Annotated in this window: 47 protein-coding genes, 1 other RNA gene, 2 pseudogenes and 1 other annotated feature; of the genes and pseudogenes, 28 read left to right on the top strand and 22 right to left on the bottom strand. The window is 51.2% G+C overall.

Annotated features, from left to right (window positions below; genetic code table 11):
• The coding region (locus EA14781_RS02025; protein ID WP_042335319.1) for a helix-hairpin-helix domain-containing protein at window positions 1-239 on the top strand (239 nt) is incomplete at its 5' end.
• Between the two features lie 105 nt (window positions 240-344).
• Entirely contained in the window at window positions 345-743 is a 399-nt protein-coding gene (gene fadM / locus EA14781_RS02020) for a long-chain acyl-CoA thioesterase FadM (RefSeq protein ID WP_001194530.1), read from the top strand.
• Between the two features lie 106 nt (window positions 744-849).
• On the opposite strand, the gene queC is transcribed toward fadM, so the two are convergent.
• Together queC and EA14781_RS02010 are read right to left on the bottom strand one after the other, a co-directional pair.
• Window positions 850-1,545 (bottom strand): 7-cyano-7-deazaguanine synthase QueC, encoded by a 696-nt coding sequence (gene queC, locus EA14781_RS02015; RefSeq protein WP_000817248.1) that lies wholly within the window; start codon window positions 1,543-1,545, stop codon window positions 850-852.
• A 64-nt stretch (window positions 1,546-1,609) separates the two neighbouring features.
• Entirely contained in the window at window positions 1,610-3,310 is a 1,701-nt protein-coding gene (locus EA14781_RS02010; protein ID WP_001238266.1) for an SgrR family transcriptional regulator, read from the bottom strand.
• Window positions 3,311-3,409: 99 nt separating this feature from the next.
• On the opposite strand from EA14781_RS02010, the gene cof reads away from it, so the two are divergent.
• The 6 genes and pseudogenes from cof (at window position 3,410) to amtB (ending at window position 10,238) form a co-directional block, all read left to right on the top strand.
• Window positions 3,410-4,228, top strand: coding sequence for an HMP-PP phosphatase (cof, locus tag EA14781_RS02005; RefSeq protein WP_000113022.1), 819 nt, complete (start codon window positions 3,410-3,412; stop codon window positions 4,226-4,228).
• 151 nt (window positions 4,229-4,379) lie between these two features.
• Window positions 4,380-4,825 (top strand): annotated as a pseudogene (gene decR, locus EA14781_RS02000) (DNA-binding transcriptional regulator DecR).
• Window positions 4,826-4,854: 29 nt separating this feature from the next.
• The gene (locus EA14781_RS01995; protein ID WP_001235550.1) at window positions 4,855-6,627 is read left to right on the top strand and encodes a SmdA family multidrug ABC transporter permease/ATP-binding protein; all 1,773 of its coding nucleotides are present in this window, start codon (window positions 4,855-4,857) and stop codon (window positions 6,625-6,627) included.
• Entirely contained in the window at window positions 6,620-8,401 is a 1,782-nt protein-coding gene (locus EA14781_RS01990; protein WP_001256229.1) for a SmdB family multidrug efflux ABC transporter permease/ATP-binding protein, read from the top strand. Before EA14781_RS01995 ends, EA14781_RS01990 begins: the two co-directional genes overlap by 8 nt.
• Before the next feature lie 180 nt (window positions 8,402-8,581).
• Complete coding sequence (gene glnK, locus EA14781_RS01985; RefSeq protein WP_000780338.1) at window positions 8,582-8,920, top strand: P-II family nitrogen regulator; 339 nt, start codon at window positions 8,582-8,584, stop codon at window positions 8,918-8,920.
• Window positions 8,921-8,951: 31 nt separating this feature from the next.
• Window positions 8,952-10,238, top strand: coding sequence for an ammonium transporter AmtB (amtB, locus tag EA14781_RS01980; RefSeq protein WP_000685014.1), 1,287 nt, complete (start codon window positions 8,952-8,954; stop codon window positions 10,236-10,238).
• 183 nt (window positions 10,239-10,421) lie between these two features.
• Here the strand turns inward: amtB and tesB are convergent, their stop codons facing one another.
• Window positions 10,422-11,282, bottom strand: coding sequence for an acyl-CoA thioesterase II (gene tesB / locus EA14781_RS01975; RefSeq protein WP_000075878.1), 861 nt, complete (start codon window positions 11,280-11,282; stop codon window positions 10,422-10,424).
• A 216-nt stretch (window positions 11,283-11,498) separates the two neighbouring features.
• On the opposite strand from tesB, the gene EA14781_RS01970 reads away from it, so the two are divergent.
• Window positions 11,499-12,071 carry a YbaY family lipoprotein gene (locus EA14781_RS01970; protein WP_000779848.1) on the top strand — a complete coding sequence of 191 codons (573 nt, stop codon included), beginning with the start codon at window positions 11,499-11,501 and terminating at the stop codon, window positions 12,069-12,071.
• Between the two features lie 29 nt (window positions 12,072-12,100).
• On the opposite strand, the gene EA14781_RS01965 is transcribed toward EA14781_RS01970, so the two are convergent.
• Complete coding sequence (locus EA14781_RS01965; protein ID WP_000409915.1) at window positions 12,101-12,412, bottom strand: MGMT family protein; 312 nt, start codon at window positions 12,410-12,412, stop codon at window positions 12,101-12,103.
• A 162-nt stretch (window positions 12,413-12,574) separates the two neighbouring features.
• Between EA14781_RS01965 and ffs the strand changes: the two genes are divergently transcribed.
• Both ffs and EA14781_RS01960 read left to right on the top strand, forming a co-directional pair.
• Window positions 12,575-12,671: signal recognition particle sRNA small type (gene ffs / locus EA14781_RS22525), an RNA gene on the top strand.
• A 121-nt stretch (window positions 12,672-12,792) separates the two neighbouring features.
• Window positions 12,793-13,146 carry a DUF1428 domain-containing protein gene (locus EA14781_RS01960; protein WP_000878150.1) on the top strand — a complete coding sequence of 118 codons (354 nt, stop codon included), beginning with the start codon at window positions 12,793-12,795 and terminating at the stop codon, window positions 13,144-13,146.
• Window positions 13,147-13,183: 37 nt separating this feature from the next.
• On the opposite strand, the gene pdeB is transcribed toward EA14781_RS01960, so the two are convergent.
• The 7 genes from pdeB to acrA all read right to left on the bottom strand — a co-directional run bounded on the left by pdeB (window position 13,184) and on the right by acrA (window position 21,747).
• Window positions 13,184-14,734: a cyclic di-3',5'-guanosine monophosphate phosphodiesterase PdeB gene (gene pdeB / locus EA14781_RS01955; protein WP_002430249.1), complete on the bottom strand. Its 1,551-nt coding sequence runs from the start codon at window positions 14,732-14,734 to the stop codon at window positions 13,184-13,186.
• 163 nt (window positions 14,735-14,897) lie between these two features.
• The gene (locus EA14781_RS01950; RefSeq protein ID WP_000136188.1) at window positions 14,898-15,368 is read right to left on the bottom strand and encodes a YlaC family protein; all 471 of its coding nucleotides are present in this window, start codon (window positions 15,366-15,368) and stop codon (window positions 14,898-14,900) included.
• 106 nt (window positions 15,369-15,474) lie between these two features.
• Window positions 15,475-16,032, bottom strand: a complete 558-nt coding sequence (gene maa, locus EA14781_RS01945; RefSeq protein WP_000093560.1) for a maltose O-acetyltransferase — start codon at window positions 16,030-16,032, stop codon at window positions 15,475-15,477.
• A 176-nt stretch (window positions 16,033-16,208) separates the two neighbouring features.
• Complete coding sequence (gene hha / locus EA14781_RS01940) at window positions 16,209-16,427, bottom strand: hemolysin expression-modulating protein Hha (protein WP_001280991.1); 219 nt, start codon at window positions 16,425-16,427, stop codon at window positions 16,209-16,211.
• A gap of 25 nt (window positions 16,428-16,452) precedes the next feature.
• A complete protein-coding gene (gene tomB / locus EA14781_RS01935; RefSeq protein WP_000344798.1) occupies window positions 16,453-16,827 on the bottom strand; it encodes an Hha toxicity modulator TomB in 375 nt (124 codons plus the stop codon).
• Window positions 16,828-17,381: 554 nt separating this feature from the next.
• Window positions 17,382-20,531 carry an efflux RND transporter permease AcrB gene (gene acrB / locus EA14781_RS01930; RefSeq protein ID WP_001132499.1) on the bottom strand — a complete coding sequence of 1,050 codons (3,150 nt, stop codon included), beginning with the start codon at window positions 20,529-20,531 and terminating at the stop codon, window positions 17,382-17,384.
• A gap of 22 nt (window positions 20,532-20,553) precedes the next feature.
• The gene (acrA, locus tag EA14781_RS01925; RefSeq protein WP_010334435.1) at window positions 20,554-21,747 is read right to left on the bottom strand and encodes a multidrug efflux RND transporter periplasmic adaptor subunit AcrA; all 1,194 of its coding nucleotides are present in this window, start codon (window positions 21,745-21,747) and stop codon (window positions 20,554-20,556) included.
• A 141-nt stretch (window positions 21,748-21,888) separates the two neighbouring features.
• Here acrA and acrR point away from each other — a divergent pair, with 141 nt between their 5' ends.
• Window positions 21,889-22,542, top strand: coding sequence for a multidrug efflux transporter transcriptional repressor AcrR (gene acrR / locus EA14781_RS01920; protein ID WP_000101747.1), 654 nt, complete (start codon window positions 21,889-21,891; stop codon window positions 22,540-22,542).
• Between the two features lie 121 nt (window positions 22,543-22,663).
• On the top strand, window positions 22,664-26,026 hold the full coding sequence (mscK, locus tag EA14781_RS01915; RefSeq protein WP_000177764.1) for a mechanosensitive channel MscK: 3,363 nt from the start codon (window positions 22,664-22,666) through the stop codon (window positions 26,024-26,026).
• Window positions 26,027-26,229: 203 nt separating this feature from the next.
• On the opposite strand, the gene rsmS is transcribed toward mscK, so the two are convergent.
• Both rsmS and priC read right to left on the bottom strand, forming a co-directional pair.
• A complete protein-coding gene (rsmS, locus tag EA14781_RS01905) occupies window positions 26,230-26,397 on the bottom strand; it encodes a pleiotropic regulatory protein RsmS (protein ID WP_000051147.1) in 168 nt (55 codons plus the stop codon).
• 13 nt (window positions 26,398-26,410) lie between these two features.
• Window positions 26,411-26,938, bottom strand: coding sequence for a primosomal replication protein N'' (priC, locus tag EA14781_RS01900; protein ID WP_000844842.1), 528 nt, complete (start codon window positions 26,936-26,938; stop codon window positions 26,411-26,413).
• Between the two features lie 69 nt (window positions 26,939-27,007).
• Here priC and EA14781_RS01895 point away from each other — a divergent pair, with 69 nt between their 5' ends.
• From EA14781_RS01895 to hemH, 8 genes are all read left to right on the top strand, one after another.
• Window positions 27,008-27,385 carry a DUF454 family protein gene (locus tag EA14781_RS01895; protein WP_001188895.1) on the top strand — a complete coding sequence of 126 codons (378 nt, stop codon included), beginning with the start codon at window positions 27,008-27,010 and terminating at the stop codon, window positions 27,383-27,385.
• Window positions 27,386-27,536: 151 nt separating this feature from the next.
• A complete protein-coding gene (gene apt / locus EA14781_RS01890; protein WP_000127357.1) occupies window positions 27,537-28,088 on the top strand; it encodes an adenine phosphoribosyltransferase in 552 nt (183 codons plus the stop codon).
• Between the two features lie 128 nt (window positions 28,089-28,216).
• Window positions 28,217-30,139 carry a DNA polymerase III subunit gamma/tau gene (gene dnaX / locus EA14781_RS01885; protein WP_000121989.1) on the top strand — a complete coding sequence of 641 codons (1,923 nt, stop codon included), beginning with the start codon at window positions 28,217-28,219 and terminating at the stop codon, window positions 30,137-30,139.
• Window positions 29,472-29,536: a sequence feature (DnaX frameshifting element), on the top strand. Its footprint overlaps the gene before it by 65 nt.
• 52 nt (window positions 30,140-30,191) lie before the next feature.
• On the top strand, window positions 30,192-30,521 hold the full coding sequence (locus tag EA14781_RS01880) for a YbaB/EbfC family nucleoid-associated protein (protein ID WP_001606241.1): 330 nt from the start codon (window positions 30,192-30,194) through the stop codon (window positions 30,519-30,521).
• Complete coding sequence (recR, locus tag EA14781_RS01875; RefSeq protein WP_001195026.1) at window positions 30,521-31,126, top strand: recombination mediator RecR; 606 nt, start codon at window positions 30,521-30,523, stop codon at window positions 31,124-31,126. Before EA14781_RS01880 ends, recR begins: the two co-directional genes overlap by 1 nt.
• 110 nt (window positions 31,127-31,236) lie before the next feature.
• On the top strand, window positions 31,237-33,111 hold the full coding sequence (gene htpG / locus EA14781_RS01870; protein WP_000678186.1) for a molecular chaperone HtpG: 1,875 nt from the start codon (window positions 31,237-31,239) through the stop codon (window positions 33,109-33,111).
• A gap of 219 nt (window positions 33,112-33,330) precedes the next feature.
• Window positions 33,331-33,975, top strand: a complete 645-nt coding sequence (adk, locus tag EA14781_RS01865; protein ID WP_002430246.1) for an adenylate kinase — start codon at window positions 33,331-33,333, stop codon at window positions 33,973-33,975.
• A 131-nt stretch (window positions 33,976-34,106) separates the two neighbouring features.
• Entirely contained in the window at window positions 34,107-35,069 is a 963-nt protein-coding gene (gene hemH, locus EA14781_RS01860) for a ferrochelatase (protein WP_001250133.1), read from the top strand.
• Here hemH and aes read toward each other — a convergent pair.
• Window positions 35,044-36,013 (bottom strand): annotated as a pseudogene (gene aes, locus EA14781_RS01855) (acetyl esterase). The gene hemH and the pseudogene aes overlap by 26 nt on opposite strands.
• Window positions 36,014-36,164: 151 nt before the next feature.
• Between aes and gsk the strand changes: the two are divergent.
• Complete coding sequence (gene gsk, locus EA14781_RS01850) at window positions 36,165-37,469, top strand: inosine/guanosine kinase (protein ID WP_000671569.1); 1,305 nt, start codon at window positions 36,165-36,167, stop codon at window positions 37,467-37,469.
• 78 nt (window positions 37,470-37,547) lie between these two features.
• Here the strand turns inward: gsk and ybaL are convergent, their stop codons facing one another.
• Window positions 37,548-39,224, bottom strand: coding sequence for a YbaL family putative K(+) efflux transporter (gene ybaL, locus EA14781_RS01845; protein WP_000546259.1), 1,677 nt, complete (start codon window positions 39,222-39,224; stop codon window positions 37,548-37,550).
• A gap of 238 nt (window positions 39,225-39,462) precedes the next feature.
• Entirely contained in the window at window positions 39,463-40,668 is a 1,206-nt protein-coding gene (gene fsr / locus EA14781_RS01840; protein WP_001251624.1) for a fosmidomycin MFS transporter, read from the bottom strand.
• Window positions 40,669-40,883: 215 nt separating this feature from the next.
• On the opposite strand from fsr, the gene ushA reads away from it, so the two are divergent.
• A complete protein-coding gene (gene ushA / locus EA14781_RS01835) occupies window positions 40,884-42,536 on the top strand; it encodes a bifunctional UDP-sugar hydrolase/5'-nucleotidase (protein ID WP_000771714.1) in 1,653 nt (550 codons plus the stop codon).
• A 36-nt stretch (window positions 42,537-42,572) separates the two neighbouring features.
• Here the strand turns inward: ushA and ybaK are convergent, their stop codons facing one another.
• The 3 genes from ybaK to copA all read right to left on the bottom strand — a co-directional run bounded on the left by ybaK (window position 42,573) and on the right by copA (window position 46,816).
• The gene (gene ybaK / locus EA14781_RS01830) at window positions 42,573-43,052 is read right to left on the bottom strand and encodes a Cys-tRNA(Pro)/Cys-tRNA(Cys) deacylase YbaK (protein ID WP_000186641.1); all 480 of its coding nucleotides are present in this window, start codon (window positions 43,050-43,052) and stop codon (window positions 42,573-42,575) included.
• A 202-nt stretch (window positions 43,053-43,254) separates the two neighbouring features.
• A complete protein-coding gene (locus EA14781_RS01825; protein WP_000365129.1) occupies window positions 43,255-44,049 on the bottom strand; it encodes a TraB/GumN family protein in 795 nt (264 codons plus the stop codon).
• Between the two features lie 265 nt (window positions 44,050-44,314).
• Complete coding sequence (gene copA, locus EA14781_RS01820) at window positions 44,315-46,816, bottom strand: copper-exporting P-type ATPase CopA (protein ID WP_000083926.1); 2,502 nt, start codon at window positions 46,814-46,816, stop codon at window positions 44,315-44,317.
• Between the two features lie 261 nt (window positions 46,817-47,077).
• Between copA and glsA the strand changes: the two genes are divergently transcribed.
• The 3 genes from glsA (at window position 47,078) to cueR (ending at window position 49,893) form a co-directional block, all read left to right on the top strand.
• Window positions 47,078-48,010 (top strand): glutaminase A, encoded by a 933-nt coding sequence (gene glsA / locus EA14781_RS01815; RefSeq protein WP_001278185.1) that lies wholly within the window; start codon window positions 47,078-47,080, stop codon window positions 48,008-48,010.
• A 2-nt stretch (window positions 48,011-48,012) separates the two neighbouring features.
• Window positions 48,013-49,305: an APC family permease gene (locus EA14781_RS01810; RefSeq protein ID WP_024164630.1), complete on the top strand. Its 1,293-nt coding sequence runs from the start codon at window positions 48,013-48,015 to the stop codon at window positions 49,303-49,305.
• Between the two features lie 180 nt (window positions 49,306-49,485).
• Window positions 49,486-49,893, top strand: coding sequence for a Cu(I)-responsive transcriptional regulator (gene cueR, locus EA14781_RS01805; RefSeq protein ID WP_001026756.1), 408 nt, complete (start codon window positions 49,486-49,488; stop codon window positions 49,891-49,893).
• Here the strand turns inward: cueR and EA14781_RS01800 are convergent, their stop codons facing one another.
• The 3 genes from EA14781_RS01800 to EA14781_RS01790 all read right to left on the bottom strand — a co-directional run bounded on the left by EA14781_RS01800 (window position 49,894) and on the right by EA14781_RS01790 (window position 52,592).
• Window positions 49,894-51,117, bottom strand: coding sequence for a hypothetical protein (locus tag EA14781_RS01800; RefSeq protein WP_000484199.1), 1,224 nt, complete (start codon window positions 51,115-51,117; stop codon window positions 49,894-49,896).
• 102 nt (window positions 51,118-51,219) lie between these two features.
• Window positions 51,220-51,678, bottom strand: coding sequence for an NfeD family protein (locus EA14781_RS01795; protein WP_000571577.1), 459 nt, complete (start codon window positions 51,676-51,678; stop codon window positions 51,220-51,222).
• The gene (locus EA14781_RS01790; RefSeq protein WP_000904486.1) at window positions 51,675-52,592 is read right to left on the bottom strand and encodes an SPFH domain-containing protein; all 918 of its coding nucleotides are present in this window, start codon (window positions 52,590-52,592) and stop codon (window positions 51,675-51,677) included. The genes EA14781_RS01795 and EA14781_RS01790 overlap by 4 nt, the downstream gene beginning before the upstream one ends.
• Window positions 52,593-52,737: 145 nt before the next feature.
• On the opposite strand from EA14781_RS01790, the gene fetA reads away from it, so the two are divergent.
• On the top strand, window positions 52,738-53,415 hold the full coding sequence (gene fetA, locus EA14781_RS01785; protein ID WP_001157568.1) for an iron efflux ABC transporter ATP-binding subunit FetA: 678 nt from the start codon (window positions 52,738-52,740) through the stop codon (window positions 53,413-53,415).
• The gene (fetB, locus tag EA14781_RS01780) at window positions 53,402-54,181 is read left to right on the top strand and encodes an iron efflux ABC transporter permease subunit FetB (protein WP_002430243.1); all 780 of its coding nucleotides are present in this window, start codon (window positions 53,402-53,404) and stop codon (window positions 54,179-54,181) included. Before fetA ends, fetB begins: the two co-directional genes overlap by 14 nt.
• Window positions 54,182-54,307 lie beyond the last annotated feature (126 nt).

Raw genomic sequence — 54,307 nt, 5'->3', positions numbered from 1 at the left:
ACAACAAAGCGCTGGCTCCTGCGAAAGCCAGCGATGAAGAAGGTACCAGGGTCAGTATTAACAACGCCACGGCAGAAGAGTTAGCCCGTGCTATGAATGGCGTTGGTCTGAAGAAGGCGCAGGCGATCGTCAGTTATCGGGAAGAGTACGGTCCGTTTAAAACGGTGGAGGATTTAAAACAGGTTCCGGGAATGGGCAATTCGCTGGTGGAACGTAACCTGGCAATATTAACCCTGTAATTAATTTGCATAGTGGCAATTTTTTGCCAGACTGAAGAGGTCATACCAGTTATGACCTCTGTACTTATCACAGTTCTTATAACAACAACGTAAGGCTATTGCGCTATGCAAACACAAATCAAAGTTCGTGGATATCATCTCGATGTCTATCAACACGTCAATAACGCTCGCTATCTGGAGTTTCTCGAAGAAGCCCGCTGGGATGGGTTGGAAAACAGCGACAGCTTTCAGTGGATGACTGCTCATAACATCGCTTTTGTGGTGGTCAATATCAATATTAACTATCGCCGCCCGGCGGTATTAAGCGACCTGTTAACTATCACCAGTCAGTTGCAGCAATTAAATGGTAAAAGCGGCATTTTAAATCAGGTCATTACCCTTGAACCGGAGGGGCAGGTGGTGGCAGACGCGCTTATCACCTTTGTCTGTATCGATCTCAAAACGCAGAAAGCTTTAGCTCTGGAAGGGGAATTGCGCGAAAAGCTGGAACAGATGGTGAACTAAAGGGGCTATGGCGCCGGATGCAGTGCTGTGGCGGCTTATCCGGCTTACAAGCAAAATCGTAGGCCGAATAAGGTATTCGCGCCGTATCCGGCGACACTCGAGGTAATTACTTCAATCCGGTCTTCTGTTTCATCGCCGCCATCACCGCCGGTTTATCGGCCAGATAATGATTCAACCCGTTGGCGCGTAAGTTACACGCTGCACAATGGCCGCAACCGTCGCCTTTTATGCCGTTGTAGCAGGTCAGGGTTTCGCTACGCACTAAATCCAGCTTGCCGTAATAATCCGCCAGCGCCCAGGTTTCTGCTTTATCAATCCACATCAGCGGCGTTTCAAAACGAATATCTTTCGCCATACCCAGACTGACGGCGTGGTTCAACGCTTTCACGAATTCATCGCGGCAATCCGGGTAGCCGGAGAAATCTGTTTCGCAGACACCGGTAATCACAGCTTCCGCCTTCACCTGATACGCATAAATTGCTGCCAGAGTCAGGAATAAAATATTGCGCCCCGGCACAAAGGTATTAGGAATGCCATCGGCGTCGGGTTCATAATCGGGCACCGGAATACTGTCACGCGTCAGGCTGCTGACAGCCAGTTGGTTAAGCAGCGTCACATCCAGCACTTTATGCGCGCGCGCGCCCAGTTTCAGCGCCAGCTCGCGAGCGACGTCTATCTCTGCGCGATGGCGCTGACCGTAATCAAACGTCACGCAATGGACTTCATCGTATTGCTGTAATGCCTGCACCAGACATGTGGTGGAATCCTGGCCTCCACTGAACACAACGACAGCACGTTTCATAAATCATCCTGCTAAATCAATAAAAGCGTTATGGTAACGCTTGCGGGTAACCCCGACCAGCGCTTCATTGCGACGGCGCGGGAAGCCAGGCTTCGGTAAATTCAAACCAGCCACGTGGTGTCAGACGGACACCGTTCACACCGGGCGGCGCGCTGATACGGTAATGATAGTTAAACAGCGGCGTCAGCGTGGCGTCGTCCATTAGCTGGTTAAACACCGTTTTCAGGGCGTTATGCCGGTTTTCCTCATCAGGCATAATTTGTACGGCATCCAGCGTCGATTGCAGATGCGTATATGCGCTGGCAGTGAAAACATGCGGCCACAGAGGATCACAACGCAGCCATTGTTCAAGGGTATATTCTGGTGCCTCGCCAATCAGCCTGTCGCCCATCATCAAATCTGCCTGTGTCAGTGAAGCGGCATCGTCCCAGCTTTTCGCGTTATGAAAAATGATTTTTAGTTCACAACCTTCTGCCGCCAGTGTTGCTCGTAACTGTTCCGCCATGGCATGAAGTTCCACTGGCAGGTGATAAACCAGTGTCAATGTTTCTGGGAGTTTGACTTCTACTGGCACTTCCCACTGTGGAATAGTCCAGCCTGGCAGCAATGCATGACTGGCGGTGATCAGATTTTCTCCGACTTCTAATGTTTGTAATAGACCGGATTGATGAATGATGGCGATCACTTTTCGCGCCTGCCAGAGAGTAAGTCTGGCGCTTTTACGTAATGTTAAATAGCAAAACCCCAAACTAATACCGCTACTGACCGGGCTGACCATCGGTAAATCTTCAGGTTTGCCGATGGTGATTTGTACCGGATGCCGACAACTGGTACCCAAATCTTTTTCAAAAAGCGGAGGGGTTATCCAGTACTCAACCGCTTTTAGCAGCGGATGACGTAAATGGTAATAATCATGGCTTTCCAGTCGCACCAGTTCTGGAGTGAATTGTGTTAAGCGGAAAGGACCGGTTCCGACTTGCGGGAATTGTGGATGCGCCAGATGGCTGCAATAGCTTGCCAGCCGGTGCGTCAGCCAGTAATCGGGACGATGTAAAAAGAAAGTCAGGCACTGTGGATGGGTAACTTCTATATGTCGCACACTGATAAATAATTTATCCAACGCAGGCTGTTGTAGCAGCATCGACAATCGCTGGTGCAGTTGCGAGGCTTTTACCGCATCGCCGTTATGCCAGTGTAGTGTTGAGCGAAGATAAAAATCCCAACGTAGTCCGTCAGCAGATGCTTCCCAGTGATGCGCTAAGTCGCCAACAGGGCGTTGCGTATTGTTATCGAAACGGGTCAGGCCGGAAAAAATTTGTCCAGCAAGATGTTGCTCGGCACGACCGGGTAAAAATCCCGGTTGCAATGGTTCGAGTGGGCGATAATAGGGAATACGCAGAGTTGGCGTATCGTTTTGCCATTGCCCGCCCATAAACGGTTGTAACAATGTGCGCAGTTCGCCAGGGGCCAGTTGTGCCAGCTCCAGCACATCTTGCTGTTTTCCGGTTTCCAGCGCCTGTTCTATCATCGTGTTGCGCAGGGATTCCGGTGTCACCAGAAAACGCAGTTGCCCGCGTTTTCCGCGTCCTGACTGTGCCCGCCATTCCAGCCATCCCGCGTCCTGCGCCTGGCGTAATAATGTACGCACATGACGTTCGCTGCAAAAACAGCGCTCAGCCAGTTCGCTGACTGTTACGGATTGCGGCCTTCCGGCAGAAGGTTGCCACAGACGCTGATACTGGTTAAGACGGTTAAGCAATCGCATATAAACCCGGAACAATATTATTTAACTATTCACTATTACTTCCGTATATATCAGGTGATACTCAATCACAATTAACCGTGTCACAGAGTGGAGAAAGAAATGGCTCGTCTGGCAGCATTTGATATGGACGGCACGTTATTGATGCCTGACCATCATTTAGGTGAGAAAACGCTTTCTACTCTGGCGCGTTTGCGTGACCGTGATATTACTCTCACGTTCGCAACAGGCCGTCATGCGTTGGAAATGCGCCATATTCTCGGTACCTTCGCGCTGGACGCCTATTTGATTACCGGCAATGGTACGCGTGTGCATTCGCAAGAAGGCGATCTTCTTTATCGCGATGATCTTCCCGCGGATGTAGCAGAGCGAGTGCTGCACCAGAAATGGGATACCCAGGCAAGTATGCATATTTTCAATGACGATGGCTGGTTTACCGGACAAGAGATGCCGTCATTGTTACAGGCTTTTGTGTATAGCGGTTTTCGTTACCAGATTATCGATGTTAAAAAAATGCCGCTTGATCGCGTCACCAAGATCTGTTTCTGCGGCGATCACGACGCTCTTACGCGCTTGCAGATCCAGCTACACGAAGCCTTAGGCGACCGCGCGCATTTATGTTTTTCCGCGATTAATTGTCTGGAAGTATTGCCAGTAGGGTGTAATAAAGGCGCTGCGCTGGCGGTGCTTGCTGACTATTTAGGATTTTCTCTGCGTGACTGCATGGCCTTTGGCGATGCAATGAACGATCGTGAAATGCTGGGCAGCGTTGGTAACGGCTTTATTATGGGTAATGCAATGCCACAGTTACTCGCGGAACTTCCTCATTTACCGGTGATTGGACACTGCCGAAATCAGGCTGTCTCTCACTATTTGACGCACTGGCTGGACAATCCACATCTACCTTATTCCCCCGAATAACGAGATCTCTTCCAGCACCGGGCAGTAGCCCGGTTTTTTTTCTTCTATTTTGTCATTTTGTGCAGTAACGGATAAAGCGCACGGAATAAATTGTCGCTATTTCGCCTTTAAAATAGAATAAAAAGAGAAAAAAATTCTCTGCGGGCCGAATATGTTAGATAAAATAGACCGTAAACTGCTGGCCCTGTTACAGCAGGATTGCACCCTCTCTTTGCAGGCGTTGGCAGAAGCCGTTAATCTGACAACGACCCCCTGCTGGAAGCGTCTGAAACGACTGGAAGATGATGGTATTCTTCTCGGTAAAGTCGCTTTGCTGGACCCGGAAAAAATTGGTCTGGGTCTGACGGCTTTTGTGCTGATTAAAACGCAGCATCACAGCAGCGAATGGTATTGCCGCTTCGTCACGGTTGTAACGGAAATGCCGGAAGTGCTTGGGTTTTGGCGCATGGCGGGCGAATACGATTATCTGATGCGCGTCCAGGTCGCGGACATGAAACGTTATGACGAGTTTTATAAGCGTCTGGTGAACTGTCGGATGTCACTTCCAGTTTCGCGATGGAACAGATTAAATACACCACCTCGTTACCCATCGAATAATTATCCAGAATCAGGTCAGGACAAAACGCGTGCGATTATTTGCTCAATTAAGCTGGTATTTCCGTCGGGAATGGCGTCGCTATCTCGGGGCTGTTGCCTTGCTTATCATTATCGCGATGCTGCAACTGATCCCGCCGAAAGTGGTCGGTATTGTTGTTGATGGCGTGACGGAACGGCACTTTACCACCGGGCAAATCCTGATGTGGATAGCTACCATGGTGTTGATTGCGGTTGTTGTTTATCTACTGCGCTATGTCTGGCGCGTACTGTTGTTCGGTGCTTCTTATCAACTGGCGGTGGAGCTGCGGGAAGATTACTACCGTCAGCTGAGCCGTCAACATCCAGAGTTTTACCTTCGTCACCGGACAGGCGACTTAATTGCACGTGCGACAAATGACGTCGATCGTGTGGTGTTCGCTGCCGGGGAAGGGGTATTAACGCTGGTTGATTCGCTGGTGATGGGCTGCGCGGTATTAATTATGATGTCGACGCAAATTAGCTGGCAGTTAACTTTAATCGCGCTGTTGCCGATGCCGGTGATGGCGATCATGATTAAACGTAACGGCGACGCTTTACATGAGCGCTTTAAGCTGGCGCAGGCGGCTTTTTCCAGCCTCAACGACCGCACCCAGGAGAGTCTTACCAGCATTCGCATGATCAAAGCCTTTGGTCTGGAGGATCGCCAGTCGGCGTTATTTGCCGCGGATGCCGAAGATACGGGTAAGAAAAACATGCGTGTGGCGCGGATCGACGCCCGATTCGATCCAACTATTTATATTTCCATCGGCATGGCGAATTTGTTGGCAATAGGTGGCGCTAGCTGGATGGTGGTGCAGGGTAGCTTAACGCTGGGCCAGCTTACCAGCTTTATGATGTATCTTGGCTTGATGATCTGGCCGATGCTGGCGCTGGCATGGATGTTTAACATTGTGGAACGCGGTAGCGCGGCATATAGCCGCATTCGCGCAATGCTGGCCGAAGCGCCGGTGGTTAACGACGGTAGCGAGAAAGTGCCGGAAGGGCGCGGAGAACTGGATGTCGCTATTCGTCAGTTTACTTATCCACAAACTCACCATCCTGTACTGGAGAATGTGAACTTTGCGCTGAAACCTGGTCAGATGTTGGGGATCTGTGGGCCAACGGGCTCTGGAAAAAGTACCGTTCTGTCATTAATTCAACGCCATTTCGACGTTACCGAGGGCGACATTCGTTTCCATAATATCCCCCTGACCCGGCTGCAACTCGATAGCTGGCGTGGGCGTCTGGCGGTGGTTAGCCAGACGCCGTTCCTCTTTTCCGACACCGTTGCCAATAACATCGCGCTAGGTTGCCCTAATGCAACGCAACAAGAAATTGAACATGTAGCGCGGTTAGCCAGCGTACATGACGATATTTTACGTCTGCCGCAGGGGTACGACACGGAAGTTGGCGAGCGCGGCGTGATGCTTTCCGGTGGGCAAAAACAGCGTATTTCCATTGCCCGGGCGTTGCTGGTGAATGCGGAAATCCTCATTCTGGATGATGCGCTTTCAGCAGTGGACGGACGTACGGAGCACCAGATCCTGCATAATCTGCGCCAGTGGGGGCAGGGACGAACGGTGATTATCAGCGCTCATCGTCTTTCCGCGTTGACGGAAGCGAGTGAAATTATTGTGATGCAGCATGGACATATCGCTCAGCGTGGAGATCACGATACGCTGGCACAGCAAAGCGGCTGGTATCGCGATATGTATCGTTATCAACAACTGGAAGCGGCGCTTGATGACGCTCCAGAAATTCATGAGGAGGCCGCTGATGCGTAGTTTTAGCCAACTCTGGCCGACTCTGAAACGCCTGCTGGCTTACGGTTCGCCGTGGCGCAAACCGCTGGGCGTCGCCGTGGTGATGATGTGGGCTGCGGCAGCGGCAGAAGTGAGTTGCCCGCTGCTTATTAGCTACTTTATCGACAATATGGTAGCGAAAAATAATCTGCCGCTGAAAGTGGTTGCCGGATTGGCGGCAGCGTATGTCGGGCTGCAACTGTTTGCTGCCGGACTGCACTACGCGCAGTCGCTGCTGTTTAACCGGGCGGCGGTTGGCGTGGTACAACAGTTGCGAACGGATGTGATGGATGCCGCCCTGCGCCAGCCGTTAAGTGAGTTTGATACCCAGCCGGTTGGACAGGTTATTTCTCGGGTGACTAATGACACCGAGGTGATCCGCGATCTTTACGTTACCGTGGTGGCTACCGTTTTGCGCAGCGCCGCGTTGGTGGGCGCCATGCTGGTGGCAATGTTCAGCCTCGACTGGCGCATGGCGCTGGTGGCGATTCTGATTTTTCCGGTGGTGTTGGTCGTGATGGTGATATACCAGCGTTACAGCACGCCTATTGTCCGCCGAGTACGCGCTTATCTGGCCGATATCAATGATGGATTTAACGAAGTTATCAACGGTATGAGCGTCATTCAGCAGTTTCGCCAGCAGGCGCGATTTGGCGAACGTATGGGCGAGGCAAGTCGTTCGCACTATATGGCGCGGATGCAGACTCTGCGACTGGACGGCTTTTTGTTACGACCATTGCTTAGTCTGTTTTCGTCGCTCATTCTTTGTGGCTTATTGATGCTGTTTGGCTTCTCCGCCAGCGGCACCATTGAGGTGGGCGTGTTGTATGCATTTATTAGTTATCTGGGGCGCTTAAACGAACCACTCATCGAACTAACCACTCAACAGGCGATGTTGCAACAGGCCGTGGTGGCAGGTGAACGCGTGTTCGAATTGATGGACGGTCCGCGCCAGCAATATGGTCATGATGATCGCCCGCTAAAGAGTGGCACGATAGGCGTTGATAACGTGTCGTTTGCTTACCGTGGCGACAATATGGTGTTGAAAAATATTCATCTCACTGTTTCTTCACGTAGTTTTGTTGCGCTGGTAGGGCATACCGGTAGCGGCAAAAGTACCCTCGCCAGTTTGTTAATGGGCTATTACCCACCGACTGAAGGTGAAATTTGTCTTGATGGACGCCCACTAAGTTCACTAAGTCATAACGCATTACGCCAGGGCGTGGCGATGGTGCAGCAAGATCCCGTTGTGCTGGCGGATACTTTCCTCGCTAACGTAACGCTGGGGCGCGACATTTCCGAAGAGCGTGTCTGGCAGGCGCTGGAAACCGTTCAACTGGCAGAGCTGGCGCGCAGCATGAGCGATGGTATTTATACACCGTTGGGTGAGCAGGGCAATAATCTCTCGGTCGGGCAAAAGCAGTTGCTGGCGCTGGCGCGTGTACTGGTTGAAACGCCGCAGGTGTTGATTCTGGATGAGGCGACCGCCAGCATTGACTCTGGCACTGAACAGGCGATCCAACATGCGCTGGCAGCGGTGCGTGAACACACGACGCTGGTTGTTATAGCCCACCGTTTATCGACTATTGTCGATGCCGATACCATTTTGGTGCTTCATCGTGGTCAGGTTGTAGAACAGGGGACTCACCAGCAACTGCTGGCGGCCCAGGGGCGCTACTGGCAGATGTATCAACTGCAACTTGCAGGAGAGGAATTGGCTGCCAGCGTACGCGAAGAGGAATCACTGAGCGCCTGATTCGCACGAAATTTCAGCGTTGGTGCAAAAATGTAACGCACTATGCACTGCCATAGTGCGTTTTTGTTTTCACTCTCTTGCCATTGCCGCTTTCTCTCTCGTTTTTTACTCCTGGCATACTGCTTGCAATACCTTCTTCGTGTCGCAGAACTATTAGCGAATTCTGAACGGAGGGGATCTATGAAGCTGGTGACCGTGATAATCAAACCATTCAAGCTGGAAGACGTTCGTGAGGCATTATCTTCCATTGGCATTCAGGGACTGACTGTCACCGAAGTGAAAGGTTTCGGACGTCAGAAAGGCCATGCCGAGCTGTACCGTGGCGCGGAATACAGCGTCAATTTCCTGCCTAAAGTAAAAATCGATGTGGCGATTGCCGATGATCAACTTGATGAGGTGATCGATATCGTCAGCAAGGCGGCTTACACCGGAAAGATTGGCGACGGCAAAATCTTTGTCGCTGAATTGCAACGCGTCATTCGTATTCGTACCGGCGAAGCCGACGAAGCGGCGCTGTAATCTCTGGCACATACAGCAACAGGAACGAAAAATGAAGATAGCGACGATAAAAACTGGGCTTGCTTCACTGGCGCTGATGCCGGGGCTGGTAATGGCGGCACCTGCGGTAGCCGATAAAGCCGACAATGCGTTTATGATGATTTGTACTGCGCTGGTGCTGTTTATGACCATTCCGGGGATTGCCCTGTTTTACGGTGGGTTGATTCGCGGCAAAAATGTGCTGTCGATGTTGACGCAAGTGACCGTGACGTTTGCGCTGGTTTGTATTTTGTGGGTGGTGTATGGCTACTCGCTGGCGTTTGGCGAGGGGAACAACTTTTTTGGCAACATTAACGGGTTGATGCTGAAAAACATCGAACTGACGGCGGTGATGGGCAGTATTTATCAGTACATCCACGTTGCGTTTCAGGGATCGTTTGCTTGTATTACTGTGGGCCTGATCGTTGGAGCGCTGGCAGAACGAATCCGTTTTTCAGCGGTACTGATCTTCGTCGTGGTGTGGCTGACGCTCTCTTACATTCCGATTGCACACATGGTCTGGGGCGGAGGTTTGCTGGCTTCTCACGGCGCTCTGGATTTTGCGGGCGGCACAGTAGTACACATTAACGCCGCAATCGCCGGTCTGGTGGGCGCGTATCTGATAGGCAAGCGCGTGGGCTTCGGCAAAGAGGCGTTTAAACCGCACAACCTGCCGATGGTCTTTACCGGTACTGCCATTCTCTATATCGGTTGGTTTGGCTTTAACGCCGGATCCGCGGGCACGGCGAATGAAATTGCGGCGCTGGCATTTGTGAATACGGTGGTAGCAACGGCGGCGGCAATTCTTGGCTGGATCTTCGGCGAATGGGCGCTGCGTGGTAAACCGTCGCTGCTGGGGGCGTGTTCTGGCGCGATTGCCGGTCTGGTCGGTGTGACGCCAGCCTGTGGCTATATTGGTGTTGGCGGCGCGTTGATTATCGGCGTGGTAGCTGGTCTGGCGGGCTTGTGGGGCGTTACTATGCTTAAACGCCTGTTGCGGGTCGATGATCCCTGTGATGTCTTCGGTGTGCACGGTGTTTGTGGCATTGTCGGCTGTATCATGACCGGGATTTTTGCCGCCAGCTCGCTGGGTGGTGTGGGCTTCGCCGAGGGGGTGACAATGGGGCATCAGTTGCTGGTTCAGCTGGAAAGCATCGCCATTACCATCGTCTGGTCTGGTGTGGTGGCGTTTATAGGCTACAAACTGGCGGATCTGACGGTTGGCCTACGCGTACCGGAAGAGCAGGAGCGCGAAGGACTGGACGTCAACAGTCACGGCGAAAATGCCTACAACGCGTAACCAGCAATCAAACGCCAGTTTGCCTGATGCGCTGCGTTTATCAGGCCTACAATAAAAATCACAATTTATTGAGTTTATAAGGATTGCCAGGCCGAATAAGGTATTTACGCCGCATCCGGCATCAACAAAGAGCACGTTACCAACTATCTGGCAGCCGGGTGGTTTTCACCTCCGGCTGCTTTTTTAATTGTGATTACGCATTACCCCTTCCTGAACGGTCGAGGCAACTAACACGCCATCCTGGGTGTAAAACTCTCCGCGTACAAATCCGCGGGCACTGGATGCTGATGTGCTCTCCACGTTATACAACAGCCACTCATTTAAATTAAATGGCCGATGGAACCACATCGAATGGTCGATGGTGGCAATCTGAATCCCCGGCTCGAGAAAACCGATGCCGTGCGGCTGTAGGGCGACGGGCAGGAAGTTCAGATCAGAAGCGTAACCGAGCAAATACTGATGAACGCGCAGATCATCCGGTACGTTGCCATTCGCGCGGATCCATACCTGACGATGCGGTTCTGCGACGTGACCTTTCAACGGGTTATGAAACTCTACAGGACGCACTTCCAGCGGACGATCGCAAATAAATTTATCTTTCAATACTGGCGGCAGAAGGTGCGCCAGCGACTGGGCGATTTGCGTTTCCGATGGCAGACCATCAGGTGAGGGAGCAGGTGGCATCGTTTTTTGATGTTCAAATCCGGCTTCCGGCGCCTGGAAAGAGGCGGTCATATAAAAGATGGGTTTACCATTTTGAATAGCCGCTACCCGACGGGCGCTAAAACTGTTGCCATCGCGCAGTGTTTCCACATCATAAATTATTGGGTTTTGACTATCGCCAGGGCGAAGAAAGTAGCTGTGGAATGAATGTACCAGACGCTCTTCGGGGACCGTCTCTTTTGCAGCATACAGTGCCTGACCCACGACCTGACCGCCAAAGACCTGACGTAAACCTAAATCTTCACTCTGGCCGCGAAAGAGTCCTTCCTCAATTTTTTCCAGATTTAACAATGTCAGCAAATTTTTTAAGGCCTGACTCATATTAACTCTCCAGTAACAAAGCTGCCGTAGTAAGCCAAAGTGAGTTGAGTATAACGCAATTTTGTCACTGGTCCGATGGGTGCAATAGTCTGAATTACTGACTAAATGCAGGCGTAAATACGTGATGTGTGCCACACTTATTGACGTTAATGTTTTGTTAATCAATCCCCGGTGAGGAAAGCAGCCTGCTGGCGCATTGATTATAAGGAGAAGTAAATGAAACTCGTGCACATGGTTAGTGGGTTAGCGGTTGCCATTGCGCTAGCGGCTTGCGCAGATAAAAACGCGGATATCCAGACGCCAGCGCCTGCTGTAAATACCTCTATTGCAGCGACACAGCAACCTGCTATTCAGCAACCGAATGTTTCTGGTACCGTTTGGATCCGTCAGAAAGTCGCATTGCCGCCCGACGCGGTGCTGACCGTGACACTTTCTGACGCATCGTTAGCGAATGCGCCGTCAGAAGTGCTGGCGCAGAAAGCGGTGCGAACCGAAGGTAAACAGTCACCGTTCAGTTTTGTTCTGCCGTTTAACCCGGCGGATGTGCAGCCGGAAGCACGTATTCTGCTGAGTGCGGCGATTACCGTGAATGATAAACTGATGTTTATTACCGATACCGTTCAGCCGGTGATCAATCAGGGCGGGACCCGGGCCGACCTGACATTGGTGCCGGTTCAGCAAACTGCTGTACCTGTTCAGGCTAGCGGTGGCGCAACGACTACCGTACCTTTGACTTCACCAACTCAGGTGAATCCATCTTCGGCAGTTCCGGCGCCAGCGCAATATTAAACGCAGTAACCCTCTCTACCCGGAGAGGGTTAATAGTTCCAGCGATAACGCTGTAAGTCGATTTGCCCGCTTCCTGATACCATCACACCTTCTGCCAGTAATGCCTGCCGTTGACGTTGTAAATCCGGTCCGGTTAGCGAAATTGTGCCATGGCGATTAACTACTCGATGCCAGGGTAAGGTGCTGCCTTCGGGGAGACGCTTTAACACACCACCCACCTGGCGCGCGGCGCGGGGAGAGCCTGCCAGTCTGGCGACATCGCCGTAGGTGGTTACATAGCCTTCTGGAATGGCGGCAACAATTTGCCAGACGCGCTGGGGAAATGAGTCTTCTTTTTCCATCTTTTCTTCCTGAGGTAATCTTCCAGCATAATCTGGAAAAACGCCCGAGTGAAGTCGCATTGCGCAAGAAACCAGCATCCGGTACGCAATGGGTTGCAATTAGCGGGGGCAGCAGTGATAATGTGCCTGCGCGTTGATTTTCAACGCTCTCAATGGGGGCTCTGTTGGTTCTCCCGCAACGCTACTCTGTTTACCAGGTCAGGTCCGGAAGGAAGCAGCCAAGGCAGATGACGCGTGTGCCGGGATGTAGCTGGCAGGGCCCCCACCCATTTCTGCCGTCCCTGCCGTTTCGTCAAAAAATCCCAATGTGTCTAAACTTTAACCACGACTGACGCCGCAAGAATTGTCTGGCTGCGCAGTGCGCTTCGGAGGTCTTTCTGATGAAGTATGTTGATGGTTTTGTGGTTGCTGTGCCTGCCGAAAATAAAGAAGCCTATCGAGAAATGGCCGCTAAGGCGGCACCGCTGTTTAAAGAGTTTGGCGCACTTCGCATTGTTGAATGCTGGGCCAGCGATGTGCCGGATGGCAAGGTGACTGATTTTCGTATGGCGGTAAAGGCGGAAGAGAATGAAGAAGTGGTTTTTAGCTGGATTGAATACCCTTCAAAAGAGGTCCGCGACGCGGCCAATAAAAAAATGATGTCTGACCCGCGAATGAAAGAATTCGGCGAGTCTATGCCATTTGATGGTAAGCGAATGATTTATGGTGGATTCGAGTCAATCATCGACGAGTAGCCCGGCGGGCTGTGCGGCGTGCCGCCAGCCCCTAAATTTACAGGTGTTGTTCTGCCCAACGAATGAAATCTTCTTTTGGTAAGGCCTTGCTGTACAACCAGCCCTGACCGTAATGAACGCCATGTTGACGTAACCACTCTTCTTGTTTGCTGGTTTCTATCCCTTCCGCCACCATTTTCAGATTCAGCGTTTTTGCCATTTCTATGATATGTGGCGTGACATTTTTATATTCCAGCGCATCAACGAAAGACTTATCTATCTTCAGAATGTCGACATCCAGATCCTGCAAATAACTCAAACTCGAGTAGCCGGTACCAAAGTCATCGAGATAAATATCATGTCCTGCCTGACGGTATCTGGCGATGATTGGCGCGCTGGTTTTAGGATCGGCAAACTCACGCTCCGTGAGTTCAAGGGCGATTTGTTTGGGATTGACCTGGTAACGATGGATCATTTCCCGCAAGAGGTGCGGAATTTTTTCCGAGGTGAGTACTGTGGATTCAAGATTTATTGAAATATGTTGATCCGGGTGCTGGTGTAGCCAGCTATCCATATCTTCAAAGACGCTTCTGATAATCAACAAGGTCAGCGGTTCGGAAAGTCCGGTTTGCTGCGATAGTGGAATAAATATCTCCGGCGACAGCCATGAGCCGTCAGTTTGTGGCCAGCGAGCCAGAGCTTCAGCCCCCACGATTTTTCCGCTACTTAAAGAGACAATCGGCTGATAATGTACACAAATATCATGGTTTTCAATGGCATCTTGCAAACGGTAATGCGGAGACTGAACCCGACGTAAAATTCGTAACACAAACATTGCCGCCAACAGGCCAATTAACAGCCCAACAGGCAGCCAAATAAAGACCTGGCGATGCCAGCCTTTTTGCATTAGCTGCGTGGAGGTCCAGGTAATGATCGAAATATTCATCTCCGGGAAGGGCTGGATATTGTAAATGATACCGTTGCTTTCAACATGCTCACCGTTTTTTTCTTGTAGTCGGGTGATTATTCCTCGAGCAATTTCGTCGCTACTGGTAATCACAATGTTATGGACGTTGCCAACAATGGCAGCATCAATTCGCCATGAGCTATAGGGAATCACATCGATAAAGGAAGCCGGGTCGATCATTACCACGTAATTTGTGGTTCCCATTGCGACCATATAGCGAGTAATACCTAAATCGTTATGCGACGTTAGCCAGACACGGTAGCCGTCTTTGGAGATTTTACCGGGTTCGGGGAAAGTGTCAGGCGGGCTTTTATGTTCCAGCGAGGAACATAAAGGAACATTATTCTTTATATAAAGGACTTCCTGGACATAGCGATAGCTGTAAGAAACGCGGCGCATTTCCATCAGATGTTCATTACTACAGGCGTTTCCCTGCCATCTTTCCAGTTCTTGTAACGCACTTTTCCCCTGGGCTGCCACTTTATCGGCACGAATAGCAACGCGAGAAGAATAGGTGTTCAGCTCCTCCACAAACGATGCTTCTACTTGTTGATGTGCCAGCCAGATGCTTAAGCCTACCGGCAACAGTACAGAAAGGATAAGTACTCCCGAAATCAGGCTGACCAGATGTCGTGTTCTCACCAACATGTCCTTATTAACACAATGTAAGGAAAGTATATCCGATAGTGGAAAAGGGGGGACAGAAGACAGGTCATTTGCGCGGGTCTTTCGCGAGGCGAAATCTGGCAATGATTGTTGTCAATTAACCAGGCGCAGAGATTTACGCCTGGTGTGATACCTCAACTTAAGAGGTCGCTTCGGTGCGTGCGAGGGTGAAAATATCGTAAAAGGACAACTGACCTTTACGAGTAAGCATGTTTTGCAACTGTTCTTTGTGGATGTTAGCGACACGCGGCGAGTTCAGAATAGACTCTACCAGTACTGTTGGAACATAGCGTGTGTTGTACCATTCACCGTTATAACAAACCCGGAAATCCAGCACGTCGATATCTTCATAGCGATAGCGTGGATAAACGTCAAAAAAGAAGAAACCGTTAAGCAGGATAAACAACACCACCAGAAGCCAGACAGAGTCCACCAATGTTTCAGATTGTAACATTACTGCCAGTGTGGCGAAAAAAGCGACATACATGCCGATGAATAGCCCCGGATGTTTACGGATGAAACTGATACTAAAGCGGGGTTTGTTGTCGCGTTTTTCATGCGTATTCAGAGAATCAATCGTTTCGGTCAGCAGGCGTTGTATTTCGGTCATTTTTGCCTTCGTGGAATCTGTAGCTTTTCAGGGAACGCCCTATTTTAACGTGGGAATGATACGAGAGAAGTAACAGATTGGACACATTTTTGCATAACAGTTGTAACTATGGTTGCAACTTTTTAATGATTCTGGCCGGATTGCCGCCGACAATAACGTTGTCAGGAATATTTTTAGTGACAACTGCGCCGGAAGCCACAACAACGTTATCACCAATAATGACACCCGGATTGATGACAGCACGCCCGCCAATCCAGACATTATTACCTATCGTCACGGGTTTCCCCAGTTCTACGCCGCTATTGCGCGCGACCGGAGCGACAGGATGCGTGGCGGTATAGATATGTACCCCTGGCGCCAGCATGCAATTATCACCGATACGAATAGGGCAGACATCAAGCATCACGCAATCGAAGTTCGCGTAAAACCCTTTACCGAGGTAAATGTTATAGCCATAGTCGCAGCGAAAGGAGGGTTCAATATACGCATCCATCACTTGACCGAGTAAATCGGTAAGAATTTGCTGGCGTAATGTTTGCTCTTCCGGTGAGGAATGATTGTATTGATGAATAAGCTGACGAGCGCGCAGGCGATCACGAGATAAAGTCTCATCTGCTGAGCGATACAACTCACCAGCAATCATCTTTTCTTTTTCTGAACTCATTACTGACTTCCCGGTTGCTGAACATGCAGCAACACAGTAATGCGAAAAGTCCGTTAAGAGAACGTATCCGCGACTTCCGTGTGATAAAAATCACACATAATATACCCTCGATACAATAGAATATAAAATTCTTATTAAACAGAAGGTTATAGTTAAAGATATGTATTGTTAATTTATTACCGAATGAATTTCCACACTGAGGAAGGGATCTTGTCATATAGCTTATTCATAGTCAGCTCTGCAAGACGATGGTCGGCAGCTGAGTAAAATACCGCCAATTCATTATCTGATAATTCATATTTATTTTTCTCGATAACACGTTCCAGTGTGTCAATTGTCTGGCAACGACGCAGACGCATCAAATAATCGGTTTTTGTTAAAGGTTTATCGGACATACTTCTACCCATGGTTGTAATAATTCTAACAAGATAAACTTGCAGGATTCGCTTTGGTGGCGTTAACAAAGCAACGGAACAATCGGTTACCTGACTTCCGCCATTTCTGAAGATCCTGCATATTAATACCATAACTACTGAACAACATAAAGGTGTCGTCCAGATATTCATCAATCTGTTCAATGAGCTTATTGTCTTCATTATACTTAATTTTGTAATTAAGTGCGAAGGTCGCAATATGCTCAATCAGTTCATTCAGCTGTAGATTGATTGCCGAGGTTGGGTCATTTACCCAGCCATGGTTACTTTCTTCAAGGTTTGCAAGACAGTCATGATACAGGGTTTCGCAGAGAAACTTAAGCTGTGCGATATCATGTCTTTTTGGTGAGTATTCATCCATAATGCGTCCCCTTTCATTAGTGGTTTAACTAACGGACACCTTTCGGGATGGGTACAACTCTACTGACCTGGACTTGTCCTCTCGCTTGTTACTTTAACTATAAGCCACTCTATAACGAATTTCATTGCATTATTACGAAAAATTACAATCAGGAAGGGAAGTGTGGAAGGACTCACTTTTTCATCCTGGCATAAGTCCGACATAGACAAAAGCGGTTTGTCGCATTCTATTCATGACGTTATCGGGATTATCGTTGGGCGGTAAAACTACCATGGATATTGTCATACTAATAACCAGGAATGCTCCGATTATGGCGTAATAATCAGAAGTTAATAAAGAATTGCCGCAAATAAATAAGAATAGCCTCTACATAACTCTGAATTATAAAACCTATTAGTGCGACTTAATATAAATTAACTAACAATAAGCATTTTCTATGAATTTAAAAAAGTAAACGCTAACTTTCGTATGAAGCATTTGGGGGAGCGATTGTTCCATTCAGATTACGTGCATTAAAAAGGCCGCTTGCGCGGCCTTCGTGGTTACGAACTTAATCAGTGATGATTGACGGTATGGTTATGTTCAAGATCTTCGTTTTTGCGGCTAAAGCGGCGGCGAACCACCACAAAGAACACCGGAACGAAGAAGATAGCCAGTACCGTAGCGGTCACCATCCCGCCCATAACGCCAGTACCTACCGCGTTCTGTGCGCCGGAACCTGCACCGGTGCTGATAACCAGCGGCATAACGCCGAGGATAAATGCCAGTGAGGTCATCAGGATTGGACGTAAACGCATTCGCACAGCGTCCAGAGTAGCTTCGATCAGACCTTTGCCTTCTTTATCCATCAAGTCTTTGGCGAATTCCACAATAAGTATCGCGTTCTTCGCCGACAAACCAATGGTTGTGAGTAGGCCTACCTGGAAGTAAACGTCGTTGGTCAGGCCACGGAAAGTCGCCGCCAGCAACGCGCCGATAACCCCCAACGGAACAACCAGCATAACGGAGAACGGAATCGACCAGCTCTCGTACAACGCCGCCAGACACAGGAATACGACAATCAACGAAATCGCGTACAGTGACGGTGCCTGGTTGCCGGAGAGACGTTCCTGATAGGACATCCCCGTCCAGTCGTAGCCAACGCCTGTAGGCAGTTTGCTTGCCAGTTCTTCCATCAGCGCCATTGCTTCACCAGTACTCTTACCTGGCGCAGCCTGGCCCAGGATTTCCATGGATGGCAGACCGTTGTAACGTTCCAGACGCGGTGAACCGTATTCCCAACGAGAAGAAGAGAACGCTGAGAATGGCACCATCTGCCCATTGGCGGCACGGACATACCAGTCGCCGATATCTTCCGGCAGCATGCGGTATTTCGCTTCTGACATCACGTAAACTTTCTTCACACGACCGCGGTCGATAAAGTCGTTCACGTAGCTGCCGCCCCATGCCGCGCCCAGGGTAGTGTTGATATCGCTGATAGAAACACCCAGTGCCTGGGCTTTCTCCTGGTCGATATCAATCTTGAACTGCGGGGTATCTTCCAGACCGTTAGGACGCACGCTGGTCAGCAGATCAGGATGCTTCGCTGCTTCACCCAGTAGCTGGTTACGCGCCTGAGTCAGTTTCTCATGGCCGAGGCCTGCCTGGTCAATCAGCTCAAAGTCAAAACCGGTTGCTGTACCCAGTTCCACAATCGCAGGCAGGTTAAAGGCGAATACCATCGCATCTTTAATCTGCGAGAAGGCGCGAGTCGCACGCATGGTGATTGCTTCAACTTTGTTTTCATCGCCCGGACGGTCAGCCCAGTCTTTCAACGAAACGAACGCAATACCTGTGTTCTGGCCACGCCCTGCAAAGCCGAAGCCGTTAACGGCGAATACCGACTCAACGTTTTTCTTCTCTTTGGTCAGATAGTAATCCGTCACCTCGTTAAGGACTTTCTGTGTACGTTCCTGCGTTGCACCTGCTGGCAACTGAACCATGGTCATAAATACGCCCTGGTCTTCATCTGGCAAGAAGGAGCTTGGCAGACGCACGAACAGATAAGCCATGCCGACCACAATGATCAGATACAGCGCCAGATAACGCCCCGTACTGCGCAGAATACCGCCTACGCTATCGGTGTAGTGGTGCGTGCTCTTATCGAACATGCGGTTAAACCAACCGAAGAAGCCTTTTTTACCTTCTCCGTGATCGCCTTTAGCGATCGGTTTTAGCATGGTGGCACAAAGTGCCGGAGTCAGAATCAACGCCACCAGTACTGACAGCGCCATCGCCGAAACAATGGTGATGGAGAACTGACGATAAATTGCCCCGGTCGAGCCGCCAAAGAAGGCCATCGGCACGAATACCGCCGACAGTACCATCGCGATACCGACCAGCGCGCCCTGAATCTGTCCCATTGACTTACGCGTGGCTTCTTTCGGCGGCAAACCTTCTTCCGCCATCACACGTTCAACGTTTTCTACTACAACGATGGCGTCATCCACCAACAGGCCGATGGCGAGCACCATCCCGAACATCGTTAGCGTGTTTATCGAGAAGCCAAAGGCGGCAAGGACGGCAAAGGTCCCCAGCAATACCACCGGTACGGCAATGGTCGGAATCAACGTCGCACGGAAGTTCTGCAAGAACAGATACATGACCAGGAACACGAGGATGATCGCTTCGACCAGCGTTTTCACCACTTCGTGAATGGAGATTTTCACGAACGGCGTAGTATCGTACGGATAAACGATTTTCAGACCCGACGGGAAGAACGGTTCCATTTTCGCCAGTTCAGCGCGGATTGCCGCAGCGGTATCCAGCGCGTTAGCGCCGGTTGCCAGCTTGATCCCCAGACCGGAAGCTGGTTGACCGTTAAACTCAGCGATAATGTCGTAGTTCTCACCGCCCAGCTCAATTTTCGCCACATCACGCAGCAGAACACGGGAACCATCCTGATTCACTTTCAGCAGAATTTTGCCGAACTCTTCCGTAGAGGTCAGACGCGTCTGAGCAATAATCGAGGCGTTAAGCTGCTGGCCTTTTACCGGTGGAGTACCACCAAGCTGACCGGCCGCGACCTGGGCGTTCTGCGCTTTGATTGCGGTAATGACATCAACTGGTGTTAACTGGTATTTGTTTAGTTCGTTCGGGTTCATCCAGATACGCATCGCGTACTGGGAACCAAACAACTGAACGTCACCCACGCCCGACGTACGACTGATGGCATCTTTCATATTCGCTGCCACGTAGTCGGAGATATCCTCCTGCGTCATGGTGCCGTCGGTGTTGATAACGCCGACAACCATCAGGAAGCTGCTGGAAGATTTCTCAACGCTCACCCCTTGTTGTTGTACTTCCTGCGGCAGCAACGGCATCGCCAGTTGCAGTTTGTTCTGCACCTGAACCTGCGCGATATCCGCATCAGTACCGGACTCAAAGGTCAGGGTGATTTGCACGGTACCCGTGGAGTCACTGTTGGAGGACATGTACATCAGGTTATCGATACCGTTCATATTCTGTTCGATAACCTGGGTAACCGTATCCTGCACAGTTTTCGCATCAGCACCGGGATAGGTAGCGGAGATCGTCACTGCCGGCGGTGCAATAGTAGGATATTGCGCCACCGGCAGTTTGAGGATCGCGAGTCCCCCTGCCAACATGATAATGATGGCGATCACCCACGCAAAAATCGGGCGATCGATAAAGAAATTAGGCATGTCTTAACGGCTCCTGTTTAAGTTAAGACTTAGACTGTTCAGACTGAGCACCGCTTGTGGCTTGCTGGTTGTTATCAGCGGTTATCTCTTGCGCTTTTACCTGAACACCAGGACGCACTTTCTGCAGCCCACTGATTACTACGCGCTCGCCTGCTTTCAGACCTTCCGTTACCAACCACTTATCGCCAATAGCCTGGCTTGCGACGATCGGGCGAGTTTCCACTTTGTCATCCGCGCCTACTACCAGTACGGTGGCTTCGCCGCGTGGTGTACGAGTTACACCCTGTTGCGGTACTAAAATAGCGTTTGGATTCAGCCCTTCTTCCAGGCGTGCGCGCACGAACATACCCGGCAGCAGCGTGTGATCCGGGTTCGGGAAGATAGCGCGTAACGTGATAGATCCGGTGGTTTGATCAACGGTAACGTCAGAGAACTCCAGCGTACCGTCCTGCGGGAACTTAATGCCGTCGCTGGTGATCAGCGATACTTTGGCTTTGCCGTTCTCTTGCTTCAGCGTGCCGTTAGCGAGTTCTTGTTTCAGACGCAAGAAGTCGTTGCTGGACTGGGTCACATCAACGTAGATCGGATCAAGCTGTTGCACGGTTGCCAGCGCTGTTGCCTGACCATTTTGCACCAGTGCGCCTTCCGTCACGGCCGATTTACCAATACGGCCGCTGATTGGAGAAGTCACTTTGGTGTAAGCCAGGTTAATTCGCGCGGTTTCAACGGCTGCTTTTGCCGCAGTAACTGCAGCGTTCGCTTGTTGCGCGTTAGCCAGTGCCTGATCGTACTCTTGCTTACTGATGTACTGAGTGCCGAGCAGTTTCTGATAACGATTCACTGTCAGTTGCGCGATATTGGCGGCAGCCTGTGCTTTCGCCAGATCGCCTTTCGCACTGTCGTATGCTGCCTGATAGGTCGCAGGATCAATCTGATAGAGAGAGACACCGGCGTCGATATCGCTACCCTCTTTGAAATTACGCTTCAGGATTATCCCACTAACTTGAGGACGAACTTCTGCGATCCGGTAGGCGCTGGTGCGACCCGGAAGCTCAGTCGTGATCTGCAGAGGTTCAGTTTTGACTGTCACTACACCAACGGCGGGCATCTGTTGGCCACCTTGTTGGGCCGGTTTGTCGTCACATCCTGTTAGGGCTAAGCTGCCTGAGAGCATCAGAACGACCGCCAGAGGCGTAAACCCTCTGTTTTTGTTCATATGTAAACCTCGAGTGTCCGATTTCAAATTGGTCAATGGTCAAAAGTTGATAAACCCATTGCTGCGTTTATATTATCATCGTGCTATGGTACATACATTCATAAATGTATGTAAATCTAACGCCTGTAAATTCACTAACATATGGCACGAAAAACTAAACAAGAAGCGCAAGAAACGCGCCAACACATCCTCGATGTGGCTCTACGTCTTTTCTCACAGCAAGGAGTATCATCCACCTCGCTGGGAGAGATTGCAAAAGCTGCTGGCGTTACGCGCGGTGCAATCTACTGGCATTTTAAAGATAAGTCGGATTTGTTTAGTGAGATCTGGAAGCTTTCTGAGTTCAATATTGGTGAACTAGAGCTTGAGTATCAGGCAAAATTCCCTGACGATCCACTCTCTGTATTAAGAGAAATATTAATTCATGTTCTTGAAGCCACGGTGACGGAAGAACAGCGTCGATTATTGATGGAGATTATATTCCACAAATGCGAATTTGTCGGAGAAATGTCTGTTGTTCAACAGGCGCAGCGTAATCTTTGCCTTGAAAGTTATGACCGTATAGAGCAAACGTTAAAACATTGTATTGAAGCAAAAATGTTGCCAGCGGATTTAATGACACGCCGCGCGGCGATTATTATGCGAGGCTATATTTCGGGCCTGATAGAAAACTGGCTGTTTGCTCCGCAATCTTTTGATCTCAATAAAGAAGCCCGCGATTACGTCACCATTTTATTGGAGATGTATCAACTTTGCCCCACGCTTCGCGCACCTGTGGCTAATGTGAAATCCTGAATCTGGCTCCAGGATTTTTCCTGGACATTTTCACCGTTGCTATTCTGGTTCTCCCCGTCGTGATATTCTATCGGTTTGACTATTTCAGGTCGCCCTTCAGGTTTAGAAACCTTCATTCATCATGACTATGTTCCAGTATTACAAACGATCACGGCATTTTGTTTTTTCAGCATTTATTGCTTTTGTTTTTGTCTTGTTATGCCAGAACACGGCGTTGGCGCGGGCGTCATCGAATGGTGATCTCCCGACGAAAGCCGACCTGCAGGCACAGCTTGATACACTCAATAAACAAAAAGATCTTTCTGCCCAGGACAAACTGGTGCAGCAGGATCTTACGGACACCTTAGCCACCCTCGACAAAATTGATCGCGTAAAAGAAGAAACGGTTCAATTACGACAAAAAGTTGCTGATGCGCCAGAGAAAATGCGCCAGGCGACGGCGGCGTTAACTGCGCTGAGCGATGTAGATAACGACGAAGAAACGCGTAAAACACTTAGCACGCTCTCTCTGCGTCAACTGGAATCTCGTGTCTCCCAGGCGCTGGATGACTTGCAAAATGCACAAAACGATCTGGCTTCCTATAACAGCCAACTGGTGTCGTTACAGACGCAGCCGGAACGTGTGCAAAACGCGATGTATACCGCTTCGCAGCAACTGCAACAAATTCGCAGTCGGCTGGATGGCACCGACGTTGGTGAAGCCGCGTTACGTCCCAGCCAAAAAGTGTTGCTGCAGGCGCAACAGGCGCTGTTGAGTGCCGAAATTGACCAGCAGCGTAAAAGTCTGGAAGGGAACACAGTCTTGCAGGATACCCTGCAAAAGCAACGTGATTACGTGACGGCGAACAGCGCGCGCCTGGAGCACCAGTTGCAATTGTTGCAAGAAGCGGTAAATAGCAAGCGCCTGACCTTAACCGAAAAAACGGCCCAGGAAGCGGTCACTCCAGATGAAGCCGCGCGTATTCAGGCTAATCCGTTGGTGAAGCAGGAACTGGAAATTAACCAGCAGTTAAGCCAGCGTCTGATTACCGCTACCGAAAACGGTAATCAGTTAATGCAGCAAAATATCAAAGTTAAAAACTGGCTGGAGCGGGCGCTGCAATCGGAACGCAATATCAAAGAGCAGATTTCTGTCCTGAAGGGCAGTCTGTTGTTGTCGCGTATTCTTTATCAGCAACAACAAACACTGCCATCGGCGGATGAACTGGAAAACATGACCAACCGCATCGCGGATTTGCGCCTCGAACAGTTTGAGGTCAATCAGCAGCGTGATGCTTTGTTCCAGAGCGATGCGTTTGTCAGCAAACTGGAAGAAAGTCATGCTAACGAAGTTAATGACGAAGTTCACGATGCTTTGTTACAAGTCGTTGATATGCGTCGCGAACTTCTGGATCAGCTAAACAAACAGTTGGGTAATCAATTGATGATGGCCATTAACCTGCAAATCAACCAGCAGCAGTTAATGAGCGTGTCGAAAAACCTGAAATCCATCCTGACTCAGCAAATCTTCTGGGTGAACAGTAACCGTCCGATGGACTGGGACTGGATTAAAGCGTTCCCACAATCGCTGCAAGATGAATTTAATTCGATGAAAATTACGGTGAACTGGGAAAAAGCCTGGCCTGCTGTATTTATCGCTTTCCTTGCTGGTTTGCCGCTGTTGTTGATTGCCGGGCTAATTCACTGGCGTCTGGGATGGTTGAAGGCATACCAACAAAAACTGGCTTCGGCAGTAGGTTCTCTGCGTAACGATAGCCAACTTAATACGCCGAAAGCCATTCTTATCGACCTGATCCGCGCGCTGCCAGTGTGCCTGATTATTCTTGCCGTCGGACTGATCCTGCTGACCATGCAGCTCAACATTAGCGAATTGCTATGGTCGTTTAGCAAAAAACTGGCGATTTTCTGGCTGGTATTTGGCCTGTGCTGGAAAGTGCTGGAAAAAAATGGCGTTGCCGTACGTCACTTTGGTATGCCCGAGCAACAAACCAGTCACTGGCGTCGACAGATTGTTCGCATCAGCCTCGCGTTGCTGCCTATCCATTTCTGGTCTGTGGTGGCAGAACTTTCCCCGCTACATCTGATGGATGACGTGCTGGGGCAGGTAATGATTTTCTTCAACCTGTTGCTGATTGCTTTTCTTGTGTGGCCGATGTGCCGCGAAAGCTGGCGCGATAAAGAGTCGCACACCATGCGACTGGTGACTATTACCGTGCTGTCAATTATCCCGATTGCACTAATGGCGTTGACTGCTACAGGGTATTTCTATACCACGTTGCGTCTGGCTGGGCGCTGGATTGAAACCGTTTATCTGGTGATCATCTGGAACTTGCTTTACCAGACGGTGCTGCGTGGTTTAAGCGTGGCGGCGCGGCGTATCGCCTGGCGTCGTGCGCTGGCGCGTCGGCAGAATCTGGTGAAAGAAGGGGCGGAAGGCGCTGAACCGCCGGAAGAACCGACTATCGCGCTGGAACAGGTCAACCAGCAGACGCTGCGTATTACCATGCTGCTGATGTTTGCGCTGTTTGGCTTGATGTTCTGGGCGATTTGGTCCGATTTGATCACCGTGTTCACCTATCTCGACAGCATCACACTGTGGCATTACAACGGCACTGAAGCTGGTGCGGCGGTGGTGAAAAACGTGACCATGGGCAGCCTGTTGTTTGCGATTATCGCATCGATGGTTGCCTGGGCGCTGATTCGCAACTTACCCGGTTTGCTGGAAGTACTGGTACTTTCACGGCTGAACATGCGCCAGGGCGCGTCGTATGCCATTACCACTATCCTTAACTACATCATTATTGCCATTGGTGCGATGACGGTATTTGGGGCGCTCGGCGTCTCGTGGGATAAACTCCAGTGGCTGGCGGCGGCATTATCCGTAGGTCTTGGTTTTGGTTTACAAGAGATCTTCGGTAACTTCGTCTCCGGTTTGATCATTCTGTTCGAACGTCCGGTTCGTATTGGCGATACGGTAACCATTGGTAGCTTCTCCGGGACGGTCAGCAAGATCCGTATTCGTGCGACGACGATTACCGATTTCGATCGCAAAGAAGTGATCATTCCGAATAAAGCGTTTGTCACCGAGCGTCTGATCAACTGGTCGTTGACTGACACCACCACGCGTCTGGTGATCCGCCTGGGCGTGGCCTATGGCTCCGATCTGGAAAAAGTACGTAAGGTGTTGCTGAAAGCGGCGACTGAGCATCCAAAAGTGATGCACGAGCCGATGCCAGAAGTTTTCTTCACGGCGTTTGGCGCTAGCACGCTGGACCACGAGTTGCGTCTGTACGTTCGTGAACTACGCGATCGTAGCCGCACCGTCGATGAGCTGAACCGTACCATTGATCAATTGTGTCGTGAAAACGACATCAACATTGCCTTTAACCAACTTGAAGTGCATTTGCACAACGAGAAGGGCGATGAAGTGACGGAAGTGAAACGCGACTACAAAGGTGACGATCCGACGCCTGCGGTAGGGTAAGAACGAAAGGGGCGGCATTTAGTTGCCCCGAGATTGCTAACAAAGTACGCATTGTTCATGCCGGATGCGGCGTGACCGCCTTATCCGGCCTACGAAACCGTAAGAATTCAATATATTGCAGGAGCGGTGTAGGCCTGATAAGCGTAGCGCATCAGGCAGTTTTGCGTTTGCTCGCAATCTTAGGGGACATTTAGCGGCCCCATTTATTTTTCGCTTTGCGCCTCATCATCGCGCGTTAATTTCTTTTCATAATCGCGCTTCACAATATCCAGCGCGCGCAGCACGGTGCGGGCAGGGATCTGATTTTCTTCCAGTAGCACAATCAAATCGACGGCCAGTTTGACATCGTCCGGCGCATTTTCCAGTGACATATATTCTCCATTATTAACGAGTTAAGCGAGCCAGCTTATTCTCGATTTTTTCCAGCGCATGGCGACACCGCGCCAGGCGCGCTTCATAAGCTTCTACTTCACGATACAGTGTCTGTTGCTCGACTAAATCAGTTGTCTGCGCCAGACGGTTTTTTCGCTCCATCACCATCTCATATAAACGCCGCTCAAATTCCTGGTGCTGAATACGTTTTCGTTGCCAACGGGCAATTTTTGGTGGTGCGCTATCCCACTCGCGTAGCGACCAGGCTGCGGCTTCACGCGCTATAGCCTCCAGTTGCGCCGCCAGATGTTCTGCCAGCCAGGCCACTTGCGGTAGTTGCTGTTGCTCAACCGCATGACGAAGCGCGGACAAATGATCCCCCGCTTCATCCAGACACGCCTGTAACGTTGTCGTGCGAGTTTGAAAAAGATGGCGATCAAAACGGGCGCTTAGCGTGCTGAACTGCGCCACCGGGGCACAACGCTGGCGTAGCGTGGCCAGCTGAACGGCCAGTTTTTCCAGTAGCAGGGCAGTTTTCACGGCAAGACCTCAATGAAAATGATAATTGTTATGCTAAAGTAGCCTCTCTGTAAGCTGACTACATATACTATGCAACGAATCATTTTAATCATCATTGGCTGGCTGGCGGTAGTGCTGGGTACGCTGGGCGTGATATTGCCGGTTTTGCCGACGACGCCGTTTATCCTGCTGGCAGCCTGGTGCTTTGCCCGTTCTTCTCCGCGCTTTCATGCATGGTTGCTGTACCGCTCATGGTTTGGCAGTTATTTACGCTTCTGGCAGAAACATCATGCCATGCCACGTGGAGCGAAACCGCGGGCGATTTTCATTATTTTGATCACTTTTGCGATTTCTCTGTGGTTCGTAAAGATGCCGTGGGTGCGCATCATGTTGCTGGTTATTCTTACTTGCTTGCTTTTCTATATGTGGCGAATTCCGGTGATTGATGAAAAGCAAGAAAAGCACTGAAGCTCAACAATCGCAGTTGCAATTATTGCGTACAGCCAGTACATTCTGGCGTTTTCGAGCACAGGCGCAGGCGGTCAAAGGTTAAACAACTGTTACTTTTGATACGTTTAAAACGCGCCGTGAGTACCACCGTAACAAGCAGGCTACACTTATGACCGCGACTGCACAGCAGCTTGAGTATCTCAAAAATAGCATCAAAAGCATTCAGGACTACCCAAAACCCGGCATTCTTTTCCGCGATGTCACCAGCTTACTGGAAGACCCGAAAGCTTACGCTCTCAGCATCGACTTGCTGGTTGAGCGTTACAAAAATGCGGGCATTACCAAAGTTGTCGGCACTGAAGCGCGTGGCTTCTTGTTTGGCGCTCCGGTAGCGCTGGGGCTGAACGTTGGTTTTGTGCCGGTACGTAAACCGGGCAAATTGCCGCGTGAAACCATCAACGAAACTTACGATCTGGAATACGGCACCGATCAACTGGAGATCCACGTTGATGCCATCAAACCAGGCGACAAAGTGCTGGTAGTAGACGATCTGCTGGCAACTGGCGGCACCATCGAGGCGACGGTTAAATTGATTCGTCGCCTGGGTGGTGAAGTGGCTGATGCTGCGTTTATTATCAACCTGTTCGATCTCGGCGGCGAACAGCGTCTCGAAAAACAGGGCATTACCTGCTACAGCCTTGTCCCGTTCCCGGGCCATTAATTATCGCCAGTCTTGTGCTGTCCACGCTACGGACAGCACAAGATGTGCATTCAGCCTCGCCGTTCTGGCGGGGCTGTGTTAGCATTACCCCTTCGTGAATCCACCTTCCAGCGTTTCAGAGCCTGCCAATGAGTTATCAGGTCTTAGCCCGAAAATGGCGCCCACAAACCTTTGCTGACGTCGTCGGCCAGGAACATGTGCTGACCGCACTGGCGAACGGCTTGTCGTTAGGGCGTATTCATCATGCTTATCTTTTTTCCGGCACTCGCGGCGTCGGGAAAACCTCTATCGCCCGACTGCTGGCGAAGGGGCTAAATTGCGAAACCGGCATTACCGCAACGCCGTGCGGTGTGTGCGATAACTGCCGTGAAATCGAGCAGGGGCGCTTTGTCGATCTGATAGAGATCGACGCTGCCTCGCGTACCAAAGTCGAAGATACCCGCGACCTGCTGGACAACGTTCAGTACGCACCAGCACGTGGTCGTTTTAAAGTTTATCTGATCGACGAAGTGCATATGCTGTCGCGCCACAGCTTTAACGCACTGCTAAAAACCCTTGAAGAGCCACCAGAGCACGTCAAGTTCCTGCTGGCGACGACCGATCCGCAGAAATTACCGGTGACGATTTTGTCGCGCTGTCTGCAATTTCATCTCAAGGCGCTGGATGTCGAGCAAATTCGTCATCAGCTTGAGCACATCCTCAACGAAGAGCATATTGCTCACGAGCCGCGTGCACTGCAACTGCTGGCACGTGCCGCTGAAGGCAGTTTGCGAGACGCGTTAAGTCTGACCGATCAGGCGATTGCCAGCGGTGACGGCCAGGTTTCAACCCAGGCGGTCAGTGCGATGCTGGGTACGCTTGATGACGATCAGGCGTTATCGCTGGTTGAAGCGATGGTCGAGGCCAACGGCGAGCGCGTAATGGCGCTGATTAATGACGCCGCCGCTCGTGGTATTGAGTGGGAAGCTTTGCTGGTGGAAATGCTCGGTCTGTTGCACCGCATTGCGATGGTGCAGCTTTCACCTGCCGCGCTCGGCAACGATATGGCGGCTATTGAACTGCGAATGCGTGAACTGGCGCGTACCGTACCGCCGACGGATATTCAGCTTTACTATCAGACGCTGTTGATTGGTCGCAAAGAACTGCCGTATGCGCCGGACAGACGCATGGGGGTTGAAATGACGCTGCTGCGCGCGCTGGCGTTTCATCCACGGATGCCGTTGCCTGAACCGGAAACGCCGCGTCAGTCCGTCGCGCCAACGGCGGTAATGACACCTACGCAAATGCCGCCGCAACCGCAATCTATACCTCAGCAGGCGCCGACGGTACCGCTCTCAGAAACCACCAGCCAGGTGCTGGCGGCGCGCCAGCAATTGCAGCGCGCTCAGGGAGCAACCAAAGCAAAAAAGAGTGAACCGGCAGCCGCTACCCGCGCGCGGCCGGTGAATAACGCTGCGCTGGAAAGACTGGCTTCGGTCACCGATCGCGTTCAGGCGCGCCCAGTGCCATCGGCGCTGGAAAAAGCGCCAGCCAAAAAAGAAGCGTATCGCTGGAAAGCGACTACTCCAGTGATGCAGCAGAAAGAAGTGGTCGCCACGCCGAAGGCGCTGAAGAAAGCGCTGGAGCATGAAAAAACGCCGGAACTGGCGGCTAAGCTGGCGACTGAAGCCATTGAGCGCGACCCGTGGGCAGCTCAGGTGAGTCAGCTTGCGTTGCCAAAACTGGTCGAACAGGTGGCGTTAAATGCCTGGAAAGAGGAGAACGGCAACGCGGTGTGCCTGCATTTACGTTCCTCCCAGCGGCATTTGAATAACAGCGGCGCACAGCAAAAACTGACCGAGGCGTTGAGTGCGTTAAAGGGGGCAACGGTTGAACTGACTATCGTTGAAGATGATAATCCCGCAGTGCGCACGCCGCTGGAATGGCGTCAGGCGATATACGAAGAAAAACTTGCGCAGGCGCGCGAGTCCATTATTGCGGATAATAATATCCAGACTCTGCGTCGATTCTTCGATGCGGAACTGGATGAAGAAAGTATCCGCCCCATTTGATCGTAAGCCAGGCTTACGATCGTCATCCTTAACGTGATTGAGAGAGAAACCTATGTTTGGTAAAGGCGGTCTGGGCAACCTGATGAAGCAAGCCCAGCAGATGCAAGAAAAAATGCAGAAAATGCAGGAAGAGATCGCGCAGCTGGAAGTCACCGGCGAATCTGGCGCAGGTCTGGTAAAAGTGACCATCAATGGTGCTCACAACTGCCGTCGCGTAGAGATCGCCCCGAGCCTTCTGGAAGACGACAAAGAGATGCTGGAAGATCTGGTTGCTGCCGCATTCAACGATGCAGCACGCCGCATCGAAGAAACTCAGAAAGAAAAAATGGCGTCTGTTTCTTCTGGAATGCAGTTGCCGCCAGGCTTTAAGATGCCGTTCTGATGCAAACCAGCCCGCTGTTGACACAGCTTATGGAAGCACTGCGCTGTCTGCCGGGCGTTGGCCCGAAGTCGGCGCAGCGTATGGCGTTCACGCTGCTCCAGCGCGATCGTAGCGGCGGGATGCGCCTGGCGCAGGCGCTCACCCGGGCGATGTCGGAAATCGGTCACTGCGCCGATTGCCGTACCTTCACTGAACAGGAAGTTTGTAACATCTGTTCGAATCCGCGTCGTCAGGAAAACGGTCAAATCTGCGTGGTGGAGAGTCCGGCGGACATCTACGCCATTGAGCAGACTGGACAGTTTTCAGGCCGTTATTTTGTGTTGATGGGACACCTGTCGCCGCTGGACGGCATCGGTCCAGATGATATTGGCCTCGATCGCCTGGAACAGCGTCTGGCAGAGGAAAAGATCACCGAAGTGATCCTCGCGACTAACCCAACGGTCGAAGGTGAAGCCACCGCTAACTACATCGCCGAGCTTTGTGCGCAATATGGCGTTGAAGCCAGCCGAATCGCTCATGGCGTACCGGTTGGCGGCGAACTGGAAATGGTCGATGGCACTACGCTGTCGCACTCCCTTGCCGGGCGTCATAAGATTCGTTTTTAAGCAAACGAGAGCGGGATCACCTGCTCTCGCTTGAAATTATTCTCCCTTGTCCCCATCTCTCCCTCATCCTGTTTTTAACCTTAAAAATGGCATTGTTGAGGTAGACCTACATGAAAGGACAAGAAACTCGTGGTTTTCAGTCAGAAGTGAAACAGCTTCTGCACCTGATGATCCATTCTCTCTATTCCAATAAAGAAATTTTCCTGCGTGAGCTTATCTCTAACGCCTCCGATGCGGCGGACAAGTTACGTTTCCGCGCACTCTCTAACCCGGATCTGTACGAAGGTGATGGCGAACTGCGCGTTCGCGTCTCTTTCGATAAAGACAAGCGCACTCTGACCATCTCCGATAACGGCGTGGGGATGACCCGCGACGAAGTGATCGACCATTTAGGGACTATCGCGAAATCTGGCACCAAATCATTCCTCGAATCCCTGGGTTCTGACCAGGCGAAAGACAGCCAGCTGATCGGTCAGTTTGGTGTTGGTTTCTACTCCGCGTTTATCGTGGCCGACAAGGTAACCGTGCGTACCCGTGCGGCAGGCGAAAAACCAGAAAACGGCGTGTTCTGGGAATCGGCGGGTGAAGGTGAATACACCGTTGCCGACATCACCAAAGACGATCGCGGTACTGAAATCACCCTGCATCTGCGTGAAGGCGAAGACGAGTTCCTCGATGACTGGCGCGTGCGCTCCATCATCAGCAAATACTCCGACCATATCGCGCTGCCGGTAGAGATCGAAAAACGTGAAGAGAAAGACGGCGAAACCGTTATCTCCTGGGAGAAAATCAACAAAGCGCAGGCGCTGTGGACCCGTAACAAGTCGGAAATCACCGATGAAGAGTACAAAGAGTTCTACAAACACATCGCCCACGACTTTAACGATCCGCTGACCTGGAGCCACAACCGTGTTGAAGGTAAGCAGGAGTACACCAGCCTGCTGTACATTCCGTCGCAGGCGCCGTGGGATATGTGGAACCGCGATCATAAACACGGACTGAAACTGTACGTCCAGCGTGTGTTCATCATGGACGACGCAGAACAGTTCATGCCGAACTATCTGCGCTTCGTGCGTGGTCTGATTGACTCCAGCGATCTGCCGCTGAACGTTTCCCGTGAAATCCTCCAGGACAGCACGGTAACGCGTAACCTGCGCAATGCGCTGACCAAGCGTGTGCTGCAAATGCTGGAAAAACTGGCGAAAGACGACGCGGAAAAATACCAGACCTTCTGGCAACAGTTTGGCCTGGTACTGAAAGAAGGTCCGGCGGAAGATTTCGCTAACCAGGAAGCGATCGCCAAATTGCTGCGTTTTGCTTCTACCCATACCGATTCTTCTGCGCAGACCGTATCTCTGGAAGACTACGTTTCCCGCATGAAAGAAGGGCAGGAGAAAATCTACTACATCACCGCAGACAGCTATGCGGCAGCGAAGAGCAGCCCGCACCTGGAACTGCTGCGTAAGAAAGGCATCGAAGTTCTGCTGCTTTCCGACCGCATCGATGAGTGGATGATGAACTATCTGACTGAGTTCGACGGTAAACCGTTCCAGTCTGTGTCTAAAGTTGACGAGTCGCTGGAAAAACTGGCTGACGAAGTTGATGAGAGCGCGAAAGAAGCGGAGAAAGCACTGACTCCGTTCATCGACCGTGTGAAAGCCCTGCTCGGCGAGCGTGTGAAAGATGTCCGTCTGACCCACCGTCTGACCGATACGCCAGCGATTGTCTCTACCGATGCGGACGAAATGAGCACTCAGATGGCGAAACTGTTTGCCGCAGCGGGCCAGAAAGTGCCGGAAGTGAAATACATCTTCGAACTGAACCCGGATCACGTACTGGTGAAACGCGCGGCAGATACCGAAGATGAAGCGAAGTTCAGCGAGTGGGTAGAACTGCTGCTGGATCAGGCGCTGCTGGCAGAACGCGGCACGCTGGAAGATCCGAACCAGTTTATTCGCCGTATGAACCAGCTGCTGGTTTCCTGATGTAATGCCGGATACATCCTATCCGGTATATCGGTAAATGTGGTGCCGGATGACCTTCGTGTCATCCGGCATTTTTTCTTTTTAGTATCTGCATTTTCCGCAAATTATCTCCCCTTTAACCGTTTCAGCCTCAGGAGCCTTCCTTGAGGCAATCGCCTGTTGGTGGTATCGTTTATCGCTTTTTCAAAAAATTCGACACATTTTAAGGGGATTTTCGCAATGCGTATCATTCTGCTTGGCGCTCCGGGCGCGGGGAAAGGGACTCAGGCTCAGTTCATCATGGAGAAATATGGTATTCCGCAAATCTCCACAGGTGATATGCTGCGTGCCGCAGTCAAATCTGGCTCCGAGCTGGGTAAACAAGCAAAAGACATTATGGACGCTGGCAAACTGGTTACCGATGAACTGGTGATCGCGCTGGTTAAAGAACGTATTGCTCAGGAAGACTGCCGTAACGGTTTCCTGCTTGACGGCTTCCCGCGTACTATTCCGCAGGCTGACGCGATGAAAGAAGCGGGCATCAATGTTGATTACGTTCTGGAGTTCGACGTACCGGACGAACTGATTGTTGATCGTATTGTTGGTCGCCGCGTTCACGCGCCATCTGGCCGTGTTTATCACGTTAAATTCAATCCGCCGAAAGTAGAAGGCAAAGACGACGTTACTGGTGAAGACCTGACTACCCGTAAAGACGATCAGGAAGAAACTGTACGTAAACGTCTGGTCGAATACCATCAGATGACGGCGCCGCTGATCGGCTACTACTCTAAAGAAGCGGAAGCAGGCAACACCAAATACGCGAAAGTTGATGGCACCAAACCGGTTGCTGAAGTTCGCGCAGCGCTGGAAAAAATTCTCGGCTAATCAAGTCGCAGCAGATCTGCTCTCGGGCAGGTCTGCTCATTCTCCTCAGGCAATACCTCTTACAGCAATTAGTTCTTCTTCTTCACTTTTCCGCTACAATTATCAACAAGTTGAATCGATAAGAGGCGGTAATGCGTCAAACTAAAACCGGTATCCTGCTGGTAAATCTGGGCACGCCCGATGCCCCCACTCCTGAAGCGGTAAAACGCTACCTGAAGCAATTTTTAAGCGACAGACGCGTGGTTGATACCTCACGGCTGTTGTGGTGGCCATTACTGCGTGGCGTGATTTTACCGCTGCGCTCGCCACGCGTAGCAAAACTGTATGCCTCTGTCTGGATGGAAGATGGTTCGCCGCTGATGGTTTACAGTCGCCAGCAACAACAGGCGCTGGCAGAACGTTTACCGGAAATGCCGGTGGCGCTGGGCATGAGCTATGGTTCGCCATCGCTGGAAAGTGCCGTTGACGAACTGCTGGCAGAACATGTTGATCATATTGTGGTGCTGCCGCTCTACCCGCAATATTCCTGCTCAACGGTTGGCGCAGTGTGGGATGAACTGGCACGCATTCTGGCGCGCAAGCGTAGCATTCCGGGGATTTCGTTTATTCGCGATTATGCTGATAACCCCGATTATATTAATGCCTTAGCAAATAGCGTTCGCGCCTCTTTCGCTAAACATGGCGAGCCGGATCTGCTGCTGCTCTCCTATCATGGAATTCCACAGCGTTATGCGGATGAAGGCGATGATTACCCGCAACGTTGCCGCATAACAACTCGTGAACTCGCTTCTGCACTGGGGCTGGCGCCGGAAAAAGTGATGATGACGTTCCAGTCGCGTTTCGGACGCGAACCCTGGCTGATGCCTTATACCGACGAAACGCTGAAAATGCTCGGAGAAAAAGGCGTAAGCCATATTCAGATAATGTGCCCCGGATTTGCTGCGGATTGTCTGGAAACACTGGAAGAGATTGCTGAGCAAAACCGTGAGGTCTTCCTCGGTGCTGGCGGAAAAAAATACGAATATATTCCGGCGCTTAATGCCACACCGGAACATATCGAAATGATGGCTAATCTTGTTGCAGCTTATCGCTAAAGAATCGAGCACCGTCGCGCAGAGCCTCGTCGGCGGTTTTCATCATCCGTGAATAATGCAAAAAGGCGTGCAGCGTACCGGAGTAGAGCTTGAACTCACAAGGTTGCTGGTGCGCCGCTAACGTCTGGTAAAGCAGGCGGCTGTCATCCAGCAGCGGATCGAACTCTGCGCCAGCGATATAGCAGGGCGGCACATCACGTGTGAGATCATTGTTAAACAGGCAGTAATACGGCGACTCACGGTCTGCTTTGTTGCTTAAATACGCTTCTTCATACATCTGCAAATCCTGTTGCGTTAAGCCATCCACAGTCACCGCCCAACAGGCGACGGGTCACGGAATCCTGCAACCCATAAAGTCCATACCACAGTAAAACACCAGCAATCTTACCGCAATCGATCTGCTTATCACGCAGCCACAAAGCGCTGGCGAGCGCCAGCATCGCGCCAGCAGAATCACCGGCAAAGCCAATGCGTGACATATTGATTTGATAATCGTCCGCCTGCTGGTGGAAATGGCAACAGGCGGCCACAATTTCCTCTATCGCCTGCGGAAAACGTGCTTCTGGCGAAAGGGTATAATCAACACCAATTACCGTACATTGGGTATAGTTTGCCAGCAGCCGCATAATGCGATTGTGGGTATCGAGGTTGCCGAGAATAAACCCGCCACCATGAAGATAAAACAGCGTCGCCGGGCTATTCGGGTTCGGACAAAATAACAGCGTCTCCACCCGACCATATTTTGTCGGAACCGCGTAAGCTCTGGTTTCCATTTCTGGAGCGTCGGCATTCCAGAATCGCCGCTCAAGCGTGTAATGTTGACGTTGCTCGGCAATCGTTCCCGTTGCGGGCCAGGGCGGTAAATCTGGCTGAATCGTATTAACAACGGCCTTCATTTCGGCAGATATCAGTTCCAGCACGGGAAATTTGTTTTCCGTCTTCATTGAAAAACTCCTTTCAAATGACGCCATTGTAAGGAACCACTGCCATGAAAATGCGATCCCGTCTGCTGATATTGAAACTGCCCGTGCCTCGCGCGCTCAGGCATGATTGTGTTAATATTCGCCGCTCAGTTAACCACCCTTAAAAATAATCATGAAATTTCCCGGTAAACGTAAATCCAAACATTACTTCCCTGTAAACGCACGCGATCCGCTGCTTCAGCAATTCCAGCCAGAAAAAGAAACCAGCGCTGCCTGGGTCGTAGGTATCGACCAGACGCTGGTGGATATTGAAGCGAAAGTGGATGATGAATTCATTGAGCGTTATGGATTAAGTGCCGGGCATTCACTGGTAATTGAAGATGATGTAGCCGAAGCGCTTTATCAGGAGCTGAAACAGAAAAACCTGATTACCCATCAGTTTGCGGGCGGCACTATTGGTAACACCATGCACAACTACTCCGTGCTGGCGGATGACCGCTCCGTATTGCTGGGCGTAATGTGCAGCAATATTGAAATTGGTAGCTATGCCTATCGTTACCTGTGCAACACGTCCAGCCGTACTGACCTTAACTATTTACAAGGTGTGGATGGGCCGATTGGTCGCTGTTTTACGCTGATTGGTGAATCGGGCGAGCGTACCTTTGCTATCAGCCCAGGACATATGAACCAGTTGCGGGCGGAGAGCATTCCTGAAGATGTCATTGCCGGAGCGTCGGCGCTGGTATTAACGTCCTATCTGGTGCGCTGTAAACCGGGTGAACCGATGCCGGAAGCGACCATGAAAGCCATTGAGTACGCGAAGAAATATAACGTACCGGTGGTGCTGACGTTGGGAACTAAATTCGTCATCGCTGAGAATCCACAGTGGTGGCAGGAGTTCCTCAAAGAACACGTTTCCATCCTCGCGATGAACGAAGATGAAGCCGAAGCATTGACTGGAGAGAGCGATCCGCTGCTGGCCTCTGACAAGGCGCTGGACTGGGTGGATCTGGTACTGTGCACCGCTGGGCCAATTGGCTTATATATGGCGGGCTTTACGGAAGACGAAGCAAAACGCAAAACCCAGCATCCGCTGCTGCCGGGCGCTATCGCGGAATTTAACCAGTATGAGTTTAGCCGCGCCATGCGCCATAAAGATTGCCAGAATCCGCTGCGCGTCTACTCTCATATTGCGCCGTATATGGGCGGACCAGAAAAAATCATGAACACCAACGGGGCCGGAGACGGGGCTCTGGCGGCGCTGTTGCATGACATTACCGCCAACAGTTATCACCGTAGCAACGTACCAAACTCCAGTAAGCATAAATTCACCTGGCTGACATACTCGTCGTTAGCGCAGGTGTGTAAATATGCCAACCGCGTCAGTTATCAGGTGCTTAACCAGCATTCGCCACGCTTAACGCGTGGGCTGCCGGAGCGTGAAGACAGCCTGGAAGAATCTTACTGGGATCGTTAAGTTGTTGGATGCAACCAAATCGCACCCGTAGGCCGGATAAGATGCGCGAGCATCGCATCCGGCAATGATATCAATGTATTACCCCGTTACCACTTCACCCGCCGGGGGCGTTTCCAGCAGCTCCAGCATCGTACGGGCAATTTCTCGCTCACCCATTACTACCTGATTCGCCCCACGTTCGGTAATATACGCCACTTCATCGTCATAATGGGCGCGGGCAATAATCTCAATATCCGGGTTTTTCGCGCGGGCAGAGGCCACAATCTCGCCCGCTTCGTAACCGTTTGGAATGGTCAGAATCAGCCATTTCGCGCATTCCAGATGCGCCAGGTGCATGATCTCTTCGTTCGCTGCGTTACCTAATACGGCGCGAACGCCGCGCTCACGCAATTCATCGACGCGGGTGCGTGACGTTTCAATCACCACCAGTGGAATATCAGACGCGAGCAATTTTTCTCCCAGCAGACTGCCCACCCGACCGTAGCCGACCAGCAGTGCGTGGTTGCAAATATCCACCGGAATTTGTTTCTCTTCTTCGATAGCTTCTTCCAGAGTCTGTTCTTCCAGCGTTTCAGTCTTCGCCAGATATTTCTCCAGCAAAGCAAACAGTACCGGGTTGAGCATAATCGACAAAATTGCGCCTGCCAGCACTAGGTTTTGCCCGGATTGCGGCAGCAGATTCAGCGCCATCCCCAGTCCCGCCAGAATAAAGGCGAACTCACCAATTTGCGCCAGACTGGCGGCAATGGTTAATGCCGTACGCTGAGAGTGACCAAATAACCGGACGAGGAAAAACGCCGCCACTGACTTACCAAATAAAATAATGGCCAGTGTTGCCAGCACGGCCAGCGGTTGCTGAATAAGAATTAACGGATCAAACAACATGCCGACGGAGACAAAGAACAACACCGCAAATGCATCACGCAACGGCAGCGTATCGTGGGCGGCACGGTGGCTCAGTTCAGACTCGTTCAACACCATCCCGGCAAAGAACGCACCGAGCGCAAAGGAGACGTCAAACAACTCTACCGCGCCAAAAGCAATCCCTAATGCCAGCGCCAGCACTGACAGGGTAAACAGCTCGCGTGAGCCGGTTGCCGCGCTACGCGCCATGATCCACGGCACCAAGCGGCGACCTACCAGCATCATAATGGCGATAAATGCGACTACCTTGCCGATGGTAATCCCCATATCGACCGCCAGCGTAGCAAAGCCCACATCGCCTTGTTCCATCATTCCGGCTACCGCTGGTAGCAATACCAGCGTCAGGACCATCACTAGGTCTTCTACAATCAACCAGCCAATGGCGATTTGTCCTCGCTGGCTATCTATTAATTGCCGTTCTTCAAGTGCGCGCAGTAACACCACGGTACTGGCGGTAGAAAGACACAAACCGAACACGATACCGGTCATCAGTGACCAGCCCAGCACGCTGGAGAGCGCCATACCCAGCAACGTCGCCACCGCTATCTGGGCGATGGCGCCGGGAATGGCGATGGACTTTACCGCCATCAAATCCTTGAGTGAAAAATGCAGACCAACGCCGAACATCAGCAAAATGACGCCCAGCTCCGCCAGTTCAGGTGCCAGTTTAGTATCGGCAACAAAGCCCGGAGTAAAGGGTCCTGCCAGCACGCCCGCTAACAGATATCCCACCAGAGGAGAAATACGCAGTTTATTGGCCAGCATGCCGAGGATAAAGGCGAGCACAAGGCCGCCAACAATGGTGGTAATAAGCGGGGTGGCGTGATGCATTCCGTCTCCTTTTCCTGGTGATTGTTGTCCATTTTTGGCCGGGAAAACCAAAATTACAGATGATAGTTTATGACAATTTCATTGTTGATGTTTATGAATAATTCTTGAATTTTGCAGAAAAATGGAATTAACCGCAAAAAAAGACACGGATCGAAAAAGGGATGAGGTGTATGAAGAGGAAAGGCTTATGGTGACAGGAAAGAGATGCGGTCAAAGTTAACCTCTGACCGCAAGAAAATCAGGCTTTATGTCGGTTATCAGGTAAGAATATGGTCAACATCCCAAGAAGTGGCAGGAAAGCACATATTTTATAAACTAATTCAATACTGGTGTGGTCGGCAATAAGCCCCAGGACTGCGGCGCCAAGCCCTCCCATGCCAAAGGCAAAACCGAAAAACAGCCCGGAAACCATACCGATACGTCCCGGAAGCAGTTCCTGGGCGTAGACCAGGATGGCGGAAAATGCCGATGCGAGGATAAATCCAATTATTACCGTTAAAATTCCCGTCCAGTGCAGGCTGGCGTAAGGTAAAACCAAAGTAAACGGCGCTACGCCGAGGATAGAGCCCCAAATGACATATTTTCTACCAATCTTATCGCCTACAGGCCCGCCAATCACGGTTCCTGCTGCAACGGCAAATAGAAAGGCAAACAGATGAAGCTGGGCGTTCTGGATAGATAATCCAAACTTTTGCATCAGATAAAAGGTGTAATAGCTACTGATGCTCGCCATATAGAAATATTTCGAGAAAATCAGTACCAGCAGTACGCAAACAGCCAGTACGACCTTATTACGCGGCAGTGGATTGCTTATTGCTGCTTTTGGTTTTCCTTTACTCATCCGATGTTGTGCGGAGTACCAGCGGCTGATTTGCGCCAACACTACAATAGCCAGTAGCGCTGCCAGCACAAACCATGCCACGTTGCCTTTGCCATAAGGTGCGATGATCACCGCTGCCAGCAATGGCCCCAACGAACTGCCAAAGTTTCCGCCTACCTGGAAGATTGATTGCGCCAGACCATGACGCCCACCGGAGGCCATACGCGCCACGCGGGAAGATTCCGGGTGAAAGACTGACGAACCGGTACCGACCAGCGCCGCGGCGAGCAAAACAGTAGCAAAACTACCTGCCAACGCCAGCAGTACCAGCCCGCTTAAGGTGAAGCACATGCCAATTGGCAACGACCACGGCATCGGATATTTATCGGTCCAGTAGCCGACCACTGGTTGCAATAGCGATGATGCAAGCTGGAAGGTGAGAGTAATCATCCCTATCTGCATAAACGTCAGAGAAAACTCTGACTGGAGCAGCGGATAAATCGCCAGAATCAGCGATTGGATCATATCGTTCAGAAGATGCGAGAGGCTGATAGCCCCCAAAATGCCAAACGACGTGCGAGGTTTGACGGCCGACGCAGGCTGGGTTTGTTCACTCATTGCCATAGGAAAGTCACTTTTTCAGGGTTGCGATGTAAAGAATAATCTGAGTTGTAATTATTACCCGACTAACATACCTGTATGCATAGCTTGAAGGAAGTCTCAATTTTGAAAACAGAAACGGCATTCTATTTTCGAATTTATCACCACCGAATACAGATTTGTCTATTATATCGCGTCATACTCATTTCAAACGTTGATATCTGGTCAGGGAGATAAGAATGAAATTGTTGCAACAGAGCGTGGCATTAGCTCTATTGACCACATTGACACTGGCGAGTGGAAGTGCTCAAGCTTATGAGCAGGATAAAACTTATAAAATTACTATTCTGCACACCAACGACCATCATGGTCACTTCTGGCGTAACGAATATGGTGAATATGGCCTGGCGGCGCAAAAAACGCTGGTGGATGGGATCCGCAAAGAGGTTGCGGCTGAAGGCGGCAGTGTGCTGTTACTTTCCGGCGGCGATATTAATACTGGTGTGCCGGAATCCGATTTACAGGATGCCGAACCCGATTTTCGCGGTATGAATCTGGTGGGTTATGATGCGATGGCGATCGGCAATCATGAATTTGATAACCCGCTCACCGTATTACGCCAGCAGGAAAAGTGGGCGAAGTTTCCACTGCTTTCCGCCAATATCTATCAAAAAAGCACTGGCGAGCGCCTGTTTAAACCCTGGGCGCTGTTTAAACGTCAGGATCTGAAAATAGCTGTTATTGGGCTGACAACCGATGACACGGCAAAAATCGGCAATCAGGCATATCTCTCGGATATTGAGTTTCGCAAACCTGCCGACGAAGCCAGACTGGTGATTCAGGAGCTGCAACAGACAGAAAAGCCAGACATTATTATCGCTGCGACCCATATGGGGCATTACGATAATGGCGATCATGGTTCTAACGCGCCAGGTGATGTGGAGATGGCGCGTAGCTTGCCCGCTGGATCGCTGGCAATGATTGTTGGCGGACATTCGCAAGATCCCGTCTGTATGGCGGCGGAAAATAAAAAGCAGGTGGATTACGTTCCAGGTACGCCATGTAAACCGGATCAACAAAACGGCATCTGGATTGTACAGGCGCACGAATGGGGCAAGTATGTTGGCCGGGCCGATTTTGAGTTTCGCAATGGCGAAATGAAAATGGTCAATTACCAGCTAATTCCGGTAAACCTGAAGAAGAAAGTGACCTGGGAAGACGGAAAAAGCGAACGCGTGCTTTATACCCCAGAAATCGCTGAGAACCAGCAAATGATTTCACTGCTGTCGCCGTTCCAGAGTAAAGGTAAAGCGCAACTTGAGGTGAAGATTGGCGAAGTCAATGGCCGTCTGGAAGGTGACCGTGATAAGGTCCGTTTTGTGCAGACCAATATGGGGCGGTTAATTCTGGCAGCACAAATGGATCGCACCGGAGCAGACTTTGCCGTGATGAACGGCGGCGGGATTCGCGACTCCATTGATGCGGGCGATATCAGCTATAAAAGTGTGCTGAAAGTGCAGCCGTTCGGCAATATAGTGGTGTATGCCGATATGACGGGTAAAGAGGTGATTGATTACCTGACTGCCGTCGCGCAGATGAAGCCCGACTCCGGTGCCTATCCGCAGTTTGCCAATGTTAGCTTTGTGGCGAAAGACGGTAAACTTAACGATCTGAAAATCAAAGGTGAACCCGTCGATCCGGCGAAAACTTACCGTATGGCGACGTTAAACTTCGGTGCCTCCGGCGGTGATGGTTATCCGCGTCTTGATAACAAACCCGGTTATGTGAATACCGGTTTTATTGATGCGGAAGTGCTGAAAGCGTATATCCAGAAAAACTCGCCGCTGGATGTCAATGCCTACGAGCCGAAAGGCGAGGTAAGCTGGCAGTAATGTGCAAGTGCCGGATGTTTTCATCCGGCAAAGCACTTAATCACGGCGTGCAATATCTGCAAACTTAGCATCCAGAATCTTTGCCAGATCGCTTGCCGCCAGCTCAATATCCAGTCCTCGTTTGCCACCAGAGACATAAATGGTGGCAAACTCTTGTGCGGGGGCATCAATCAACGTAGGCAGGCGTTTTTTCTGCCCCAACGGGCTAATTCCTCCAACCAGATATCCCGTCGAACGTTGCGCCACCATCGGATCGGCCATTTCCACTTTTTTGGCGCCCAACGCCTTTGCGACCTTTTTAAGGTCCAGTTGACCTGCGACCGGCGTTACTGCGACGGCCAGGTGTTTCATATCGCCATTCACCGCGACCAGCAGTGTTTTGTAGACTTGATCCGAATTCAAACCTAATTTTTTGACCACTTCATCGCCAAAATTGGTTTCCGCCGGATCGTGTTCGTAGGTATGAATCTGAAAAGAAATCTTGTTTTTTTCGAGTAATTTAACAGCGGGTGTCATCGTAATTTTCCTGCCTCAAACAAAAAACGGAGCAAGCATACGCCGGATTGCGGCCCAAAAAAAAGTGCCATCTTGTCTAAGAGTATTGGCAGGATGGAGAGATTGAGCGACAATCGACTTACACCGTCGCTTAAAATGACGGCATAATAATAAAAATATGAAATTCCTCTTTGACGGGCCAATAGCGATATTGGCCATTTTTTTAGCGCAGCATTTGCGGCAAATTCCCTTCTCCATACAGATGTAGCGCACCAACCGCGACCATATAGCGCCCCGGTGGCATGGTGCGTAATTTATCCCGCCAGGCGAGATTTCGCTGGTGCATCAATACGTCGTACAGTGACTGGCTGAAAGTATTGGGCAGCGTTATTTCATGATTTTGCGGCGGCGCATTCAGCCACCAGCTCATCATTTGTTGCAGCAGACGCGCGTTGGTATGCCAGTGAGTCAGGGTATCGTCCAGCAACGCCAGCCCTTGATCGGGTAACTGGAGCAATAGCGCAATCTGGCTTTCTGCTCCTTCCAGCTCTATTACAGGTTTATGTTCCTGCTTCGCTGCCTGTAATAGTTGGTAATCAATGCCATATTCAGCCCGTAACCCTAATTTTTGCGCCTGAGTCGCCTGGAGAACCATCGCAATTTGCCACAGCGGTTGGGTAGAAAATAGCGACGGAGAAATGCCCATTTCCTGGCTAATGTGATGCAGGCTTTGCAGTTGCGTTTCGCTGATGCGCTCTTCCAGCGCCTCGCAGGCAGGCAAATTGGCAAACGGTGTATCGCAGGTGGAGACATCCGCCTCAACAATTAACGCATCAGCATTTTTCAGCTTTTTAAGCAGGCGAGGAGGCAGTGGAGCCATATCGCGGCTACCCATATGAATACTGCCAATCAGATGAAAATGGCGATTGCCGGGAAGAGAGATATCGATGGCAGGCCAGGAGTAATGATTACCACGCAGCGCGGCCCACAGTGTTTTTACCCGGTACAACAGATCCATACGACCTCCCTTTGTGAAATATCATGCTAGCGCGCAGGGAGGGAGGGCGCAAATGGAGTTAGGGACTTGTTCAGTGGTCGCTTAAATGTTGTCGAAAAATTGCTATTGCTTTGAAACGAAAGAGCACCATTGCCTGATGCAACGCCGACGCGCCTTATCAGCTGTGCCCGAACCGTAGGCCGGATAAGGCGTTTACGCCGCATCCGGCAGTCGTGCGGCGATGCCAGATGCGCCACTCTAAAGCAGCGCATCCGCAATGACCGACTTATTCCTTCGGTTTAAACCGCAGCAATCGGTTGGCGTTACTCACTACGGTAATCGACGAGAGCGCCATTGCCGCGCCGGCAACCACCGGGTTAAGCAGCGTTCCGGTGAACGGCCACAAAATACCGGCAGCGACCGGAATGCCAATGCTGTTATAGATAAACGCGCCGAGCAGGTTCTGCTTCATATTGCGCAGCGTTGCGCGGGAAATGGCTAACGCATCCGCAACACCCATCAGGCTATGACGCATCAGGGTTATCGCCGCAGTCTCAATGGCAACATCGCTACCGCCGCCCATCGCAATACCAACATCCGCCTGGGCCAGCGCTGGCGCGTCGTTAATGCCATCGCCCACCATCGCCACCTGACGTCCCTGACTTTGCAGACGTTTAATCGCTTCGGCTTTACCGTCCGGCAATACACCGGCAATCACTTCATCAATACCGGCTTCTTTGGCGATAGCATTGGCGGTGGTTGGGTTATCCCCGGTTAACATCACCAGACGATATCCCGCTTTATGCAGACGTTGCAGCGCCGCCACGCTGTCGCTACGCAAGGGATCGCGCACTGCTAACAGGGCTACCGCTTGACCGTCGACAGCCAGCAACACGGGGGTTGCGCCTTGCGACGCCTGGGCAGAAATATCAGCTTCAATCGCTTTGGTGTCCACTTGCTGGTCATTTAACAGCGCCTGATTACCCAGTAGCAGCGTATGGCCTTCAGCTTCGCCGCTCACACCCAGGCCGCGCAATGTGCGGAAACCGTTGACCTGCGGCAATGTCATGTCGCTCGCTTTATCGAGGATCGCTCGCGCCAGCGGATGGCTGGAACCTTGCTCCAGCGCTGCCGCCAGACGTAGCGCCTGCGTTTCGTCAAAACCGGCGAAAGTTTTCACCGCAACAACCTGCGGTTTCCCTTCAGTCAGCGTCCCGGTTTTATCGAACACGACAGTATCCAGCGTACTGGCGCGTTGCAGTGCGTCGGCATCACGCACCAGCACGCCAAACTCCGCCGCACGGCCAACGCCGGAAATAATTGACATCGGCGTTGCCAACCCCAACGCACACGGACAAGCGATGATCAATACCGTCGTGGCGACAACCAGGGTATAGACAATCTGCGGCGCCGGGCCGAAGAAGTACCAGATCGCCGCGCTGATTAGCGCAATCAACACGACCACTGGTACAAACACGGCAGAAATTTTATCCGCCAGTTGACCGATTTCCGGTTTACTACTTTGGGCCTGGCGCACCATGCGAATTATGCGTGCCAGAGTGGTATGGCTGCCGACTGCGCTGGCGCGAAACAGCACGCTGCCGTCCTGTACTACCGTCCCGGCGTGAACGCTATCGCCTTCGCTTTTTTGCAGTGGGATAGGTTCGCCCGTCAGCATGGCTTCATCCAGCCATGCTTCACCCTGAGTGATCTCGCCGTCTACCGGCACACGATCACCCGTCGTCAGGCGCAGTAGCATACCCGGCTGCACTTCCACCAGCGGTACGTTCTTTTCACCGTCATCAGTAACCAGGCGTGCTGTCGGCGGAGTTAAATCGAGTAATTTTTCCAGCGCTTTTGATGAGCGCTGACGCGCGCGCGCTTCCAGCATATGGCCGAGGTTAATCAGACCAATAATCATCGTGCTGGCTTCGTAATAAAGATGCCGCGCCTCCATCGGGAACCACTGCGGCCACAGGTTGACGCTCATCGAATAGAGCCACGCGACCCCGGTCCCCAGCGCCACCAGCGTATCCATCGTCGCCGTGCCGTTCAGCAAGCTTTTCCACGCGCTACGATAAAAATGGCCGCCCGCGAGAACCATTACCGCCAGGGTTATCAGGCCGATAACCAGCCACAGACTGCGGTTGTCGGCGGTGACCATCATATTATCGCCGATCATTCCCCAGACCATCACCGGGATACCCACCGCCAGGGCAACGATAGCCTGCCAGCGGAAACGCTTCATTGTCGCGATGGCGGTCTCCTGCTGACGTTCGCGGCGTTTGGCATCATCTTCAATTGCTTCCGCGCCGTAGCCTGCTTTCTCAACCGCCTGAACCAAATCTTGTGGGGAGGCGCTGCCCATCACCAGCGCAGTGCGCTCCGCCAGGTTTACCCGTGCCTGGGTGACGCCCGGTACGCTTTGCAGTGCGTTTTGCACTCGGGTGACACAGCTGGCGCAGCTCATGCCGCTCAGCAGCAACTGCTGACTATCATCCTCGGCGGTCGCTGCCGGAAGCTCATCAGAAACCGCTGCCAGTGCTTCCGACGGGATTGATGACTCCGCCAGCGGTTTAGCCTTTGGGTGGCTTACAGATGCGTCATAACCCGCTTGCTTGATGGTTTCGATAAGTTGTTCGGCGCTGGCCGTGCCGGTAACGTGCGCTTCAGTGATTGACACATCAGCCTGCTCAACGTCCGGGCGTTGTTCGAGACTTTCTTTCACGCGTTTAACGCAGTGACCGCAAGACAGGCCGTCCAGCGTCAGGTCGATAGTTTGAGACATAGTTCACTCCTTTTAGACAGTTTTTACTGACCGTGATAAAGGGTAAACCTTCCAGCAAGGGGAAGGTCAAGAAATTATTTCTCAATGAAATAATATGTTGGCAAGAATTAAAAAATTGGCTCAATTTGCATCATGATTAGATATTTAATTCTTTATTTTCCTGTAGTTAGGGTGTTGATGCTAAGTTAAATCATGATGCCTTGAAATCGGCATCGGGGTGAGAAATAACCTCCCGCATCTATAAAAAGGAGTTAGCGAAAGATGTCAGATGCAAAAAAACTACAGCAGGCAGTGGATCAGGCATACACCCTGTATCACACGTTTGGCGGCGGGCAAAACGCAGACTACATCCCCTTCCTGGCAAATGTTCCCAGCCAACTGACGGGAGTGGCTATTGTCACCTGTGAGGGCGATGTCTATTGCGCAGGTAACAGCGATTACCGTTTCGCGCTGGAGTCCATTTCCAAAGTCTGTACCTTAGCCCTGGCGCTGGAAGATGTCGGTCCACAGGCGGTGCAGGACAAAGTTGGCGCTGATCCCACCGGGCTTCCCTTTAACTCAGTTATTGCCCTGGAACTGCATGGCGGCAAACCGTTGTCGCCGCTGGTCAATGCAGGGGCAATCGCCACGACCAGCCTGATCAAAGCTGATAATGCCGAGCAGCGCTGGCAGCGAATTTTGACTATTCAGCAACAACTTGCCAGCAGTCAGATAACGCTCTCTGACGAAGTAAATCAGTCAGAGCAGACGACCAACTTTCACAACCGTGCGATTGCCTGGCTGCTTTACTCCGCCGGATATCTCTATTGCGATGCGATGGAAGCCTGTGACATCTACACCCGTCAGTGCTCCACGCTCATCAATACTGTTGAGCTGGCGACGCTTGGCGCAACGCTGGCGGCGGGCGGCGTGAACCCGATAAGCAAAAAACGCGTTCTTCAGGCTGACAATGTGCCGTACATCCTGGCCGAAATGATGATGGAAGGGCTGTATGGTCGCTCCGGCGACTGGGCGTATCGCGTTGGTTTGCCTGGAAAAAGCGGCGTTGGTGGCGGCATTCTGGCGGTAGTTCCTGGTGTGATGGGGATTGCCGCGTTCTCACCACCGCTGGATGAAGAGGGCAACAGCGTACGCGGACAAAAAATGGTGGCATCGGTCGCTAAACAACTCGGCTATAACGTGTTTAAGGGCTGATCATAATGAGCATGGAAGGGAGTAACGATAGCAAACCTCTTGGTCTATGGAACGTGGTTTCCATTGGTATCGGGGCGATGGTGGGGGCAGGGATTTTTGCGCTGCTGGGGCAGGCAGCGTTATTAATGGAAACGTCGACATGGGTTGCGTTTGCCTTCGGCGGTATTGTGGCGATGTTTTCTGGCTATGCTTATGCGCGTCTTGGCGCCCATTACCCAAGTAATGGCGGAATCATCGACTTTTTTCGCCGGGGGTTAGGCAACGGCATTTTTTCGTTGGCGCTATCGTTACTTTACCTGATGACGCTGGCAGTCAGTATTGCGATGGTCGCGCGCGCATTTGGCGCTTATGCTGTGCAGTTTTTGCATGAAGGCAGCCAGGATGAGCATCTTGTTTTGCTGTATGCGTTGGCGATTATTGCGCTAATGACCCTGTTCAACTCCTTAAGCAATCATGCGGTAGGGCGACTGGAAGTGATTCTCGTCGCCATTAAAATGATGATTCTGTTGCTGCTAATTGTTGCGGGCGTCTGGTCGCTACAACCGGCGCACATTTCACTCTCTCCGGCACCCAGCTCCGGCGCGTTCTTCTCCTGTATCGGCATTACCTTCCTCGCCTATGCGGGCTTTGGCATGATGGCGAATGCAGCGGATAAAGTGAATGATCCGGCGGTTATTATGCCGCGGGCATTTCTGGTGGCGATTGGCATTACCTCTCTGCTCTATATCGCCCTGGCTCTTGTGCTGCTTAACGACGTTTCAGCATTAGAGTTAGAAAAATATGCTGATACAGCGGTGGCGCAAGCCGCTTCACCGTTGCTCGGGCATATCGGCTACGTGATTGTCGTTATCGGCGCGTTACTGGCGACAGCATCAGCGATTAACGCCAATTTGTTTGCCGTGTTCAATATCATGGACAACATGGGCAGCGAGCGCGAGTTGCCGAAAGTGTTGAATAAATCCCTGTGGCGGCAGAGCACCTGGGGCAACATCATTGTTGTGGCATTGATCATGCTGATGACGGCAGCGCTTAATTTAGGTTCGCTGGCCAGCGTCGCCAGCGCCACCTTTTTGATCTGCTACCTCGCAGTATTTGTGGTGGCGATTCGCTTGCGACATGACATCCACGCTTCGTTGTCGATCCTCGTCATTGGTATGCTGGTCATGCTACTGGTCATCATTGGTTTTATTTACAGCTTGTGGTCCCAGGGCAGCAGTGCGTTGATGTGGATTATTGGCACACTATTACTAAGTTTTATTGTGGCAATGGTAATGAAACGGAATAAAACGGCATAACCCTTTCTGTGCGCAGCGTGTAACGGTACTGCGCTTTCGAGAATTCTCTCCTGCTTTGGTACAGCATTTTAAATCCGAAACTTGTCGTACCCCGCGAGTAGTGTCAGACTAATTCAGCAATATCATGCTGAATTATCTATTTAGATCGCCCAACAAATTACAGGAGGCGTTGCGCGAACGATGAACATTAGCGATGTGGCGAAAAAAACGGGACTGACTGCTAAAGCGATTCGTTTCTATGAAGAGAAAGGGCTGGTCACACCGCCGCTGCGTGGTGAAAACGGTTATCGCACTTACACGCAGCAGCACCTCAACGAACTGACTTTACTGCGCCAGGCGCGGCAGGTGGGGTTTAACCTGGAAGAGAGCGGTGAACTGGTTAATCTGTTTAACGACCCGCAGCGCCATAGTGCTGACGTGAAACGGCGTACGCTGGAAAAAGTGGCGGAGATCGAGCGACATATCGAAGAACTGCAATCTATGCGCAATAAGCTTCTGACGCTGGCGAATGCCTGCCCCGGCGATGACAGCGCCGCCTGCCCGATTATCGAAAATCTCTCCGGCTGTTGTCATCATAAGGCGGGGTGATTAAGGCTTACGGAAATAGTCATCCATTATTTTCGTCAGTTCCGGGCGTTCGCCGTCATCGTTGATGGCGAAATCGAGAAAAAAAGCATCGGCTTGCGGCGTTCGGTGTTGCGCCATCAACCGGAAGGCGAGGGCGCGATAAATGGCGTATGCCGGATGGCTGATAACGAATCGGGCAAAGTCAACAAAAAGCGGCGAGTGTGTGAAAAACAGCGCCTGCAAAATTACATCAGCCTTTTCATCCCCCTCCAGACCTTGTTGGAGCATGCGCTTAATACGAGTCTCGCTCAAATTCCCGGCCTCAACAATTTGCCAGGCTTGATCCAGTGAAGGGTAACGACTGACACTTTGCTCCAGTTCTTCGGGCCAGTTTTGGTATGTGTGGATGTGCTTATCAGGGCCGAGAATCTCCCATGCGCTGAGCGGCAATGTTTTCCACGCTGTGAGTTTTGGTATGCGGTATTGCAGCTCTGTTTTGTGCAGAAATTCCCCGCCCGGAAATACCAGGGTTTGCTGCTCATCATTAAAACGGGTCGCAGTGCTGATAACCAGCGTTTTCAGTGGTCGCCCTTCCAGCGCGGCGGCAGTGGCTTTATGGTGCCCGTCGAGCAGAACGCAGAGATAGGAATCAGTAAGATACCAGGCCAGAGCGCGGGCATCCGGTTTATCACGATAAAACGTCGCCCGCTCTGGATTAAAATGTGATGGCGGCTGACCGGGAAGAAGAAAACAGGGAGCAGTATCACTGAAATAGCCATATTCAGGATCCCAGACGGCAACGGTTGCCGGGTTACTGGAACTATGGTCCGTTGCCGCCCAAAAGAAATGCCCATTGCCATCCGTCGGGTAAAGCTCACGATCCTCCAGCAGATAATAGCCATCAGCCAGGCATGAGAACAGCGGCGTCAGCGCGGCAAAAGCGTCCGCCATGCCAGACCACGGGCGATTCCAGTTTTCGAGGGCAGATAAAAACTGTGCGGCACCCTGCTCATCATCCGCAAAACCGCTGTAGACAAATTCCGCGCAGGTGGGGCAGCCAGTCTCGGACCAGAAACGTATCAATGGGACATCTTGCCAGCAGAGTGAATGAATAAGACCGTAAGAGTGCGGTTTGTGGATCACACACCGTCGAAGAAATCCTTTTCCAGATCTCACCGAAAAAATGACGCCAGCAGGAGTTTGTTTTAGCAGACGGACTTCAGGTTTTCGAAAGAGGGGAAACATAGCCATTCCTTAGCCGAAAATAGAGGGCAACATGCCGGATGCGGTGCGAGCGCCTTATCCGGCCTACGGTTTGGTACAGATTTCCAGGTGTGATAAGACGCATCAGGCGATGACCGCTCGGATGATCAGCGTTATCCCTTCAATCGCAATCACCTCAACATGCGTACCCGCGGCTAAATCCTCGCTGGCGCTGACTGGCCATGAGCTGTCGCCGACGCGCATATGACCGCGCCCGTTGACTAACGGCGATTCCAGCACAAATCGTCTACCGATCAATTGTTGCCCGCGCTGGTTTAAATGACTATCGCTGTGCTTTTGCTCGCGTACTCGCCGCGACAACCACTTCCACCACAGCCAGGCGGCGAGCAACGTCAGAATGGCAAACATCGCCCCTTGCCACTCCCAACCCAGCGGTAGCAGCCAGACCACCAGGCCGGTAATGACCGCCGCCACGCCGCTCCACAACAAATAACCGTTACCGCCCAGCATCTCGGCAGCCAGCAGCAAACCGCCGAGGCTCAGCCAGAAAATATGCGGATGAACGACCATTAACTCAATCATGGTTTAGTCCGTTTATTGGCGCTGTCTTTCACCAGTTCGGCAATCCCGGCAATCGACCCCATCAGGCTGCTGGCCTCTAATGGCATCATCACCACTTTGCTGTTGCTGGAGGAACCGATCTGCTGCAACGCTTCGGTATATTTCTGCGCCACAAAGTAGTTCACCGCCTGAATATCACCAGAGGCGATGGCTTCCGATACCATTTTGGTGGCGCGGGCTTCTGCTTCGGCGGAACGTTCACGCGCTTCAGCCTGTAAAAATGCCGACTGTCGTTCACCTTCCGCTTTCAGGATCTGTGACTGTTTTTCACCTTCCGCTTTGAGGATTTCCGCCTGACGAATCCCTTCTGCTTCAAGGATGTAAGCACGTTTGGTTCGTTCCGCTTTCATCTGCGCGTTCATTGAAGAGATAAGCTCTGCGGGCGGGCGTACATCACGGATTTCGATACGGGTGACTTTTATCCCCCACGGGTTAGTGGCTTCATCAACAATATGCAGCAGACGCGAGTTAATGCTGTCGCGCTGGGAGAGCATTTCGTCCAGCTCCATCGAACCCAGAACGGTACGGATGTTGGTCATGGTCAGGTTGATGATTGCCAGTTCCAGATTACTGACCTCATAAGCGGCGCGCGGAGCATCAATCACCTGAATAAAACAGACCGCGTCGATAGTGACGTTGGCGTTATCTTTCGAGATGACTTCCTGGGATGGAATGTCGAGCACTTGCTCCATCATATTGATCTTGCGGCCAATGCGATCCATAAACGGCACCACCAGACTCAGCCCCGGCTGTAATGTTTTGGTATAGCGGCCAAAACGTTCTACCGTCCACTGATAGCCCTGCGGCACGATTTTGACGCCTGCGCCGACAATCACCAGCGCGGCAAAAATAAGAATCGGGATAAAGATAAGCATCGGAAAAACCTCCTGTTGTACCGTCCATAATGAGCAAAATTGCTGCTTGATTAAACAAATTATACCCGATTACTGAAAGAGAGTTCCCCCTTATTCCTGCGGAGGATAAACTGTTTCTATTAAAAATGAGAAAAAGGGATGAGCGATGCAGGAAAATACTCCTTTGCTTCAGCTACAAAACGTAGGATATCTGGCCGGTGATACGAAAATTCTCAACAACATCAGTTTTTTATTGCGTGCTGGTGAATTTAAGTTAATTACCGGCCCTTCGGGATGTGGAAAAAGTACGTTGCTGAAAATTGTCGCGTCGTTAATCAGTCCCGGCGAGGGAACGATTTTGTTCGAAGGGGAAGATATCACGACCCTGAAGCCGGAAGTGTACCGCCAGCACGTTTCTTATTGTGCACAGACCCCTGCGCTGTTTGGCGACACGGTATACGATAACCTGATCTTTCCCTGGCAGATCCGTAATCAACAGCCTGACCCGGCTATTTTTCTCGATTTTCTCGAACGCTTTGCGCTGCCGGATACGATTTTACAGAAAAATATCGCTGAACTTTCTGGTGGTGAAAAACAGCGTATCTCGTTGATTCGTAACCTCCAGTTTCTGCCAAAGGTATTATTGCTGGATGAAATTACCAGTGCGCTGGATGAAAACAACAAACGCAATGTGAATGAGATGATTCATCACTATGTTCGTGAGAAAAATATCGCCGTATTGTGGGTGACTCACGATAAAGACGAAATTAATCATGCGGATAAGGTGATTACGCTGCAACCGCATGCCGGAGAAATGCAGGAAGCACGCTATGAACTCGCATAATATTACTAATGAATCATTGGCACTGGCATTAATGCTGGTGGTGGTGGCGATTTTAATTAGCCATAAAGAAAAACTGGCGCTGGAGAAAGATATTCTCTGGAGCGTCGGGCGGGCAATTATTCAACTGATTATTGTTGGCTATGTACTGAAATATATATTCAGTGTTGATGATGCCAGTCTGACATTATTGATGGTGTTATTTATCTGCTTTAATGCGGCATGGAATGCGCAAAAACGCAGTAAATATATTGCTAAAGCTTTTATCTCATCGTTTATTGCCATTACGGTAGGGGCGGGAATTACCCTGGCGGTGCTGATTCTCTCGGGGTCGATTGAGTTTATTCCGATGCAGGTGATCCCAATCGCCGGGATGATAGCCGGTAACGCGATGGTGGCGGTCGGGCTGTGTTATAACAATCTCGGTCAGCGCTTTATCAGCGAGCAACAACAGATTCAGGAAAAATTGAGCCTGGGCGCGACGCCGAAACAGGCGTCTGCAATATTGATTCGTGACAGTATCTGTGCGGCATTAATTCCGACTGTCGATTCAGCAAAGACTGTTGGTTTGGTGAGTTTGCCGGGAATGATGTCGGGGCTGATATTTGCCGGGATTGATCCGGTAAAGGCGATTAAATATCAGATTATGGTGACCTTTATGCTGCTCTCCACCGCCAGCCTGTCGACCATTATTGCCTGCTATTTAACCTATCGTAAGTTTTATAACTCGCGCCACCAGTTGGTGGTGACGCAATTGAAGAATAAATAATGCGATGCCTGATGCGACGCTGGCGCGTCTTATCATGCCTACAAACCTGTGCCAGAACGGTAGGCCGGATAAGGCGTTTACGCCGCATCCGGCGGTTATGCGCGGATGCCTGATGCGACGCTGGCA

It is taken from the genome of Escherichia albertii NBRC 107761 = DSM 17582, from assembly GCF_000759775.1.
Taxonomy (GTDB): Bacteria; Pseudomonadota; Gammaproteobacteria; order Enterobacterales; family Enterobacteriaceae; genus Escherichia; species Escherichia albertii.
Note: the sequence above shows the minus strand (reverse complement) of the source record. Positions and strands in the feature narration are given on the sequence as shown.

Excerpts from the sequence above, each read along its gene's own strand:
- queC (WP_000817248.1), bottom strand. The coding sequence starts at position 1,545 with ATGAAACGTGCTGTCGTTGTGTTCAGTGGAGGCCAGGATTCCACCACA.
- EA14781_RS01990 (WP_001256229.1), top strand. The coding sequence starts at position 6,620 with ATGCGTAGTTTTAGCCAACTCTGGCCGACTCTGAAACGCCTGCTGGCT.
- mscK (WP_000177764.1), top strand. The coding sequence starts at position 22,664 with ATGACTATGTTCCAGTATTACAAACGATCACGGCATTTTGTTTTTTCA.
- fetA (WP_001157568.1), top strand. The coding sequence starts at position 52,738 with ATGCAGGAAAATACTCCTTTGCTTCAGCTACAAAACGTAGGATATCTG.
- hha (WP_001280991.1), bottom strand. The coding sequence starts at position 16,427 with ATGTCCGATAAACCTTTAACAAAAACCGATTATTTGATGCGTCTGCGT.
- EA14781_RS01825 (WP_000365129.1), bottom strand. The coding sequence starts at position 44,049 with ATGGATCTGTTGTACCGGGTAAAAACACTGTGGGCCGCGCTGCGTGGT.
- acrR (WP_000101747.1), top strand. The coding sequence starts at position 21,889 with ATGGCACGAAAAACTAAACAAGAAGCGCAAGAAACGCGCCAACACATC.
- tesB (WP_000075878.1), bottom strand. The coding sequence starts at position 11,282 with ATGAGTCAGGCCTTAAAAAATTTGCTGACATTGTTAAATCTGGAAAAA.
- EA14781_RS01960 (WP_000878150.1), top strand. The coding sequence starts at position 12,793 with ATGAAGTATGTTGATGGTTTTGTGGTTGCTGTGCCTGCCGAAAATAAA.
- EA14781_RS01895 (WP_001188895.1), top strand. The coding sequence starts at position 27,008 with ATGCAACGAATCATTTTAATCATCATTGGCTGGCTGGCGGTAGTGCTG.
- cueR (WP_001026756.1), top strand. The coding sequence starts at position 49,486 with ATGAACATTAGCGATGTGGCGAAAAAAACGGGACTGACTGCTAAAGCG.
- EA14781_RS01790 (WP_000904486.1), bottom strand. The coding sequence starts at position 52,592 with ATGCTTATCTTTATCCCGATTCTTATTTTTGCCGCGCTGGTGATTGTC.
- apt (WP_000127357.1), top strand. The coding sequence starts at position 27,537 with ATGACCGCGACTGCACAGCAGCTTGAGTATCTCAAAAATAGCATCAAA.
- gsk (WP_000671569.1), top strand. The coding sequence starts at position 36,165 with ATGAAATTTCCCGGTAAACGTAAATCCAAACATTACTTCCCTGTAAAC.
- EA14781_RS01800 (WP_000484199.1), bottom strand. The coding sequence starts at position 51,117 with ATGTTTCCCCTCTTTCGAAAACCTGAAGTCCGTCTGCTAAAACAAACT.
- EA14781_RS01950 (WP_000136188.1), bottom strand. The coding sequence starts at position 15,368 with ATGACCGAAATACAACGCCTGCTGACCGAAACGATTGATTCTCTGAAT.
- copA (WP_000083926.1), bottom strand. The coding sequence starts at position 46,816 with ATGTCTCAAACTATCGACCTGACGCTGGACGGCCTGTCTTGCGGTCAC.
- cof (WP_000113022.1), top strand. The coding sequence starts at position 3,410 with ATGGCTCGTCTGGCAGCATTTGATATGGACGGCACGTTATTGATGCCT.
- acrB (WP_001132499.1), bottom strand. The coding sequence starts at position 20,531 with ATGCCTAATTTCTTTATCGATCGCCCGATTTTTGCGTGGGTGATCGCC.
- maa (WP_000093560.1), bottom strand. The coding sequence starts at position 16,032 with ATGAGTTCAGAAAAAGAAAAGATGATTGCTGGTGAGTTGTATCGCTCA.
- glsA (WP_001278185.1), top strand. The coding sequence starts at position 47,078 with ATGTCAGATGCAAAAAAACTACAGCAGGCAGTGGATCAGGCATACACC.
- hemH (WP_001250133.1), top strand. The coding sequence starts at position 34,107 with ATGCGTCAAACTAAAACCGGTATCCTGCTGGTAAATCTGGGCACGCCC.
- EA14781_RS02010 (WP_001238266.1), bottom strand. The coding sequence starts at position 3,310 with ATGCGATTGCTTAACCGTCTTAACCAGTATCAGCGTCTGTGGCAACCT.
- recR (WP_001195026.1), top strand. The coding sequence starts at position 30,521 with ATGCAAACCAGCCCGCTGTTGACACAGCTTATGGAAGCACTGCGCTGT.
- EA14781_RS01970 (WP_000779848.1), top strand. The coding sequence starts at position 11,499 with ATGAAACTCGTGCACATGGTTAGTGGGTTAGCGGTTGCCATTGCGCTA.
- htpG (WP_000678186.1), top strand. The coding sequence starts at position 31,237 with ATGAAAGGACAAGAAACTCGTGGTTTTCAGTCAGAAGTGAAACAGCTT.
- EA14781_RS01965 (WP_000409915.1), bottom strand. The coding sequence starts at position 12,412 with ATGGAAAAAGAAGACTCATTTCCCCAGCGCGTCTGGCAAATTGTTGCC.
- glnK (WP_000780338.1), top strand. The coding sequence starts at position 8,582 with ATGAAGCTGGTGACCGTGATAATCAAACCATTCAAGCTGGAAGACGTT.
- adk (WP_002430246.1), top strand. The coding sequence starts at position 33,331 with ATGCGTATCATTCTGCTTGGCGCTCCGGGCGCGGGGAAAGGGACTCAG.
- fsr (WP_001251624.1), bottom strand. The coding sequence starts at position 40,668 with ATGGCAATGAGTGAACAAACCCAGCCTGCGTCGGCCGTCAAACCTCGC.
- tomB (WP_000344798.1), bottom strand. The coding sequence starts at position 16,827 with ATGGATGAATACTCACCAAAAAGACATGATATCGCACAGCTTAAGTTT.
- amtB (WP_000685014.1), top strand. The coding sequence starts at position 8,952 with ATGAAGATAGCGACGATAAAAACTGGGCTTGCTTCACTGGCGCTGATG.
- fetB (WP_002430243.1), top strand. The coding sequence starts at position 53,402 with ATGAACTCGCATAATATTACTAATGAATCATTGGCACTGGCATTAATG.
- EA14781_RS01880 (WP_001606241.1), top strand. The coding sequence starts at position 30,192 with ATGTTTGGTAAAGGCGGTCTGGGCAACCTGATGAAGCAAGCCCAGCAG.
- acrA (WP_010334435.1), bottom strand. The coding sequence starts at position 21,747 with ATGAACAAAAACAGAGGGTTTACGCCTCTGGCGGTCGTTCTGATGCTC.
- dnaX (WP_000121989.1), top strand. The coding sequence starts at position 28,217 with ATGAGTTATCAGGTCTTAGCCCGAAAATGGCGCCCACAAACCTTTGCT.
- EA14781_RS01795 (WP_000571577.1), bottom strand. The coding sequence starts at position 51,678 with ATGATTGAGTTAATGGTCGTTCATCCGCATATTTTCTGGCTGAGCCTC.
- ybaL (WP_000546259.1), bottom strand. The coding sequence starts at position 39,224 with ATGCATCACGCCACCCCGCTTATTACCACCATTGTTGGCGGCCTTGTG.
- rsmS (WP_000051147.1), bottom strand. The coding sequence starts at position 26,397 with ATGTCACTGGAAAATGCGCCGGACGATGTCAAACTGGCCGTCGATTTG.
- ybaK (WP_000186641.1), bottom strand. The coding sequence starts at position 43,052 with ATGACACCCGCTGTTAAATTACTCGAAAAAAACAAGATTTCTTTTCAG.
- ushA (WP_000771714.1), top strand. The coding sequence starts at position 40,884 with ATGAAATTGTTGCAACAGAGCGTGGCATTAGCTCTATTGACCACATTG.
- fadM (WP_001194530.1), top strand. The coding sequence starts at position 345 with ATGCAAACACAAATCAAAGTTCGTGGATATCATCTCGATGTCTATCAA.